This is a genomic window from Hydrogenophaga palleronii NBRC 102513 (genome assembly GCF_001571225.1).
GTDB lineage: Bacteria > Pseudomonadota > Gammaproteobacteria > Burkholderiales > Burkholderiaceae_C > Hydrogenophaga > Hydrogenophaga palleronii.
This window is the reverse complement of sequence record NZ_BCTJ01000008.1, coordinates 56,680-113,525: the sequence shown is the minus strand read 5'-3', so window position 1 is coordinate 113,525 and position 56,846 is coordinate 56,680. Positions and strand designations below refer to the sequence as shown.

The window sequence follows — 56,846 nt, the reverse complement described above, 5'->3', positions numbered from 1 at the left end:
CGAATTCCTCTACGCCTCGCCCTTTGTGCCACGCGACGACGCCTTTGCGGCCTTCGCACGCCCGGCCTTCAAGCCCGGCCTGCCGGCGCTGGACGCCGTGCGCGCGCTGATGGAACGCATCCACACCGAACTCGTTTACGAGAGCGAGAGCACCGAGGTCAACACCCCGGCGCTGGACGCACTGCAGCAGGGCAAGGGCGTGTGCCAGGACTTCGCCCACATCATGCTGGGCTGCCTGCGCACGCTGGGCCTGCCGGCGCGTTACGTCAGCGGTTACCTGCTCACGCGCCCGCCACCCGGCAAAGCGCGTTTGATCGGTGCCGACGCTTCACACGCCTGGGTGTCGGTGTACGTGCCGCTGCCGGGCCAGGGCAACCAGGGGCCCGACGGCCAGCCGACGGCCGCCGCCGGCACCTGGTTCGACTTCGACCCGACCAACAACCGCTGCGGCCGCGGCAGCCCGGGAGAAGACTACGTGGCGCTGGCCACCGGCCGCGATTTCGGCGACGTCTCGCCCATGCGCGGCGTGATCCAGAGCGGCGCACGGCACAGCCTGGACGTGGCGGTGACAGTGGCGCCGCCGGACGAACTGGGCCAGCTCGAAGCGGTTGAGGACGCCTGAACGCGGCAGCCCTGCGCCGCGGCTCGCCGCACCGGCGCTGCAGTGCGGGCCCGTCGATAGAATGGGCCGCTCATTCTTCAGGACCTTCAGGAGCCCCCATGAGCATCTACGACAAGCTGAACCAACTCGGCATCACCCTGCCGCCCGTGGCCGTGCCCGCCGCCGCCTACGTGCCCTTCGTGCAGACCGGCAAACTGATCTTCCTGAGTGGCCACATCGCACGCCAGGACGGCAAGCCCTGGGTTGGCCAACTGGGCCTGACCATGACCACCGACGAAGCCAAGCCCGCCGCACGCGCGGTAGCGGTCGACCTGCTGGGCACGCTGGACGCGGCCTGCAAGGCCGCCGGCACCGACCTCAACGGCGTCAAGCGCATCGTGAAGGTGCTCAGCCTGGTGAACTCCACCGCCAGCTACACCGAGCAGCACCTGGTCACCAATGGCTGCAGCGAGCTGCTGGGCGAGGTGTTCGGCAGCACCGTGGGCGCACATGCCCGCAGCGCCTTCGGCGTGGCGCAGTTGCCCCTGGGTGCCTGCGTGGAAATCGAATTGATCGCCGAACTGGCCTGAGCCTTCGCGTTCGCCGACCCATCAAAAAAAGAGGCCGCAACAGCGGCCTCTTTTTCATGGTGCGGGGCACTGCCCCTGCAGCCAGTCGCTGCTCATTTCTTGCGGGCCCGTTCCTGCGCGCGCCGCACCTGGCGGCTCTGCTGCGCCTGCTCCACCGCCTGCTGTTTGGCCACACGACGGCTCGTGATGCGGCGCACCACAAAACGCGTCACGCCAAAAGTCAACAGCGCGAGCACGGCCGCAATCACCACGCCGGTCCATTCGCCGTTTTCCATCGTCCATCCACCTGCTTGATTTCAATTGATGTTGAGGCCCATCGCGCAACACAGGCGTGTGGGCCGCACGGCGGCTGGTCACGGGGGCCGGGCCGCCCCGCGGTCTGGCCTCAGCTCAGGTGTTTGCCCACCAGGCCGGTCATCTCGAACATGGTGACTTCGTCCTTGCCGAAGACCGCCTTGAGCTTGGCGTCGGCCAGGATGTTGCGCTTGTTCTTCGGGTTCTGCAGGTTGTTGGCCTTGATGTACTCCCACATCAGTTTCACAACTTCGGTGCGGGGTTGTGGCGTCGCGCCGATCACAGCGGCCAGCTCGGCGCTGGGCTTGAGGGCACGGTTGAATGCGGTTTGTTTCTTTTCGGTAGTCATCTGAGCCTTGCTGGTTAAAACCCCGGATTCTAGGCAGTCCGGCCGTGTCATTTGGTAACGAGGCGTCTGGGGCCCTTCCGTGACCGGATTCCCGGGCCTTGCCGAAGGTGCTGCTTTGTTCTGTGATGCATGCGATGCAGCGGCCAGGTTTTCAGGTCGCCGGGGCCTGCGAGAGGAAGATTTCAAACCGCGCCAGCTCTTCATCCAGCGCGTGGCGAAAGCCCGCATCGCGTGGGCGGGCATCGGCAAAACCCAGCTGATGGGTCAGCCGGCCGCGCTCCATGCGCAGGTTGGCCCAGCCCACCATCTGCTCGCCCCACAGCACCGGCAAGGCGTAGTGGCCCATGGTGCGTTTCGCGGCCGGCACATAGGCCTCGAAGCGGTAGGCCCAGCCCCACAGCATCTCGAAGCGGCGACGGTCCCACACCACCGGGTCGAACGGCGCCAGCAGCTGCACGCCCTCGCCGGCCTGGTGGCGGCGCGAGACCGGGTTCTCGTGCGCGGGCCAGTACCAGCAGGTGCCGTCGATGTCCGCGTGCCCATAGCGCGAGCGCGCGGCCTTGGCCACCTCGCGCGCCTCCACCGCCAGGCCGGGCGCTCCATACCGCAGCAGGGTGACGAGGTAACCCAGGCTGGGTGCGGGCAAGGGTGCGTACAGGGCCACGATGAGGTCCACCAGGGCTTCGGCGCGTGCGCGGCGTGCGGCGGGGTCGTTGTCCTGCTGAACGTGGGTGACGGCCTCGTACACGCGCGTGCCGGCCTCGCGCCGGCGCACCCGCAGCCAGCCGTGGTGGTGCATCTGCTCTAGCAGCCGGGTGCTGGCGTTGAGCTCACCGCCCCAATAACCCGCCACGCGACCGTGGTGGGCAAAGGCCTCGCCCGCTTCGCGTGGGTGCACCGGGCCGCGCTCGCGCACGAAGGCCAGCAGCTCCTGCGCGCGGGCGGTGGTGGCTGCGTCCCAGGCGCGGCGTGGCGTGCGCGGGTGCAGCAGGGCCAGTGTGTCGCGCGAGACGAAGCCGTAGTTGACGAAGGCGTCTTCCTCTATGCCCAGGCGCTCGTAGCGGCGCTCCAGGTCACCGGCGCGGTAACCCTGTACCCGGCAACGCAGGATCAGGTCTTGCGCCCGCGCGGGTGCGCGCATCGGGTCGGCCTGCACGAAGCCGAGGCGGCGGATCGCCGCCGGCAACGTGACCGGCTTGAACAGGCTGCGTGCGATGGCGTAGCGGCGCAGCTCGTCGAGCGTCGGCGAGCGCGCCATGCTTGCGCTACTCGACCCGCGTGATGCGGTTGGGCTTGAAGCCCAGGTCGGCCGCCTTGCCCTTGCGGGCACGCGCGGCCCGCGCGTTGTTCAGGCTGCGAATCTCCAGCGTTTCGTCGCGCTCCTTGCCGCCGCGGCCGATGCCTTCGATCTTCACGCTGCGCGTGTAGGCGGCTGCACCGGCGAGCGTGTCTTTCGCTTCCAGGTCGATCAACAGCAGGCCGCGGCCACCCTTCTCCATCTGCTTGAGTTCGCTGATTTCGAAGGTGAGGATGCGCCCGCCGGTGGAGGCACAGCAGACGTGCGTGGCCGGCGCCAGCGGCGTGCCACCCGAGGTGAAGGCGGCGTGCGACGGTGCACACGGCGTTTCGCCCTCGCCCAGGTTGAGGAAGGTCTTGCCGCCGCGCTGGCGCGTGGTCATGTTCTCCACCGTGGCCAGGAAGCCGTAACCACCCGAACCCGCCAGCAGCAGCGCCGCATGGGCCGGGCCGGCGAAGTAGTGCAGCGGCTGCGTGCCGCTTTCCAGCTCGATCAGCGTGGTGATGGGCTGGCCGTCGCCGCGCGCACCCGGCAGGCTGGCCACCGGCACCGAGTAGACGCGGCCGTTGCTGCCGAAGGTGATGAGCGTGTCCACCGTGCGGCACTCGAAGGTGCCGTACAGGCCGTCGCCGGCCTTGAAGGCGAAGCTGGCCTTCTCGTGGCCGTGGCCGGTGCGCGCGCGCACCCAGCCTTTGCTGGAGATCACCACCGTCACCGGTTCGTCCACCACCTTGATTTCGGCCACAGCCTTCTTCTCGGCCTGGATCAGCGTGCGGCGCGGGTCGGCGAAGGTCTTGGCGTCGGCTTCGATCTCTCTCACCATCAGGCGCTTCAAGCTGCCCGGGTTGGCCAGGATGTCTTCCAGCTTGCCCTGCTCTTCGCGCAGTTCCTTCAGCTCCTGCTCGATCTTGATGGCTTCGAGCCGCGCCAGCTGGCGCAGGCGGATTTCAAGAATGTCCTCGGCCTGGCGGTCGCTGAGCTTGAAGGCCTCGATCAGCGCGGGCTTGGGCTCGTCGCTGTGGCGGATGATGCGGATCACCTCGTCGATGTTGAGCAGCACCAACTGCCGGCCTTCGAGGATGTGGATGCGGTCGAGCACCTTGTTCAGGCGGTGCTGCGAACGGCGGGTGATGGTGCCCTGGCGGAACGCGATCCACTCGGTGAGCATCAGGCGCAGCGACTTCTGCGTCGGCCGGCCGTCCAGCCCCACCATGGTGAGGTTGATCGGTGCCGAGGTTTCCAGGCTGGTGTGGGCCAGCAGCGTGGTGATGAGTTCCTGCTGCTCGATGCGGCTGCTCTTGGGCTCGAACACCAGGCGCACCGGCGCGTCCTTGCTGGACTCGTCGCGCACGCCGTCGAGCACCATCAGGATGCTGGCCTTGAGCTGGGTCTGGTCTTGCGTGAGCGCCTTCTTGCCGGCCTTCACCTTGGGGTTGGTGAGTTCCTCGATTTCTTCCAGCACGCGCTGCGTGCTCACGCCGGGCGGCAACTCGTTCACCACCAGTTGCCACTGGCCGCGTGCGAGGTCTTCGATCTTCCAGCGCGCCCGCACCTTGAGGCTGCCGCGGCCGCTGCGGTAGGCGTCGGCAATGTCGCCGGCCGGGCTGATGATCTGGCCGCCACCGGGGTAGTCGGGCCCGGGCAGGATGGCGAGCAGTTCCTCGTCGGTGAGCTTGGGGTTCTTCACCAGCGCCACGCAGGCGTCGGCCACTTCGCGCAGGTTGTGGCTGGGGATTTCGGTCGCTAGGCCCACGGCAATGCCCGACGCGCCGTTGAGCAGGTTGAACGGCAGGCGCGCCGGCAGTTGTTTGGGTTCGACGGTGGAGCCGTCGTAGTTGGGCACGAAGTCCACCGTGCCTTCGTCGATCTCGTCGAGCAGCAGGGTGGTGATCTTGGCCAGCCGCGCTTCGGTGTATCGCATGGCCGCGGCGCCGTCGCCGTCGCGCGAGCCAAAGTTGCCCTGGCCGTCGATCAGTGGGTAACGCTGGGCAAAGTCCTGCGCCATGCGCACCAGCGCGTCGTAGGCGGCCTGGTCGCCGTGCGGGTGGAAGCGGCCCAGCACGTCACCAACCACGCGCGCGCTCTTTACCGGGCGCGCGGCGGTGTTGCGGTTCGGCCCGCTGAAGCCCAGACCCATGCGGTCCATGCTGTAGAGGATGCGGCGCTGCACCGGCTTCTGGCCGTCGCAGACGTCGGGCAGGGCGCGGCCCTTCACGACCGAGAGCGCGTACTCCAGGTAGGCGCGCTGGGCGTAGTTGGCGAGGTTCATGCCGTCATCGTCCGGTGCGGACAGCGGCAGTTCAGGAGTTTCAGTCATGGCAAATCGGTTCTTCGTTCAAGGCGGCGATTCGGTCAAGGACACCGCAGATCCGGCTCTGCCGGTCTGCCAGTGTCGCCCCTGAGGGGTGACGCGAAGCGGCGCGGGGGGAGTTCAGCTAGATGTCGATCTCGACCGAATCGCCGTGCAGCTCCATCAGCTCGCGGCGCGAGGCGGCTTCGCCCTTGCCCATGAGCTTGGTGATGAGGGCTTCGGTGCCGGCAAAGTCGATCGCGCCCAGCACCACCGGCATGAGGCGGCGGGTGTCGGGGTTGAGGGTGGTGTCCCAGAGCTGTTCGGCGCTCATTTCGCCCAAGCCCTTGAAACGGCTGATCTGGCACTTCTCTGGCGCCACGCCGTCCTTGGCGCTCTTGTCGAGGATGGCGTGCAGTTCGCCTTCGTCGAGCGCGTACTGCTTGGCCGCCGGCTTCTTGCCACGCGCGGGGATGTCCACACGGAACAGCGGCGGGCGCGCCACGAACACGTGGCCGGTTTCGATAAGTTTGGGGAAATGGCGGAAGAACAGCGTGAGCAGCAGCACCTGGATGTGCGAGCCGTCCACGTCCGCGTCAGACAGGATGCAGACCTTGCCGTAGCGCAGGCCGCTCAGGTCGGGCGTGTCGTTCGGGCCGTGTGGATCGACGCCGATGGCGACCGAGATGTCGTGGATTTCGGTGTTGGCAAACAGCCGGTCGCGTTCCACCTCCCAGGTGTTGAGCACCTTGCCGCGCAAGGGCAGCACGGCCTGGCTTTCCTTGTCGCGGCCCATCTTGGCGCTGCCGCCGGCCGAGTCGCCCTCGACCAGGAACACCTCGTTGTGTGCCACATCCTTGCTTTCGCAGTCGGTCAGCTTGCCGGGCAGCACGGCCACGCCGGAGCCCTTGCGTTTCTCGACCTTCTGGCCCGCCTTCTGGCGCGACTGCGCGGCCTTGATGGCGAGCTCGGCCAGTTTCTTGCCGTAGTCCACGTGCTGGTTGAGCCACAACTCCAGCGCAGGACGCACGAAGCTGCCGACCAGGCGCACCGCGTCGCGCGAGTTCAGGCGCTCCTTGATCTGGCCCTGGAACTGCGGGTCGAGCACCTTGGCGCTCAGCACATAACTGGCGCGCGCGAACACGTCTTCGGGCAGCAGCTTCACGCCCTTGGGCAGCAGGGCGTGCAGTTCGATGAAGCCCTTGACCGCCTGGAACAGGCCGTCGCGCAGGCCGCTGTCGTGCGTGCCGCCGGCGCTGGTGGGGATCAGGTTCACATAGCTTTCGCGCACCGGCTGGCCGTCTTCGGTGAAGGCAACGCACCAGGCCGCGCCCTCGCCTTCGGCGAAGCTGTCGTGCCCGCTGTCGGCAAAGCCTTCACCTTCAAACAGCGGAATCACCGGCTCGCCGTTGAGCGTCTGCTGCAGGTAGTCGCGCAGGCCGCCCTTGTAGAGCCAAGTCTGCGTGTCCTTGATCTTTTCGTTCACCAGCGTCACGCTCACGCCGGGCATCAGCACCGCCTTGCTGCGCAGCAGGTGGGTGAGTTCGCCCATGGGCAGCGCGGCGGATTCGAAGTACTTTGCGTCGGGCCAGGCGCGCACGGTGGTGCCCTGCTTGCGGTCGCCCTCGCCCTTGCTGCTCACTGCCAGCGGTTCGATCACGTCGCCAGCGGAAAACGCCAGCTTCGCCACCTGGCCTTCGCGGAAGCTGGTCACCTCCAGGCGGGTGGAGAGCGCGTTGGTCACGCTCACGCCCACGCCGTGCAGGCCACCCGAGAAGCTGTACGCGCCACCCTTGCCCTTGTCAAACTTGCCACCGGCGTGCAGCCGGGTGAACACCAGCTCGACCACCGGCGCCTTTTCTTCCGGGTGCAGACCGAAGGGGATGCCGCGGCCGTCGTCTTCCACGCTCACCGAATGGTCGGCATGCAGCGTGACCTTGATCTTCTTGCCGTAGCCGGCCAGGGCCTCGTCGGCCGCGTTGTCCAGCACTTCCTGGATGATGTGCAGCGGGTTGTCGGTGCGGGTGTACATGCCCGGCCGCTGCTTGACCGGCTCCAGCCCTTTGAGGACGCGGATCGAGCCTTCGGAGTATTCGTTGGGTGTTTGGGTCGCCATGGGGGCGGATTGTATGCTCCGGGAACTGTATGCAAATACAGACTTTTCAACCGCCACCCGTGCCCGATGCACGCGCTTCATCAGTGGCGCGGAAAAATATCAAGGCACCCCGCCACGCCCGGGACAGGCAGGGGCTGTTCATCTTCGCTACATTTCCTGCATGTCCTCGACGCCCACCCTCCCCTCCCCACCCCGCCTCTCTGCCTTGCAGGTGCTGGCGTGCGGTGCGCTGATCGTCACCCTGTCGATGGGCGTGCGCCACGGCTTCGGGCTGTGGTTGCAGCCGATCACGCAGGCGCAGGGCTGGACGCGGGAGAACTTCGCCTTTGCGCTGGCGATCCAGAACCTCTCTTGGGGCGTGTTCGGCATCTTCGCCGGCATGGTGGCCGACCGTTTCGGCGCCTCCCGCGTGCTGGTGGGCGGCGCCGTGTTGTACGGCCTGGGCCTGGCCGGCATGGCGCTGACCACCACACCACTCAGCTTTGCGCTCACCGCCGGCGTGCTGATCGGCGCAGCCCAGGCAGGCACCACCTATGCCGTGGTCTACGGCGTGATCGGCCGCCAGATTCCGGCCGAGAAGCGCTCCTGGGCCATGGGCGTGGCCGCGGCCGCGGGCTCGTTCGGCCAGTTCCTCATGGTGCCGGTAGAAGGCTGGCTGATCAGCGATTTCGGCTGGCAGCAGGCCCTGCTGATCCTGGGTGTGGTGGTGCTGCTGATCGTGCCGCTGGCCATGGGCCTGCGCGAACCCGGGTTCGGCGGCGGTGCGCCCGTGCAGCGCGAGCAGACCATCGGCCAGGCGCTGCGCGAGGCTTTCCGCTACCGCAGCTTCCAGTTGCTGATGGCGGGTTACTTCGTCTGCGGTTTCCAGGTGGTGTTCATCGGCGTGCACATGCCCAGCTACCTCAAGGACAACGGCCTGTCGCCGCAGGTGGCGAGTTATGCGCTGGCGCTGATCGGCCTGTTCAACGTGATCGGCACCTACGCCGCCGGTGCGCTCGGCCAGCGCCTGGCCAAGCGCCACATCCTGGCCTTCATCTACTTCGCGCGCGCCGCCGTCATCACCGTCTTCCTGCTGGTGCCGCTGTCGCCCATGAGCGTGTACGTGTTCTCCGCCGTGATGGGCGTGCTGTGGCTCTCCACCGTGCCGCCCACCAACGCGGTGGTGGCGCAGATCTTCGGCGTGGCCCACATGTCCATGCTCGGCGGTTTCATCTTCTTCAGCCACCAGATCGGCAGCTTCCTCGGCGTGTGGCTGGGCGGCGTGCTCTACGACCAGACCGGCAGCTACAACATCGTCTGGTACCTGTCGATCGCACTCGGCATCTTTGCCGGCCTGGTCAACCTGCCGGTGCGCGAGTCGCCCATCGTGCGCGCGCCGCAGCGCGTGGGAGCCGCAGCGTGAAGCCGATGGCCGTGCGCGCGCTGGCCTGGTCCGCCGCGATGCTGGCCTTGCTGGCCACCTTTGCCCTGTACAACCGGCCGGACTTCCTGGTGAGCCTGGCCGACCAGCTCTGGAGCTGCTTCTAAGGTATGGCATACCGCCTTTCGCACCCCTCCCCCGACATGGGGGCCGCACCTGCAGCCCGCCAAATCCCGTTCCACGATGCTCCAGAACACAAACACGCCATGCGCCGGGAGGCGCACTGACATGCACGGTACCGAAGCAATTTCTGCCTGGGTGCAGCGCTGGTCGCACCTGGTGCCACCCGGCGGTTCGGTGCTCGACGTGGCCTGCGGCCATGGCCGCCACCTGCGCTGGTTCGCGCAACGCGGGCACCGCGTCACCGGCGTGGACCGTTCGCCCGAGGCCATCGCGGCGGTCGCATCCTGGGGCCGTGCGGTGCAGGCCGACATCGAAAACGGCCCCTGGCCGTTCGAGGGTGAGCGGTTTGATCTGGTGCTGGTCACCAACTACCTCTGGCGGCCGCTGCTGCCGGTGATCGTGCAAAGCGTGGCCGAGGGCGGCGTGCTGCTGTACGAGACCTTCGCCGCCGGCAATGAAAGCGTGGGCAAGCCCTCGCGCCCGGACTTTCTGCTGCAGCCCGGCGAACTTTTGCGCGCCAGCGAGGGTCTGCAGGTGGTGGCGTACGAAGACGGCTTCTGCGACCGCCCCGAACGTTTCGTGCAACGCTTGGCGGCGGTGCGAAAACCCACGGGCACCCCCGTCTCGCCCCCGCGGTTTCCTCTGGACGCCACTGGGTAGAATGCACCCTTCGCGTGTGCCGTGGCCCGCCCTCCTGGGGTGGGCGCCCTGCATACAGCCCAATTCGAGCCCTTAGCTATGAATCCCATTACCGGCAGCATCGTGGCCTTGGTCACGCCCATGCATGAAGACGGCAGCGTGGACTACCCCACCCTGCGCAAGCTGATCGACTGGCACATCACCGAAGGCACCGACTGCATCGGCGTCGTCGGCACCACCGGCGAATCGCCCACGGTCAACGTCGAAGAGCACTGCGAGATCATTCGCGTCTCCGTCGAGCAGGCCAAGACCCACGGCGACAAGCGCGTGCCCATCATGGCCGGCTGCGGCGCCAACTCCACCGCCGAGGCGATCGAGCTGGCGCGCTTCGCGCAAAGCGTGGGCGCCGACTGCCAGCTGCAGGTCGTGCCCTACTACAACAAGCCCACGCAAGAGGGCCAGTACCAGCACTTCAAGGCCATCGCCGAAGCCGTGGGCGACCTGCCCACCGTGCTCTACAACGTGCCCGGCCGCACCGTGGCCGACATGGCGCACGACACCGTGCTGCGCCTGGCCCAGGTGCCCGGCATCGTCGGCATCAAGGAAGCCACCGGCAACATCGAACGCGCGCAGTGGCTGATCCGCGACGTGCCCAAGGGCTTCTCGATCTACTCCGGCGACGACCCGACCGCCGTCGCCCTCATGCTGTGCGGTGGCCAGGGCAACATCAGCGTGACCGCCAACATCGCGCCGCGCCTGATGAGCGAACTCTGCGCTGCGGCCATCGCAGGCGATGCGCGCCGCGCCATGGCGATCCAGTTCCAGCTGATGCCGGTGCACAAGAACCTGTTTGTCGAAGCCAACCCGATCCCGCTCAAGTGGGCCATGTCCCGCCTGGGCCTGTGCAACGAGGCCATGCGCCTGCCCATGACACCGATGTCTCGCCCCCTGGTGCCCACGGTCGAAGGCGCCCTGCGGGCCAGCGGCCTGCTGGCCTGAGTCCCGGCGAGCGATCCCTCCGTTTTCAACGAGCCCCTCAACATGCCCATCCGCACCCCGAATCCGACCCTGCACGCCAACACCAGCGCGCCCTCTGCTGCCCGCCTCCTGCCCCGCCTGGGCCTGGTGCTGGCAGCCGCCCTGCTGGCATCGGGCTGCTCGATGCTGCAGGAAGACAAGATCGACTACAAGAGCGCGCAACGCGGCAGCACGCTGGACGTGCCGCCCGACCTGAGCCAGCTCAGTCGCGACTCGCGCTACAACGTGCCCGGCACCACGGTCACCGCCAGCGGCTACGAAACCGCACAGCCGGCACAGGCCACGGCCGCCAGCACCGCCGCCGTGACGGTGGGTGACGTGCGCATCGAACGCGCCGGCAACCAGCGCTGGCTGGTGGTGAACCGCCCGGCCGACAAGCTCTGGAGCCCGATCCGCGACTTCTGGCAGGAAAACGGTTTCCTGCTTGATCTCGACCAGGAAGGGCTGGGCATCATGGAAACCGACTGGGCCGAGAACCGCGCCAAGCTGCCGCAGGATTTCATCCGCTCGACCATCGGCAAGGTGTTCGAGAACCTCTACTCCACCGGCGAGCGTGACCGCTTCCGCACCCGCCTGGAGCGCACCGCCAACGGCGGCACCGAGATCTACATCAGCCACCGCGGTATGGTCGAGGTTTACTCCACCAAGGAAAAAGACCAGACCGTGTGGCAACCCCGCCCGGCCGACGTGGAACTCGAAACCGAGTTCCTGCGCCGCCTGATGGTCAAGCTCGGTGTGACCGAAGCGCAATCGCAGGCCATCGCCGCCAGCGCGCCGGTGCAGGCCGCAGCCCGCGTGAGCACGGTGAACAACGCCCCGGTGGTGCTGTTCGAAGACAACTTCGACCGCGCCTGGCGCCGTGTCGGCCTGTCGCTGGACCGCACCGGCTTCACGGTGGAAGACCGCGACCGCAGCAAGGGCCTGTACTTTGTGCGCTACGTCGAACCGGTGATGGATGCCAAGGAGCCCGGCTTCTTCGGCAAGCTCTTCGGCGCCTCCAAGACCGAGGCCAAGGCCGCCCGTTACCAGGTGTCGGTGCGCAGCAGCGCCGACAACAAGACCACGGTGGCGGTGCTCGACGCCCAGGGCCAGCCCGACGCCTCGACCGCGGCACAGCGCATCGCCAAGGTGCTGGCCGACGACCTCAAGTAAGCCAATCACTGCAGGCTCACCAGGGCCTGCAGCCCAAAGAAAAAGCCGCCCGAGGGCGGCTTTTTCTTTGGGCCGGTCCCGCCTCGCAGCGGGTCCGGTCCGGCGTCTTACTTCACGGCGTCCTTGGCGGCGTCCACGGCCTTGCTGGCCGAAGCCTTGGCCTGCTCGGCGGCTTCGTGAGCCTTGTCGGCAGCGGCCTTGGCGGCGTCGGTGGTGGCTTCGACAGCGGCCTTGCCAGCGTCGGCAGCGGCAGCGCCTGCGTCCTTGGCAGCGTCCACGGCCACGGCAGCGGCTTCCTTGGCGGAGTCGGCTGCAGCAGCGCCGGCTTCCTTGGCGGAATCGGCAGCGCCTTCCAGCGTCGGGGCCGGTGCGGGTTCAGCAGCAGGTGCCGGCACAACCACAGGGGCTTCTTCTTTTTTGCCGCAGGCGGTCAGGGCAATGGCGGCAACGATGCTGGCGAACAGGATGGTCTTTTTCATGATGACGGGTTTTTTCCAATGGATGAGGTGACGGATCGGCCCGAAGGCTCTGCGGGACCGCCGGTGCCTCCCAATACGGCATGACGTTGGCCCCACGGTCGGGCGGCGCAGCTGGGCCTGCCTCCCTGACCGGCGCGGATCATACCCGCGGAAGATGACAGCCTGGTCCCGGTAGGGTATTTTTACGTTTCTTCACAGCCCCAGCGTGGAGGCGGGAAACGACGGCGTGCTCTTCAGCCACCACTGCTGCAGTTGTTCCTGCAAGGCCACGCGGCGTTCGGCGCTGCGGCTGGCCACCAGCGTGCCGCGCACCGGGTCCAGGCGCTGCAGCGTCCAGTGTGGCGACCACAACGCACTGGGCAGGTCGGCGCTGGCGGCACTGCCGCAGGCCTGTGCCTCCACCAGGTGCCCCCAGGTGACGCGCCACTGCACGAAGCGTGGGTGACTCAGGCGCAGCACATTGAAGTCGGCCGCCAGCAGTTGCAGCGTGCGGCCGCGCCGTGCCCAGCGGTTGAGCGAGTCGATCACCTCGCGCTCGCCCAGCGGCCAGTCGGCGAAATCGGCGTCGCACAACACGATGCGCGACCAGCCGGCATCGGCTGCCGTGGCCAGCGCCTGGCGCACCAGGTCCACGAACACCTGGCGGCCTTCCAGCCGGCCATCGGGCAGGCCCGTGGCCGCGGCATCGGGGGTCGGCGGTGTGGTCAGAGGATCGGTCATGCGGACTCCTGGTGCGCGTGTGGCGTCAGGCCCCGGTGGCGGGTTCGACGCGGTGCAGCCAGCCGGCCTCGAACCAGTCCTGCAGCAGCGCCTGCGCATCGTCGCTGGCGCGTGCGACCTGGCGCTGGTCCAGGGCTCGCTGGTCGGCCAGGGTGCGCATCAGCCGGGCGTCGGCGCCACCGGCGCGGAAGCTCTCGCCGTTGATGAAGACATGGCGTTCGTCGTACATCATGCGCGTGCGCCGGTCCAGCCGCAAGGCGCCCGGCGTCCAGCCGCCGTCGGCCTCGTCGAACCAGATGCGTGGCTTGGGTTCGGTCATCACCTCACCGAGCGCACAGGCCAGCGAGTGGCGCTCGGCCAGCAGGCGCTGCAACGCGTCGGCGGCAAAGGACTCCAGCGCGGCGGGCATGGCGGCCGGGTGCGCGGTGGCGGGCTGGCCGGGGTCGCGGTACAGGGTGTCGTCGTCCAGCTCGTCGGCCATGCGCTGCAGCAGCTCACCCGCCAGGCCGCCGCGCTGCGGTGCACGGAAACCGATGGAGTAAGTGGTGCAGTCGCCGCCGATGGCGTCGCCATCGTGCGCCCAGCGTGGCGGCAGGTACAACATGTCGCCGGGGTTCAGCACGTGTTCTTCTTCGGGCTCGAAGTGGCTCAGGATCTTGAGCGGCACGCCTTCCTGCAGCGACAGGTCTTTCTGCCGGCCGATGCGCCAGCGGCGCTGACCACTGGCCTGCAGCAGGAACACGTCGTAGCTGTCGAAGTGCGGGCCCACGCCACCACCGTCGCTGGCCCAGGAGATCATCAGGTCGTCCAGCCGCGCATCGGGCAGGAAACGGAAACGCTGCAGCAAGTCGTGCGCGGCATCCAGGTGCTGGTCCACCCCCTGCACCAGCAGGGTCCAGCCGGCCTGCTTGAGCGGTGGCAGCGCGGTGCGCGCCAGCGGCCCATGCTTGAGCGTCCAGCCCTTGGGCTTGCGCACGATCAGGCGCGACTCCACCGCTTCGGCGGCGGCCATGTCGAACAGTTGCTGGCGGCTCAGCAGCGGGGTGAACCCGGGGATGGCACCGCGCACCAGCAGCGGCTTTTTTTGCCAGTGGCGGCGCATGAACAGGGTGGGCGAGAGCCCGCCCAGCAGGTCACAGGCCAGGTCGGTCGCGGGGATGCCAGAAGATGGCTGGCGCTTGGTCGAAGGTTTGAACATGGGACAATTGTCGGATGAAAATCAACCAACAATGCGTGGTCGCACTGACCTGGACCCTCAAGGACACGCTGGGCGAAGAGCTCGACGTGCTCGACGAGCCGGTGGAATTCCTGCTCGGTGGCCATGATCTGTTGGCCAAGATCGAAGAGGCCCTGCTGAACCACAAGGCCGGCGACACGGTGGAGCTGCAACTGGAGCCCAACGATGCCTTTGGCGACTACGACGACCGCCTGCTGTTCCTGGAGCCGCGCCACCTGTTCCCCGCCGAGCTGGAAGAAGGCATGGGCTTTGAAGGCTTGCCGCCCGGTGGCAATGCGAACGCGCCGAAGGACCGCCTGTATTTCGTGAGCGACATCTACCCCGATCACGTGGTGATGGATGGCAACCACCCACTGGCCGGCATCGCGCTGCGCATCCGCCTGAAGGTGCATGCGGTGCGCGAGGCAGAGGAAAGTGAAATCGGCAAGGGCTCGCTGGGCACGGGCTTCTTCCGCATGCAGGTCGACGGCCCCGACGAACTGCAAGGCCCGGGCCTGACGGAACCGGGTCCGCACACGCTGCACTGAGAGCACCCCGCCGCGCTGCGCGCGGCTTCTTCGCGGGGGGCGGTTCCGCGGTAGCGCTGGAAGACCGCCTTCGCAGCGCCCCGGGTTTCAGCTGCGGCCGGTGGAGCCGTAGCCGCCGGCACCGCGCTCGCTGGCGGCGGCGAATTCATTCACGATGTTGAAGCGGGCCTGCACCACCGGCACGATCACCAGTTGCGCGATGCGCTCCATGGGTTCGATGGTGAAGGCAACGTCGCTGCGGTTCCAGGCGCTCACCATGAGCTGGCCCTGGTAGTCGCTGTCGATCAAGCCCACCAGGTTGCCGAGCACGATGCCGTGTTTGTGGCCCAGGCCCGAGCGCGGCAGGATCAGCGCGGCATAACCCGGGTCGGCCAGGTGGATCGCCAGGCCGGTCGGCACCAGCTGCCAGGCGTTGGCTTCCAGCACCAGCGGGGCATCGAGGCAGGCGCGCAGGTCGAGGCCGGCGCTGCCAGGGGTGGCATACGCGGGCAATTGGTCCGCGATGCGCGGGTCGAGAACACGAACGTCCAGTTGCATGGGGTTTTCCATTGATTCGGTGGCACCGCGGGCGGATCGCACGCGGCTGCGCGGCAGGGGCGCAGGCGGCATTGTCGCCGCTGTCGTGGCGGCACCCGGCGAGCGTGCGCGGTAAGGGAAAGTCACTAGCTTGCGGCCTGGGTTTATTGGACAAACTGCCTTCCTGCACACAGGCCCGACCGTCACCATCGATCAACGCCACCACCAGACCAGCGCCTACCTGCGTCGGCACCCACCCGCCCCACCCCATGTCCACTCTGCTCAAATTCGCCCGCCTGGTCGACTGGATTGCCGAGCGCCTCGCCAAGCTCGCCGCCTGGGCGGTGCTGCTGGCCGCCCTGATTTCGGCCGGCAATGCCTTCGTGCGTTATGGCCTGGACATCAGCTCCAACGCCTGGCTCGAAATCCAGTGGTACCTGTTCGCCACCACGGTGATGCTGGGCGCGCCGCTGGTGCTCAAGCTCAATGAGCATGTGCGGGTGGACATCTTCTACGGCCGCCTGCCCGGCAAGGGGCCGGTGTGGGTCGACATCTTCGGCCTGCTGGTGTTCCTGCTGCCCGTGATGGGCCTGCTGACCTGGCTCACCTGGCCGATGTTCTGGAACATGTACCTGACCAAGGAAGGCTCGGGCAACATCGGCGGCCTGATTCGCTGGCCAGCGGCGCTGCTGATGCCGCTGGGCTTCGGTGCGGTGTTCGTGCAGGGCATTGCCGAGATCATCAAACGCGTGGCCTACCTGCGCGGCGACATGCAGATGAGCATCCATTACGAGAAGCCGGTGCAGTAAACACAGCGAGCACGGCGCGCCCACCGACCTCTCCAGGACGACACCAGCATGCAAATGGAAAACTTCGCGCCGGTCATGTTCACGGGTCTGATCGTGATCATGCTGATCGGCTTTCCGGTCGCCTTCTCGCTCGCCGCACTCGGCCTCTTCAGCGGCTTCTACGCCATCGAGATGGGTTGGTTCCCGGCCAACTTCATGGCCAACCTGCCGCTCAACATGTTCGGCATCCTGTCGAACGACCTGCTGCTGGCCATCCCGTTCTTCACGCTGATGGGGGCGGTGCTCGAAAAATGCGGCCTGGCCGAGGACATGCTCGATTCCATGGGCCAGCTGTTCGGACCGGTGCGCGGTGGCCTGGGCTACTCGGTCATCATCGTCGGCTTCATCCTCGGCGCCATCACCGGCACGGTGGCGGGCCAGGTGATCGCCATGGCCATGATCTCGCTGCCGGTGATGATGCGCTACGGCTACAACATGCGCTACGCCACCGGGGTGCTGGCGGCCTCGGGCACCATCACCCAGCTGGTGCCGCCTTCGCTGGTGCTGATCATCATGGCCGACCAGCTCGGCCGCTCGGTGGGCGACATGTACAAGGGTGCCTGGGGCCCGGCCATCCTGCAGGTGCTGATCTTCGCGGCCTACACCTTCATGCTCGGCCGCATCCGGCCGCAGATGGTGCCGGGTCTGCCGCCGACGGCGCGCACGCTGCACGGCTGGGCGCTGTGGCGCAAGTGCCTGCGCGGCATCATCCCCTCGGCCATCCTGATCTTCGCCGTGCTCGGCTCCATGGGCGGCCTGCCCTTCATGGACCACGCCATCGCCACCCCGACCGAAGCCGGCGCCATGGGCGCGGTGGGTTCGCTGGTGCTGGCCGCCATGCACCGGCGCCTGAGCTGGGCGCTGCTGTGGAACGCCATGCAGGGCACCATGCGCCTGACCGCCATGGTGGTCTTCATCCTGATCGGCTCTCGCGTGTTCTCGCTGGTGTTCCAGGGTGTGGACGGTGCGGTGTGGATCGAACACCTGCTGAGCGACTTGCCGGGCGGCCAGGTCGGCTTCCTGATCGTCGTCAACGTCTTCATCTTCTTCCTCGCGTTCTTCCTCGACTTCTTCGAGATCGCCTTCATCATCCTGCCCATGCTCGGGCCGGTGGCGCACAAGCTGGGCATTGACCTGGTGTGGTTCGGTGTGCTGCTGTGCGTAAACATGCAGACCAGCTTCATGCACCCGCCGTTCGGCTTCGCGCTGTTCTACCTGCGCGGCATTGCCGACACGCTGTTCAAGGAAAAGCGCATTCCGTACCCGGTAAAGTCCACCGACATCTACATGGGCGCGATTCCCTGGGTGGTGATGCAGTTGCTGCTGGTGGCAATCGTCATCTTCTTCCCGCAGACGGTGACGGTGTTCCTCGACAAGGAGGTCGAGATCGACCTCGACAAGGTGCAGCTGGAAATGCCGGCGGACACAGACAACCCCAGTGAAGGCATCAACATGGAGAACCCGTTCGGCAACCAGCCGGCCGAAGAGCCCGCCGCGGCGCCCCCCGCCGAAGGCGCACGCGCGCCATTGCAATGACGACGGCCAACGAACGCCCCAACGCCGACGCGACGCGCGAAAGCGCGGCTTACCCGCGCCTGCTGCGCGTGCTGGCGGTGCTGATGGTGGTCGCGCTGGCGGTGTACGCGCTGCGGGCGTGGCCCGCGTTGCGCACCGCACAGTGGTCGTTTACCGGCCTGGCCATGCTGGTGCTGGCCGGCGTTCTGATCGCCTGGGTGGCGTGGTGGATCGTCTTCAGCCGCACCCGGCTGCAAGGTCAGGAACTGGTGCAGACCTGGTTGTGGGACAAGCGCGTGCAGGCACACGAGGTCGCCACCTTCAAGCTGGTGCACTGGCGCGGCCTGCAATCCGTCATCGCACCGCGCCTGCTGGTGCGCCGGCGCCAGGGTGGCATCGCCTGGTTCCACTCGGCCGATGCCGAGCTGCTGCGCGCCTTCGCCGGCGAGGTGGTGCAACAGGGCATGCGCCCGAAGCCGCCGCCCGCGCCCTGAGCCACGGGCGTTCCTCCACGGGGCACGACCGGGCCATGAAAAAAACCCCGGCGGCTGGCGCCGACGGGGTTTTTCTGATTTGAGCGAAGGTGGTCTGCGCCATCACAGTTTCTGCTGCTGCATGAAGCGGTCGAAGGTGCCTTCGGTGAAACGGAACCAGGCGTTCTGGTCGGCCAGGAATTTCGAATAGTCGCCGTAGACCTTTTTCCACTCGGGGTTGGTGTTGTTCAGGTCGGCGTAGATGTCCTGCGCCGACTTGAAGGCCGCCGTCATCACGTCTTGCGTGAAGGGCCGCAGCTTGGTGCCGGAGCCCACCATCTGCTTGAGCGCAGCCGGGTTGCGCGCGTCGTACTTGGCCAGCATGCTCACGTGCGCGTTCGAGGCCGCGGCTTCCACCACCGCCTTGTACTCGGCCGAGAGTTTGTCCCAGGCCTTGCTGTTGATGTAGAAGTCCAGCTGCGGGCCACCTTCCCACCAGCCGGGGTAGTAGTAGAACGGCGCGACCTTGTTGAAGCCGAGCTTCTGGTCGTCGTACGGGCCAACCCACTCCAGCGCGTCCAGCGTGCCTTTTTCCAGCGCCGGGTACAGGTCGGCACCGGGGATGGATTGCGGCACCACACCGAACGGCTCCAGCACGCGGCCGGCAAACGGGTTGGTGCGGAACTTCAGGCCCTTGAGGTCGGCCACCGACTTGATTTCCTTGCGGAACCAGCCGCCCATCTGCGCACCGGTGTTGCCACCCGGCAGGTTGACGATGTTGTACTTGGCGTAGAACTCGCGCATCAGCTTGAGGCCGTTGCCTTCGTACATCCAGGCCGTCATCTGGCGCGCGTTCATGCCGAAGGGCACGGCGCATCCCAGGCAGAAGGTCGGGTCCTTGCCATAGAAGTAATACGGCGCCGTGTGCGCCATTTCAACCGCTTCGCTCTGCACACCGTCCACCACGCCGAAGGCGGGCATCAGCTCACCACCGGCGTGCACCGAGATCTGGAACTTGCCACCGGTCATCTCGCTGACCTTCTTGGCGAACACCTCGGCGGTGCCGAAGATGGTGTCGAGCGATTTGGGGAAGCTGGAGGCCAGTCGCCAGCGGATCGTTTCACCGGTCTGAACGGCGGGGGCCGCGGGGGCCGCCGCTGCGGGAGCCGCCGGTGCGGCCTCTTCCTTTTTGCCGCAAGCGGCCATCAAACCGGCCAGCCCAACCACACCGGTGGTGGCGATCAAAGAACGACGATCCATGGTGAACAGCTCCGTAAAGATTGAATTGGGCCCCGGCCCGTGCGGGCTGCACGCGCCAGCAACCGGGCCGTTCAGGCCCGGTCGAATTCAATTGTAGAAAGCCGTTTTTGCCGCAACTCAGGGGGTTTTCCCTCGTCGCGCACACCAACGTGGGAGCGGAATCAGGCCACCACTTTGAGGCCGGCTGCGCCGTCGAGCAGGTCGGCAAAACGCGTCGAAATGGAGCGGGTGATGCCCGCCGCGTCCAGGCCTTCCATGGCCAGCAGGCGGGCCGGATCGCCGTGTTCGATGAACACGTCCGGCAGGCCAAGCTGCAGCACCGGCAGCTGCATGCCCTCGGCTTGCAAGGCCTCCAGCACCGCGGCACCGGCACCGCCCTGGATGCAACCCTCTTCCACCGTCACCAGCGCCTCGTGCGTCTGCGCGAGTTCACGCAACAGGTCGAGGTCCAGCGGTTTGGCCCAGCGCATGTTGGCCACGCTCAGGCCGAGTTGTTCACCGGCGGCCAGTGCCGGCTGCAGCAGGGTGCCGAACGCCAGGATGGCGATGCGTTTGCCCTGACGGCGCAGCTCGCCACGGCCGAACGGCAGGCCTTGCAGGCCGGCCGGCTGGGCCACGCCGGCACCGGCGCCGCGCGGGTAACGCACGGCCACCGGGTGGTTCTGTTCAAACGCGGTGCTCAGCAACTGGCGGCACTCGGCTTCGTCGGCCGGGCAGGCAATCGACATGTTGGGGATGCAGCGCAGGTAGGCGATGTCGTAGGCACCGGCGTGCGTGGCGCCGTCGGCACCGACCAGGCCGGCGCGGTCGAGTGCGAACACCACCGGCAGGTTCTGCAGCGCCACGTCGTGGATCAACTGGTCGTAGGCGCGCTGCAGGAAGGTGGAGTAGATCGCCACCACCGGCTTCAGGCCTTCGCAGGCCAGGCCGGCGGCGAAGGTGACGGCATGTTGTTCGGCGATGCCGACGTCGAAGTAACGCGCCGGGAAGCGGCGCTCGAACTCGACCATGCCCGAGCCTTCGCGCATCGCCGGCGTGATGCCGACCAGGCGCGGGTCGGCTTCGGCCATGTCGCACAGCCATTGGCCGAACACCTGGGTGAAGGTGGTCTTCGGCGGCTTGGCGGGTTTGGTGAGGCCCACCGCGGGGTCGAACACGCCGGGGCCGTGGTAGGCCACGGGGTCGGCTTCGGCCAGCTTGTAGCCCTGGCCCTTTTTGGTGACCACGTGCAGGAACTGCGGGCCGCTGTCGCTGTCGAGCAGCTGGCGGATGTTCTCCAGCGTCGGGATCAGCGAGTCGAGGTCGTGGCCGTCGATGGGGCCGATGTAGTTGAAGCCGAACTTCTCGAACAGCGTGGCCGGCACCACCATGCCCTTGGCGTGCTCTTCAAAGCGTTTGGCCAGCTCGAACAGGGGCGGTGCGCCCTTGAGCACGGTCTTGCCGACATTCTTGGCGGCGGCGTAGAACTGCCCGCTCATCAACTGCGCCAGGTAACGGTTGAGCGCGCCCACCGGTGGCGAGATCGACATGTCGTTGTCGTTGAGCACCACCAGCAGTCGGCCATCGGCCACACCGGCGTTGTTCAGCGCCTCGAAGGCCATGCCCGCGGTCATGGCGCCGTCGCCGATGATGGCGACCGACTTGCGCGATTCGCCCTTGATCTTGGCCGCCAGCGCCATGCCGAGCGCAGCCGAGATGCTGGTGGACGAGTGGGCGGTGCCGAAGGTGTCGTACTCGCTCTCGTCGCGGCGCGGGAAGCCGCTGATGCCGCCGAACTGGCGCAGCGTGTCCATGCGGTCGCGCCGCCCGGTCAGGATCTTGTGGGGGTAGGTCTGGTGGCCCACGTCCCAGACCAGCCGGTCTTCAGGCGTGTTGAACACGTAGTGCAGTGCCACGGTGAGTTCCACCGTGCCGAGGTTGGAGCTGAGGTGGCCACCGGTGCGCGCCACGCTTTGCAGCAGGAAGCTGCGCAGCTCGTCGGCCAGGGGCACCAGTTGCGGGCGCGAGAGCCGGCGAACGTCGGCGGGCGACTCGATGGATGACAGCAGAGAGCTCATGGGCAGTGTCGCTTGGGTCATGTGGGGGAACGGGCTCGCGTGAAAGGTCAGGACGCGCGCCGTCCCACCCAGTCGGCCAGGGCGTGCAGGGTGTCGGTGTGGGCCAGGCCGCTCTGGCGCAGGGCGTCGTGCGCCTGTGCCAGCACGCGGTCGGCATAGGCCTGGGCCTCACCCAGGCCGAGCAGGGAAACGAAGGTGGGCTTGTCGGCCGCGGCGTCCTTGCCGGCGGTCTTGCCCAGGGTGGCGGAGTCAGCCGTCACGTCCAGGATGTCGTCCACCACCTGGAACGCCAGGCCCAGGCTGGCGCCGTATTGCACCAGCGCGGCATGCGCTGCGGCGGACACCACACCGGTGGCCGCACCCATGGTGACGCTGGCCTGCAGCAGGGCGCCGGTCTTGCGGCGGTGCATGGCTTCGAGTGCGCCCTGGTTCAGCGCGATGCCCACGCTGGCCAGATCAACCGCCTGGCCACCGGCCATGCCGTCGGCACCGGCGGCCAGCGCCAGCAGGCGGCACAGGCGCGCGCTCATCGCGTCGCCCACGCTGTCGTCGCCCGGCACCAGCAGTTCAAACGCCAGCGCCTGCAGTGCGTCACCGGCCAGCAGGGCCTGCGCCTCGCCGAACTGCACGTGCACCGTGGGCTTGCCCCGTCGCAGCACGTCGTTGTCCATGCAGGGCATGTCGTCGTGCACCAGCGAGTAGGCGTGAATGAGCTCCACCGCACAGGCCGCGCGCAGCGCCGCCGCGTGGTGGCCACCGACGGCCTCGCAGGTGGCCAGCACCAGCAGCGGGCGCAGGCGCTTGCCGCCGTCGAGCACGGCATAACGCATGGCGTCGCCCAGGCCGGCCGGCGCGTCGGCCGGTACCCAGCGCTCCAGTGCGCGTTCGACCGTATCCTGCTGCGCCTGGCGCCAGGTCCGGAAATCCTGGGTGTCGGACAACACGGCGCTCACGCGGCGTCCCAGGGTTTGAGCGTGCCGCCTTCGAGCACCTTGATCTGGTTCTCCACGTCTTCCAGCCGGGTGCGGCAGAACGCCAGCAACTCGGCACCGCGCTGGTAGCGCGTGAGCAACTGGTCGAGCGGCAACTGGCCGGCATCGAGCTGGGCCACCAGCTGTTCCAGTTCTTCCAGGGCAGCTTCGTAGCTGGATGGGGCGTTGGACGGGGTGGCCGCTCGGCTCGCTCGGGGGGTAGATGGAGTGGGCATGGGTTCTGTGTTCTGGGTCCATTCGGCGCAGGCCGCCGATGACGGTCTGCCTGGTGGTGAAACGCCTGCCGGGAGCCGGTCGCGTGCTGCGCAATGGAGCCGTGTCAAAGGGGCATTTTATGCCCGGCCAGGGCTGTGCCCCCCGGGGTACAATCCGCCTTCCTTTTTTCCTCACTTCTTCACTACGGACAGTTCCTGTCCGGAGGGACGCACCACCCCACCCATCCCGCGCGAATTCGTCTGACGAGCACAGCGCTTACCTGCCCCTTCATAGGGGGAGTCTCTAGGTCAGGACCACATGTCTGATTTAAGTCTTCAACTGCAGCAGGCCGCAAGCCAACTTCCAGTTTCCAGCTACTTCAGCGAAGCGCTCTTCGAGCGCGAGAGGAACATCCTCTTCCAGCGCGGGCCCCGTTATGTGGGGCACCAGCTTTCGGTTCCCAACGTCGGGGACTACCACACCCTGCCGCAAGAGGCCGGCGGTCGTGCACTCGTGCGCACCGAATCCGGCATCGAGCTGGTCTCCAACGTCTGCCGGCACCGCCAGGCGATGATGCTCAAGGGCCGTGGCAACCTCAACGACACGCGCAGCGGCAGTGCCGGCGGCAACATCGTCTGCCCGCTGCACCGCTGGACCTACAGCGGCACGGGCGGCTCACAGGCCGGGCAACTGCTGGGTGCGCCGCACTTCGAGCAGGACCCCTGCCTGAACCTCAACAACTACCCGCTGCGCGAGTGGAACGGCCTGCTGTTCGAAGACAACGGCCGCGACATCCAGGCCGACCTGGCCGACCTGGGGCCACGCGCCGCGCTCGACTTCGAGGGCATGGTGCTCGACCACGTGGAGCTGCACGAGTGCAACTACAACTGGAAGACCTTCATCGAGGTCTATCTGGAGGACTACCACGTCGCCCCCTTCCACCCCGGCCTGGGCGGCTTCGTCACCTGCGACGACCTGCGCTGGGAGTTCAAGCCCGAGTACTCGGTGCAGACGGTGGGCCCGGGCAACCTGCTCGGCAAGGCCGGCAGCCCGGTCTACCAGCGCTGGCACGAACAGCTCATGCAGTACCGCCAGGGCCAGATGCCGGAGCACGGTGCGATCTGGCTCACCTATTACCCGCACATCATGATCGAGTGGTACCCCCACGTGCTCACGGTGTCGACCCTGCACCCGGTGAGCGTGGACAAGACCATCAACATGGTGGAGTTCTACTACCCGGAAGAAATCGCGGCCTTCGAGCGCGACTTCGTCGAGGCCCAGCGCGAGGCCTACATGGAGACCTGCATCGAAGACGACGAGATCGCCGAACGCATGGACGCCGGCCGCAAGGCCTTGCTGGCGCGCGGCGACAACGAGGTTGGCCCTTACCAGAGCCCGATGGAAGATGGCATGCAGCACTTCCACGAGTGGTACCGCCGCCAGATGAGCGGTGCCCTCGCGGGTTGATGCCATCGGCCCGCTGATCCCCACGCACCTCCCGGGAGCCTGACGCATGCAGGCCCTGTGGATGCTGCTCGCCGCGCTGTTTTTCTCCACCATGGGGGTGTGCGTGAAGTTCGCCTCGGCGCACTTCAACACCTTCGAGATCGTGTTCTACCGCGGCCTGGTCGGCTCCCTGGTGCTGCTGTGCATGATGCGCGTCGGCGGCATCCCGATGTCCACGCGGGTGCCCATGATGCACCTGTGGCGCAACGTCGTCGGCGTGATCTCGCTCACCGTCTGGTTCTTTGCCATCGGCATCCTCCCGCTGGCCACGGCCATGACGCTCAACTACATGAGCAGCATCTGGATCGCCACCTTCCTGCTGGGTGGCTCGGTGCTGGTGCAGCGGAGCAACACGCCGATCCGCCAGCAGGCCCCGCTGTTCATCGCGGTGCTGCTCGGCTTTGCCGGCGTGGCGCTGATGCTGCGCCCGACGCTGGCACCCGACCAGGTCTCCGGCGCACTGGCCGGCCTGATGAGCGGCCTGTTCGCCGCCTTTGCCTACCTGCAGGTGGCGGCCCTGGCGCGCGCGGGCGAACCCGAGACGCGCACGGTTTTTTATTTTTCGATAGCGGCACTGGTGACCGGCGGGGCCGGCATGCTGGTGGTGGGCACCTCGCCGTGGCACTGGCCGAGCGCATTGTGGTTGCTGCCGGTCGGCCTGTTCGCCCTGTTCGGCCAGCTCTGCATGACGCGCGCCTACTCGCGTGGCGCCGCCATCGTGGTGGCCAACCTGCAGTACTCCGGCATCATCTTCAGCGGCATCTACGGCATGGTGTTCTTCGGCGACCGCCTGCCGCTGATTGGCTGGCTGGGCATGGCACTGATCGCCGTCAGCGGCATCACCGCCACCGCCCTGCGTGCGCGCGCGGTGCCCAACGCGCCCCCCGAGGAGCTGTGAGCGTGGCCTGCCCCACAATGCACGCATGCACACGACCCTGATCTCCGCCACCGAACTGCAGCAACTCATCGCCAGCGCCACGCCGCTGCGCCTGATGGACTGCAGTTTTGACCTGATGAAGCCGGCCGCTGGCCGCGCCCAGTTCGAGGCCGAACACCTGCCGGGCTCGGTCCACGTGGACCTGGACGAACACCTGAGCAACAAGACCGGCGCCGACCGCGCCAGCGGCGGACGCCACCCGCTGCCCTCGCGCGAAACCTTTGCCGCCCGGCTCGGCGCCCTCGGCGTGGCCAACGGCATGCAGGTGGTGGTGCTCGACCGCGCCGCCATCGCCACCAGCGGGCGCCTGTGGTGGATGCTCAAGTGGTGCGGCCATGACGCGGTAGCAGTGCTCGACGGCGGGCTGGCCGCCTGGAAAGCCGCCGGTGGCGCCGTCGAGAGCGGTCCTGCCGCCACGCCCCACGCCACCCGCTTTGAACTCAAAGACCCGCTGGTGCAGACCCGCACGGCCGGCGCGATCGCCGCCGCCATCGGTCGGCCCGAACTGACCTTGATCGACGCACGCGCCGCGGCCCGCTTCCGCGGCGAGACCGAACCGCTGGACCCGGTGGCCGGCCACATCCCCGGCGCGCTGAACCGCCCCTTCACCGACAACCTGGCGGCCGACGGCCGCTTCAAACCGGCTGCCGAACTGCGCGCCGATTTCGAGCGCCTGCTCGCCGGCCGGGATCCGGCCAGCGTGGTGCACCACTGCGGCAGCGGCGTGTCCGCGGTGCCGAACCTGCTGGCCATGGAAGTCGCCGGACTGGGCCGCTCCAGCCTGTTCCCGGGCAGCTGGAGCGAATGGTGCAACACGCCAGGCCTGCCCATCGCGCAGGGCTGAGACCTCACTCCAGACATCCACTGCCCATGCCACGCCCACGCCTGCGCCCCCGGGAACCCGCCACTTCAACAACGCCCGGCCAGGAGCCCCCCAAACGCATACTGGAACTGCTCGCGCTGCTCACAGGCCTGGCCGCGCTGGTGGTGCTGGTAATCGACCTGGTGTTCGCCATTCCCGGCCAGCGCGAGGCCTGGATCGCCGCCTGCCTGGTGGCGGTGGCCGCCATCGCCTACGGTCTGGTGCGTACGGACCGCACGCGCTATGTGGCCCATCTGATGGTGCTGGGCACGCTGTGCACCGCTGTACTCTCGGTGATCAGCTACGGTTCGGTGCGCACCGCGGTGGGATTTCTGTTCGTCGCGGCGGTGGCCGGTGCCGGCATCTTCCTCGGGCGCCGCGCGCTGATCGTCACCGTGCTCGCGAGCGTGGGCGCCATGGGTGTGCTGACCTACGCCGAGGTCAATGGCTGGTTCAGCGCCACGCCCTACTTCGAGGTCGGCCTGCGGGTCTGGATCACCCACTCGGTCACCGTGGTGGTGGTCGGCGTGATGGTGCACCACAGCGGCCGCCAGCTGCGCGAGGCGTTCGAGCGGCAGCGTGAGGAACTGGAGCTGCGCAGGAAAACCGAACAGGAGCGCGACCGCAACCTGGAACGTTTTGCGCGCATCTTCCGCACCAGCCCGGGCCCGATGATGGCGCAGTCGGCGCGCTCGGGCATGATCCTCGACGTCAACCCCGCCTTCGAGCGCTGCTTCGGCTTCACCCGCGCCCAGGTGCTGGGCCGCCAGGACAACTTCCTCTGGGCCGTCCCGGCGCACCGCGACGACTACCTCAGCCTCCTGTTCGCCGCGCGCCGCGCCGAGCAGTACCCGGTGCGCTGCATGCGCGCGGACGGCAGCCATTTCGATGTCCTGATCTCGAGCGAAATGGGCAACGACCGCGAGGACAAGCTGATCATCACCAGCATCCACGACGTGAGCGCGCAGAACGAAGTCATGGAGCGCCTGCGCCGCTCCGAGGAGCGCTTCGCCAAGGCCTTCCGCTTCAGCCCGTTGAACATGACGATCTCGCGGCTGTCGGACGGCACGGTGATCGAGGTCAACAGCACCAAGGAACACGCCCAGGGGCTGATGCCCGAAGAGATCATGGGCCGCACCGCGGTGGACATCGGCGCCTGGCTCACGCAGGACGACCGCCAGGCTTTCGTCACCCGCCTGCAGCGCGACGGCCACGTGAACGGCTACGAAACCAGCATGCGCCACAAGGACGGTTCGCTGGTTGACGTGCGTGTGTCGGCCGAGCTGATCGAGATCGACGGCGAGCCCTGCATCCTGGCCTGCAGCGTCAACATCAGCGCGGAGAAAAAGCGCGAGTCGCTGCTGCTCAACGTCGCGCGGGGCGTGGCCACCGAAACCGGCGAAGCCTTCTTCAGCGCCCTCACCCGCCACCTCTGCGAATCCATTGGCGCGGACATGGTGGTGGTCGGCGAATGCCGCGACGACGGGCGGGTGCGCAGCCTCGCGATCCGGCAGGACGGACAGACGCGTCCCAACTTCAGCTTCGCCATCGACGCCACGCCCTGCGAGACCACCTTGCAACAGCAAGACATGCTGGTCTGCCCCCAGGGCCTGGCGCAGCGGTATCCGCAGGCCACCGGCCTGATCGCCTCAGGCTGCGAGGCCTACCTGGGCAAAGCGCTGCGCGACGCCGACGGCACTGCGATCGGCGTGCTGTTCGCGCTCTGGCGCTCACCGGAGGAACTGCGCCCGGACGTCCAGGCCCTGATCGCCATCTTTGCCAGCCGCGCCAACGCCGAGCTGGTGCGCCTGCGGCGCGACCGCGAAATCCACCGTCTCAACCAGACGCTGGAGCAGCGCGTGCGCGAGCGCACCGCCGACCTGCAATTGCTCAACGCCGAACTCGACTCGTTCGCCTACTCGGTCTCACACGACCTGAAATCGCCCCTGCGTTCCATCGACGGCTTCACCCGCCTGCTCGACGAATCCCTGGGCCCGCGCCTGAGCGCCGAGGAGCGCCAGCTGTTCGACCGGGTGCTCATGTCCACGCAGCGCATGGGCTCGCTGATCGGCGACCTGCTGGCGCTCGCCCGCGTGAGCCAGGGCGTGCTGCAGCGCCAGATGGTGGACCTGAGCGCCATGGTCGAGGAGATCCTGCAGCGGGAGCACCAGCAACAGCCCGGGCGCGCCATCGAGCTGCTCATTGCCCCGGACCTGCGTGCGCATTGCGACCCGCACCTGGCGCGCATTGCGCTGGAGAACCTGTTGTCCAACGCGTTCAAGTACACGCGTGACCGCGAGCCCGCCGTGCTCGAATGGGGCCAGCTGCCGGCGCAGGCGTCGGAGCAGCCCATGTTCTTCGTGCGCGACAACGGTGTCGGCTTTGAGATGGCCTACGCGGACAAGCTGTTCAAGCCCTTCCAGCGCCTGCACATGCCGAGCGAGTTCGAGGGCTCGGGCATCGGCCTGGCCACGGTGCGCCGCATCATCGAGCGCCATGGTGGCCAGATCCATGGCGACGGCCAGCTCGGCGCGGGCGCTCAGTTCCGCTTTTCGTTCGGTGACGCCATGCCCGCCCCCGCCGCACTGGGCACACCGCCCGCACGCGAGAACGGCAAGGCCTGAGGGGCGGGCGCTGCCCCCGCGGCCTCAGTGTGCGAGGCCGCTCACCAGCGTCACCAGCCCGATGCCGACGAGCAGCCAGGCGATCTGCGCCACCGTGGCCGCCAGGCTCAGGCGTTTCTGCAGCTGGGGAATCAGGTCGGCCAGCGCCACGTAGACGAAGCTGCTGGACGCGGCGACCAGGAAGTACGGCAGGTAGTCCTGCAGCTGGTTGAGCATGAAGTAACCCACCAGGCCGCCGAGCGCGGTGACGGTGCCTGCCAGCGACACCTTGACCAGCGCCGCGCGCGAGTTGCGCGAGGTGTGGCGCAGCACCACCAGATCACCCATGTGGTGCGGCACCTCGTGCGCCAGCACGGCCAGGGCCGCCACCACACCCAGGCGCATGTCGGCCATGAAGGCCGAGGCGATCAGGATGCCGTCGCCAAAGGCGTGCACGCTGTCGCCCGCCAGCACCGCCCAGCCACCGGAGCGTGGCCCATGGTCGTGATGGTGATGGTGGGCATGGCCGTGGCCGTGCCCATGGGCGGCGTGGCCATGCGCGTGCGCGGCATCGGCTTCGTCCTGGTTGTGTTCATGCCCGTGGTGCCACAGCTCGGCCTTGTCGAGCAGGAAAAAGAACACCAGGCCGCCCAGCAGCATGGCAAACAGCTCGTGGGCACCGGCCTCGCTCTCGAAGGCCTCGGGCAGCAGGTGCATGAAGGCGGTGGCCATGAGTGCGCCGGCCGCCAGGCTCAGCATGTGCTGGGTGTAACGCGCCAGCATGGCCATGCCCAGCAGGGCCGCCAGCCAGACGCTGCCCACGCCAGCGGCAATGGTTCCGATCAGGATCGCAATCAGGGTCATGTTCTATCGTTCGATTCACCAGTGCTCCGATTGTCGTGCAAGCACAGACCGGCCCCGCCGCCGCCGCACCCCGGGCCATCGCCGGTGTTCGCTGCCGGCATAAAAAAGGGCCGCTGGTCAGCGGCCCCCGGGGCATGTGGCGCGGCGAGACGCGTCAGGCCACGCCGTGCTGCTTGAACCAGGCCAGGGCGCGCTTCCAGCCGTCGTCGGCCGCTTCCTTGCGGTAGCTCGGGCGGTAGTCGGCGTGGAAGGCGTGCGGCGCGTCCGGGTAGACCACGAAGCTCGACGCCTTGGACGCCGCATTGCCCGCAGCCAGCGCCGCCTTCATCTTCTCCACCGTGTCCAGCGGAATGCCGGTGTCGGCCGCGCCGTACAGGCCCAGCACCGGGCCATGCAGCTTGCCCGCCACGTCCAGCGGCTGGCGCGGGTTGAGCGGGGTCGCATCGCCCACCAGGCGGCCGTACCAGGCCACGCCGGCTTTCACCGCCGGGTTGTGCGCGGCGTACAGCCAGGTCTGGCGCCCGCCCCAGCAAAAGCCGGTGACGGCCAGCTTGCTGGTGTCGCCACCGTTGGCACCGGCCCACTTCACGGCGGCGTCCAGGTCGCCCAGCACCTGCTCATCGGGCACCTTGGAGATCACCTCGGCGATCAGCTTGGCCATTTCGCCGTAGCTCTGCGCATCACCCTGGCGCTCGAACAGCTCGGGCGCAATGGCCAGGTAACCGGCCTTGGCAAAGCGGCGCGCGGTGTCGGCGATGTACTCGTGCACGCCGAAGATCTCGGACAGCACCAGCACCACCGGCAAGCCGGTCTTGCCCGCCGGCGCGGCGCGGTAGGCATGCATCTGGTGGCCGTTGACGTCGATCGCCACCTCACCCACCGTCAGGCCGTCGGCCGGCGTCTTGATCGCCGTCTGCGCCATCAGTGGCAGCGCCGAGGCGGCGTAACCCACACCCAGCGCGGCCTTGAGCGCGGTGCGGCGGGTGGCACCCTGTGCGGTGGACTGGCCGGGCAACAAGGCCTCCAGGTCCTGCACGTGTTTTTGTTCGAGCATCGTCGTGTCTCCTTCTTCTGGGTTGAAAAAATAACTGACTCCCTCCCGCGCGTGAAGTTCAAAGCCGCCGGAAGGGCCGTCCTCCAGAGGTGCCGCGGAACCGACTCCGCCGGGCCGCAGGCACCGCCCCCCTCAGGGGGTGACGCCACAGGCGGCGCGGGGGGGGAGCCCTCAATGTGCTTTGTCCCAGTTCGGTCCCACCCCCACCTCGGCCAGCAGCGGCACCTTGAGCGCCGCCACGCCGGCCATGAGGCTCGGGATCTCGGTCTTGAGCCAGTCGACTTCGGCCTCGGGCACCTCGAACACCAGTTCGTCGTGCACCTGCATGATCATCTTCGTGTGCCGGCCCTGCGCGTCCAGCGCAGCCTGCACCGCCACCATGCTGAGCTTGATCAGGTCGGCCGCCGTGCCCTGCATGGGCGCGTTGATGGCCTGCCGCTCCAGCGCCGACAGCTTCGCGCCCTTGGCGTTCTTGATGTCGGGCAGCACCAGGCGCCGGCCGAACACGGTCTCGATGTAGCCCATGTCCTTGGCGCGCTGGCGCGTCTCGTCCATGTAGCGTTTCACGCCCTCGAAGCGCTCGAAGTACCGCGCGATGTAGTTCTTGGCCGCGGTGTTGTCGATGCCCAGGGCCTTGGCCAGGCCGAAGGTGCCCATGCCGTAGATCAGGCCGAAGTTGATCACCTTGGCATAACGCCGCTGCTCGCTGCTGACCTGCGCCGGCTCCAGGCCGAAGACCTCGGCGGCGGTGGCGCGGTGCACGTCCAGGCCGTCGTGAAAGGCGCGCAGCAGGGCCGCGTCTTCGCTGATGTGGGCCATGATGCGCAGCTCGATCTGCGAGTAGTCGGCGCTGGCGATCACATGGCCGGCCGGGGCCACGAAGGCCTCGCGCACGCGTCGGCCTTCGGGCGTGCGGATCGGGATGTTCTGCAGGTTCGGGTCGTTGCTGGACAGGCGCCCGGTCACCGCCACCGCCTGCGCGTAGTGCGTGTGCACGCGGCCGGTGCGCGGCAGGGCGAGTTGCGCTAGCTTGTCGGTGTAGGTGCCCTTGAGCTTGGACAGGCCGCGGTACTCCAGGATCTTGGCCGGCAGCGGGTAGTCCTCGGCCAGTTTCTCCAGCACCTCCTCGTCGGTGCTGCGCGCGCCGGTGGCGGTTTTCTTGATGACCGGCAGGCCCAGCTTGTCGAAGAAGATTTCGCCCAGCTGCTTGGGGCTGCCGAGGTTGAAAGGCTGGCCGGCGATGGCGTAGGCCTCCTGTTCGAGCTCGACGATGCGCTGGCCGAGTTCGTGGCTTTGTGCCGCCAGCGTGGGCGCGTCGATCAGCACGCCGTTGCGCTCGATGCGGTAGAGCGCCTCGCTGCTGGCGATTTCGAGTTCGTAGATGAAGCGCAGCTTGTCGTCGGCCTGCAGCTGGGGCCACAGGGCCAGGTGCACGTCCAGCGTCTGGTCGCTGTCTTCGCAGGAGTACTCGGCGGCCTTGGCCACGTCAACCTGCGCAAAGGGAATCTGGTGCACGCCCTTGCCGCACAGGTCTTCGTAGTTGATGCCCTGGCGGCCCAGGTGGCGCTCGGCCAGGCTGGCCAGACCGTGCGGCTTGTGCACTTCGAGCACGTAGCTCTGCAGCATGGTGTCGTGCACGTAGCCTTGCACCTCGATGCCGTGGTTGGCGAACACGTGGCGGTCGTACTTCACGTGCTGGCCGAGCTTGTGCTTCTTCGGGTCTTCCAGCCAGGGCTTGAGCCTGGCCAGCACCTCGTCGAACGGCAGCTGTTCGGGCGCATCCGGCCCGGCGTGGCGCAGTGGAATGTAGGCCGCTTCGCCCGGCGTCACGCTGAAGCTGATGCCGACGATCTCGGCTCGCATCTCGTCGAGCGAGGTGGTCTCGGTGTCCAGCGCCACCAGCCCGGCGGCCTGCACGCGCGCGAGCCAGTCGTCGAACATGGGCCAGGTGAGGATGGTGTCGTACTTCAGGTTGCTGGCGCGTTCGGTGCCAGCCAGCTCGGGCTCGTCGAACAGGCCCGGCGAGCCGTCGCCGGCCCTGGCTTTGCCGTTCGCCTTGCCCTTGGCCTGCTGCACCTCGATCAGTTCCGGCGGCACCGCGTGCTCGATCAGGCTGCGCACCAGGCCCTTGAAGCCGTAGCGTTCACCAAAGGCCTTCAGCGCCTCGCTGTCCTGGCCCAGGATGGTGATGGCCTCCAGCGACGGCAGGCCTTCCACATGGCCGTTGAGGTCGCAATCGGTCTTGATCGTGAGCAGCTCACGGCCCTTGGGCAGCCAGTCGAGCGCGTTGCGCAGGTTCTCGCCCGCCGCGCCCTTGATCTCGCCCGCGCGCGCCACCAGCGCTTCGAGCGAGCCGTATTCCGTGAGCCACTTCACCGCCGTCTTCGGGCCGACCTTGGGCACGCCGGGCACGTTGTCCACCTGGTCGCCCACCAGCGTCTGGTAGTCCAGCATCAGGCTGGGCGGCACGCCGAACTCGGCCGTCACGCCGGCGATGTCGCGGCGGCGGTCGTTCATGGTGTCGATCACCGTGATGTGCTCGTTCACCAGCTGGCTCAGGTCCTTGTCGCCGCTGGAGATGATGCAGTCGATGCCCTGCCCGGAGGCCACGTGGGCCAGCGTGCCGATCACGTCGTCGGCCTCCACGCCGGGCACGTCCAGCACCTTCCAGCCCAGCAGCTTCACCACCTCGTGAATCGGCACGATCTGCGCGCGCAGGTCGTCGGGCATGGGCGAGCGGTTGGCCTTGTACTCGGGGTAAAGCTCATCGCGGAAGGTCGGGCCCTTGGCGTCGAACACGCAGGCCGCGTAGTCGGCGCGCACGTCCTTGCGCAGCTTCTGCATCATGTTGATCATGATCCGGATGGCACCGGTCTTCAGCACCGTGCCGTCGGGCAGCGTGGTGCTCATGGCCTCGCCGCCGGCGAAGAACGCGCGGTAGAGGTAGCTGGAGCCGTCCACCAGCAGCAGGGTCTTGTTGGCGGGGGCGTCGGGGGTTTGGGCGTCTGACATGGCACGATTGTCGCGGAGTTCAGGGCACTTCCCGGCCACGCCGCGCACGGATTCCCGGCCGGCCCGGGCGCGTATCCAGCGGTAACCGGTTTCGCCATGGCGCCGCCGTGGGCGGTCCGGCGTGCCTACAATCCCCCGTATGAACCCGACCACCCGCCGTCCGATTGCCGCACTCGCCCTGGGCCTGTGCTTCGCCCTGCCCGCCCTGGCCCAGGTGCCGCCGGCGGAGACGCCGCGCGAACCGGCGTCGGCGCGCGACAACATCGAGCGCATCACGCACGAGGACAAACTCACCCGCATCGAAGAGCTGCGCGTGGGCGGGCAGACACAAAGCATCGAGGTGCAGCCCAAGAACGGCGCACCCGCCTACCAGATCCAGCCCGACAACGGCAACGCGGGCGGCACCGACGCCGGTGGCAAGCGCAGCGGCAACGCCGGGCGCAGCAGCTGGCGCATCCTGAACTTCTGATCCCTCGCCAATGGCCGTTTACACCGAAGTCGCATTCGACGAAGCCGCTGCCCTGCTGCACACCCTCCAACTGGGCGATCTCACCGAACTCAAGGGCATCCAGGGCGGCATCGAGAACACCAACTATTTCGTCACCAGCGAGCGCGATGGCGCCACGCTGGAGCACGTGCTCACCGTGTTCGAGCGCCTGGGTTTCGAGCAGCTGCCGTTTTACCTGCAGCTGATGAAGTTTCTGGCCGAGCGCGGCATCCCGGTGCCGGCACCGGCGGCCAATGCGCAGGGCGAGATCCTGCTCACGGTGCAGGGCAAACCCGCCGCCGTGGTCAACAAGCTGCGCGGCAAGAGCGACCTGGCGCCCGGCGTGGCCCAGTGCGAGGCGGTGGGCGACATGCTGGCGCGCATGCACCTGGTCGGGCGCGACTTCCCGCTGAGCCAACCCAACCTGCGTGGCCTGCCCTGGTGGAACGAGACCGTGCCGGTGGTGCTGCCTTTCCTCAGCGAGCCGCAGGCCGAGCTGATCCGCGCCGAGCTGGCCTACCAGAACCACGTGGCGCAGAGCCCGGCCTACGCCGCCCTGCCACGCGGCCCGGTGCACGCCGACCTGTTCCGCGACAACGCCATGTTCGAAGCCGGCGAGCTCACCGGCTTCTTCGACTTTTATTTCGCCGGTTGCGACACCTTCCTGTTCGACATCGCGGTCTGCCTCAACGACTGGTGCGTGCTGCACGACCAGGAACACGACGGCTCGCTCGACACCCCGCGCTCGCTCGCCTTGCTCTCGGCCTACCAGGCGGTGCGCCCGCTCACGGCCGCCGAGCGCAGCCTGCTGCCGGCCCTGCTGCGCGCGGGCGCGCTGCGCTTCTGGATCTCCCGCCTGTGGGACCTGCACCTGCCGCGCGAGGCCGCCCTGCTGCAACCGCACGACCCCACCCACTTCGAACGCCTCCTGCGCGCACGCGTGCGCGACACCCAGGCCCTGGCCGCCCTGCTGCGCGACGACGCGCTGCAATCGGCCTGAGCCCCGCTCCCGCATGAAACTCAACATCGTTCCCGCCCGCACCGGCCTGCAATGGGTCAAGCTGGGCGCCCGGACCTTCCTGCGCCAGCCACTGGCCATGGCCGGCCTGTTCTTCATGTTCATGGCCTCGGTATCGGTGCTCTCGCTGGTGCCGGTCATCGGCACGCTGATCTCGCTCGCACTGGTGCCGGCCGCCACGCTGGGCCTGATGGCCGCCACGCGCGAAGCCCAGGAAGGCCGCTTCCCCATGCCGACCACGCTGGTCACCGCGTTTCGCGGCGGTGCGGCGCGCACCCGCGCCATGCTGGTGCTGGGCGCGCTGTACGCCGCCGGCCTGATGCTGGTGTTCGGCGTCGGCGCCCTGTTCGGCACCGAGGCCGCGCCGGTGGTGGACGCGGCCGGCAGCACCGAGGTCACGCCCGAGATGGTGCGCGAGATGTTCTCGCGCCAGGGCCTGTGGGCTTCCATGCTGCTCTACGTGCCGCTGCTCATGGCCTTCTGGCACGCCCCGGCGCTGGTGTACTGGCAGGGCGTGAGCCCGGTCAAGAGCCTGTTCTTCAGCCTGCTGGCCTGCTGGTCCAACAAGGGCGCGATGGTGATCTACACCCTGGGCTGGATTGCCGTCTTCATGCTGGTCGGCGTGCTCATGAGCCTGCTCGGCGCCTTGCTCGGTGGCGGTGGTGCACTCAACCTGGTGCTCTATCCCATGGTCCTGTTGCTGGCCTCGGCCTTCCACGCCTCGATCTGGTTCAGCGTGCGCGACAGCTTCGTGTTCACGCAGGAAGATCCAGCGGCCTGACGCGGCGCAGGCTGGCCACGCCCTCGGCGGCCAGCAGCAGGATGGCGGCCCAGATGCTGCCGTAGGTCAACCACTGGCTCGGCGCGATGCGCTCGCCCAGCCACAACGCCACCAGCACCAGCAAGGCCGGCTCCACATAACTCAGCAGGCCGAACAGGCCCAGCTTCAGGCGGTGGCTGGCCTGGATCATGCAGGCCAGCGCCACCGCGCTCAACACGCCGAGCGCCAGAATGCCGAAGAGCGGAAACCGCAACGCCTCGGCCGCGCCCGCCGGCCACGGCGTGGCCACGAACCACAGGCCCACCGGCAGGCTCAGCGCCATGTCGAACCACATGCCACCCAGGTGGTTGCTGCCCAGCACGCGGCGCAGCGCGAAATAACACGGGTAGCCCAGCGCCACCACGAACGCCGGCCACGAGACCTGCGGCGCGAACAACAACTCGTTGGCCACGCCCACCGCGGCCAGGCCGCAGGCCAGCAGCTGCCAACGCGTGATGCGCTCGCCGAAACACAGGCGGCCGGTCAGCACCAGCGTGAGCGGCAGCAGGAAATAACCGAGCGAGACGTCGAGCGCGTGGCCGTTGATCGGCGCCCACATGAACAGCCAGAGTTGCACGCCTAGCAGCCCCGACGACAGCAGCATGCCCAGCCACAGCAGCGGGCGCTCGCGCAGCCGTTGCCAGAGGCCGACAATCTCGCCGCCGCGCCGAGACAGCAGGATGAAGACACCCAGGAACGGCGCCGTCAGCACGATGCGCCAGCCGTAGATGGCCGCGCCACCCAGCGGCGCCAGCACGGTCGCGTGGTAGTACAGCAGCGCGAACAGCAGGGAAGCGACGAGGGAATAAGCAACGCCGGAGCGCGTCTCGGCGGGGGTGTGCAGGCTCATGGAGGCAGGGGTGCGGGCGGGCAGCACGCAGGGGACATGGAGGGGCATGAAGGCGCGCGCCATCCTACCCCGCGGCCTGCCCCGCCGCGCCCGCACGAAAAAAAGCCCGGCAGTGCCGGGCTTTCCTGGAACCGAGCCCTGAGGACTCAGAGGCCGATCACGCCACCGTCGGTGCGGGTGATGACGATGGTGGCCGAACGGGGGCGTCCGGTCGGGCCGTAACCCTTGTTGCCGGGCCACTGGCTCTCGTAGGTGAAGTCCGCGTTGGTGCCGATGGCGGCGGTGTTTTCACCCGGGTGCTGGATGTTCACGAAGATCGCGCGGCCATCGGCGGTTTCGGTGATGCCGGTCACTTCCGAACCCTTGGGCGCCACCATGAAGCGGCGCAGCTTGGCGTCACCCAGCGCAGCACCGATGAAGGTGTTCTGCGAACCCGTGGCCGAGCCCTGGGTGTTGTTCACCGTGATCGCACGGCCGTCGCCCACGGCGCCGGGAATGGCGGCCAGCAACATGCAGTTGGTCATGTCGGTATAGGCGCCGTCATCGGTCTGGATCCAGCAGATGCCGGTGGCCTTGCTGAACCAGAGGCCGTCGGGCGAGGAGAAGTCGTTCTTCGCGCTCAGGCCCGACAGGTTGATGGCGGCATCGGCGGTCGACTCGGCACCGAACAGGAAGATGTCCCAGGTGAAGCTGGTCGCGGTCGAGGTGGTGCCGGTTTCCTTGAAGCGCACGATGTGGCCGTTCGGGTTGCCGGACTGGCGGCGGCCGTCGAGGTCGGTGTACGCACGCGGGTTGGCCGCGTTGGTGGTGCTCGGCGTGCGGTTGGCCGCGCTGTTGTTGGTCATGGTGAAGTAGATGTCACCATTGGCCGGGTTCACGGCGCCCCACTCCGGGCGGTCCATCTTGGTCGCGCCGACCGCATCGGCGGCGTGGCGGGCGTTGATGAGCACGTCGGCCTGGTTGGCGAACACGTAAGGCGTGTAGCCGCGGATCAGCGGGTTGCTGAAGCTCAGCTCCAGCCACTCGCCGGCACCGGTGTCGTTGAACTTGGCGACGTACAGCTTGCCTTCGTTGAGGTACTTGTCACCGGCGGCGATGCCACCACCGATGTCGGCCTCGCTCCACACGGCGGTGGAGACGAACTTGTAGATGTACTCGTTGCGCGAATCGCAGCCCATGTAGAAGGCCAGCGGCTGGCCCACCACCGGCAGGCCGCACACCGCGGCTTCGTGGGCGAAGCGGCCCATGGCCACGCGCTTGGCCGGCGTGCCGTTGGTCAGCGGGTCGATTTCGACGTTGAAGCCGAAGGTGTTGGGTTCGTTGCGGAAGTCCGCGGCGGCGGTGGCACCCGCAGCCGACACGTTCCAGCGGCCGAAGCGGTTGTCAGTGCCGGCGGAGGCCACGGCCGACCAGCCCTGGCCCGGCGCGCCTTGCGAGCCCACGCCGGTGCCGGTGAAGCCGGCGCTGATGACGCCGTAACGCGAGCGTGAGGTGCGAGTCTTGGTGTCCAGCGCAGCGGCGGTCGAGGGCATGAAGAAGTAGGTGGCCCAGTTTTCTTCACACGCGAGGTAGGTGCCCCAGGGCGTCTTGCCATGGCCGCAGTTGTTCAGCGTGCCGCGCGAAGACGCACCGGTGGTGTCGTAGGCGGTGACCATGAAGCTGCGGATGTCGGCCAGGTGTGCGTCCGGGCCGGCGATGCGCATGACGGTCTGGCCGTTCACGCGGCGGTTATACAGCGAGTCCAGGCGGTATTCCCAGCGGCCGTTGCTGCCCTTGCCCAGCTCGACCACGGACACGCCGTGGTGGTTGATTTCCTTCAGCACTTCGGACTCGAGGCGGATGCCGAGATCCCAGCCGCCGTTGCCGGAGAACTGGCTGAACTTCTTGCCGTTGACGCCATTGGTGGTCTGGCCGTGGGGGTGGAAGAAGTGCGCGTCGGCCGAGCTTTCGTGGTTCATCACGAGCACGGCGCGGCCGGTGTCGGTGGGCGAGTACTTGCCGCTGGGATGGATGTAGTACAGGTCCATGCCGTCGTGGTGGTCGCCCACGCGCATGTTCCACTCGTCGGCCTCGGCGCCGGTGTTGCTGTAGGGCTGGATGCCGGAGACCAGGCGGTCGCCGGTGGCGTGCACCACGCTGTAGGTGTAGCCGGCGGGCAGGATCACGTCGTCCAGCAGGCTCTTGTCGATGGCGCTGAAGCCCAGTGCCTTTTCAGGCGCCGGTGCCGGGGCGGGCGCAGCGCTGCTGCCGCCACCACCACCGCAAGCGGCCATGAAAGGAATCGTGGACATGGCGGCCAGACCCACGCCACCGCGGATCAGGTTGCGGCGCGACATCGCAGCGCGTTGCAGCACGTCGTCGAAGTGTTCGTTCGGGGATTCGTTGAGGTTTTCTTCGGGGTTCTGATGGGACATTTTTTTGTTCCGTGGTTGGAGAAAGCCCACGCAGTGTCTGAAGCCTGCGTGACGCTGCCGTGACGGTTGGCATGACCGAGCAACGCACTGCGCCTTGCCCGATGTCATCAAGCTTTCACACGGAATTCGTGGCGCGTGTGTCCGATGCCTGCGACGTCGGCGATGTGGGCGATGTGGGCGACGCTGGCTGCGCCGATGGCACCGGCGCGGCGGCCGCGCCCAGCGTCTGCAGGAACAGCGACTCCACCTGCCAGGCGATCTGCTGCCAGTCCAGCTGGGCCACCTGGCTGCGCGCCAGCGTGCTGGCCTGCGCGATGCGCGCGGGTTCACTCGCCAGCCCGGCGGCCAGCGACGCATAGCCCGCCTCGTCCCCCACCGGCACCAGCCAGCCGTTGGCGCCATGGCGCACCCAGTCGGCCGCGGCCGCGCTGTCGAAGGCCAGCACCGGCAGGCCGCTGGCCAGCGCTTCGATGGTCACGTTGCCGAAGGTCTCGGTGATGCTGGGGAACAGGAACAGGTCGGCCGAGGCGTAGTAGGTGGCCAGCGATTCGTGCCGCTGCATGCCGGCGAACACCGCGGCCGGGCAACGCTGCCGCAGGTTCTCGCGCAGCGGCCCGTCGCCCACGAACACCAGCTTCACCCCGGCGTTCACGGCGCGCATGGCCTCGAAGGCGCGCAGCACCATGTCGAGGTTCTTCTCGGCCGCCAGCCGGCCCACGGCCAGCAGCACCAGGCTGTCGGCATCGGCCCCCCAGGAGGTGCGCAGTGCGTCGCTGCGGCGGTCGGGGCGGAACAGTTGCGTGTCCACGCCACGCGCCACCACCTGCACGTTCTGGAAACCGCCGGCCGCCAGTTCGCGGCGCAAGGCTTCGGTGGGCACCATGGTCAGGCGCGTGAGGTTGTGGAACTTGCGCAGGTAGGCCACGATGGGCTTGCGCAGCCAGCCCACGCCGTAGTGCTGGCTGTAGGCCTGGAAGTTGGTGCGGAAGTCCGAGGTGACCGGCAGGCGCAGGCTGCGCGCGGCCTGCAGCGCCGACCAGCCCAGCGGCCCTTCGGTGGCGATGTGCACGAGGTCGGGCCGGCGCAGCGTCCAGGCCTGGATCAGCGCGCGTTTGCCCGGCAGGCCCAGCTTGAGTTCGGGGTAACGCGGGATCGGCATGCCGCGCATCAGCACCTCTTCAAAGCCGGTGTGGCGCGAGGCCTCGTCCACGCGCGTCTGGCGTGGCCGGATCAGCTGCACCTGGTGGTTGCGGGCGCACAGGCCCTGCACCAGCCGCGAAAGCGTGAGCGAGACGCCGTTGATCTCGGGCGGCCAGGTTTCGGTCACCACCGACAGCCGCAGCGAAGGGCTGCTGGCGGGGTACTCCTCCACCAGGATCTGATCTGAGTGCACATCGGTCATGCAGTGATCTTCCCGAGGCATTGCAACAGGCTGATGACAGCGCGCGCCTGTCACCGGGTTTTCACACGCACAGGCAAGCATGTCATGCGTTTGCCACCACCCTCGCCATCACCGGAGCCTTTCGTGAACGATTTTTTCAAGACCCTGGAAGTCCAGCGCTGGGATGACCACCGCTACTACCACCACAGCCGCATCAACCAGACGCTGCACTTCATCAGCGCCATGAGCTTCGTGCTGGCCTATGCCCTGTTGTGGACCGATCCGGTGTTGTCCGCGCTGATCGCCTGGCTGGTGTCCATGACCAGCCGCCAGGCCGGCCACTTCTTCTTCGAGCCCAAGGGTTACGACCACGTGAACCAGGCCACGCACGAGCACAAGGAAGAGATCAAGGTTGGCTACAACCTGCGCCGCAAGGTGGTGCTGATGGCGCTGTGGGCCGGCACGCCGCTGCTGGTGTGGGCCGTGCCCGGCGTGTTCGGCCTGTTCGAGGCGCCCACCGATGGCACGCAGTTCATCCGCCAGGTTGGCACGCTGTGGCTCGCGCTCGGTGCGGGTGGCCTGCTGTTCCGCACCATCCACCTGTTTTTCCTGTTCGACGTGAAGACCGGCCTGGTGTGGATGACCAAGATCCTCACCGACCCGTTCCACGACATCAAGCTGTACTACAAGGCGCCGCTGTACCTGATGCGCGGCCAGCTGATCGACCCCGGCGTGGCGACGAAATAGAGGCCCCCCTGCGTCGCCTGCGGCGCCTCCCCCCAGGGGGCGACACCAGCGCCCCGGCGGAGCCGGTTGCGCGGTGTCTCTGGACGAGGTCACTTCATTCGATGCGCTTGCCCATCTTTGCCGACAGCATCTCGCGCAGCACCTGGCGGCGAATGGTCTTGTGGGTGGTGCCGGGCGCGAGCCACCACCAGCCCTGCGCCTGCATGTCCTTGCCCGCGGCCACGAAGCGCCGCAGCACTTCTTCAAAGTCATCGTCTTGCAGGTTCAAGCCCAAAATCAGGCGCCCCGTGCCGACCCAGCTCAGGGCCAGGCCGTGCCAGCGCAGCAGGTACTGCAGCATCCAGTGGTAACGGCCGGGCTGGGTGTAGCTCAGTGTCCAGACGCTTTGCAGGTGGTCGGCGCGCAGCGGCAAACCGTGCTCGGCCATGGTGTCGTTGAAGCGCCGGGCGCGGGCGTCCCAGCGCGCGTCCTGATCGGCGTACAGCGCCTGCACCTCGGGCGTGTCGAGCCGGCGCAGAAAGGCGTTCATGCCGCCCATCACATAGGGGTGGGCGTTGAAGGTGCCGCGCGCAAAACACAGGTCGGCCGGGCGCTCCGGGCGGAAGCGCTGCATCAGGTCGGCGCGGCCACAGACCACGCCCACCGGGTAACCACCTGCCACGCTCTTGCCGTAGGTGACGAGGTCGGCGCGCACGCCGAAGTATTCCTGCGCGCCGCCCGGCGCGAGGCGGAAACCCAGGAACACCTCGTCGAAGATCAGCACGATGCCGCGCTCGGTGCAAACCTCGCGCAAGCGCGTCAACCAGGCGGTGTAGGCGGCGCGGTCGTAACCCGCGCTGCGGCTGCCGTCCACCAGGGTGGAGTCGCCCGGCGCGTTGCGGTTGGGGTGCAGGGCCTGCAGCGGGTTCACCAGCACGCAGGCGATGTCGCGCCGCGTGCGCAGCACCTGCAGGCTCTTGTCGTCCATGTCCTTCAGCGTGTAGGTTTCGCGCGGCGGCATCGGGTTGCCGGGGCCGGGCTGCACGTCTTCCCACCAGCCGTGGTACGCACCGCAGAAGCGCACCAGGTTCTTGCGCCGCGTGTGGTAACGCGCCAGCCGCACGGCCTGCATCACCGCCTCGGTGCCGGACATGTGGAACGACACCTGCTGCTGGCCCGAGATGGCCTGCAGGCGCGCGATGTTGTCGGCCACGCAGGGGTGGTAGGCGCCGAGCACCGGGCCGAGTGCGGCGCCGGTCTCGGCCCCCTCAGCCATGCAGGCCTTGTAGAAATCCACCCCGAACACGTTCACGCCGTACGAGCCGGTGAGGTCGAGGAAACGGTTGCCGTCGAGGTCGGTCACGCTGCTGCCCTCGGCCGACTGCACGAAGGCGCCCACCTTGAGGTGTTCGCGCACATAGGGGCTGAACTGGAAGGGCACGCGGTAGCTGCCGGTGAACTGCAGATCGGCCAGGCCTTCGCGCGCCTGCGCGCTCAGCGCCAGGCTCTTGGCGTAACGCCGGGCGAAGCCCGAGGCGAGCATCTCGAAACCATGGCGGCGGCGCGCCGCCACGTCGGACGGTGCGCCATCGATATCGAAGAAACGCGCCTCGCTGTAGGCGTAACCCGGCAACCAGGTCGCCAGGCGTTTGGCCATGCGCGAATGGCCCGCCAGCGAGCGGTGTTTGGCACGCGAGAGTTGCAGGCGTTGCCGCAGGTACGGCAGCGCCAGCACCAGCGAGCCCAGGGGCACGGCGTAAGAAAGGTAGGACATGCGGCAAGCGCTCCAGGGCGGTTGATGTGTGTCCTTTGTAGGTCGCACACATGACGCGGACATGAATATCTCAAGACAGCTGCAGCGCCTGGCGCTCAACGAAGACATCAACTTCCTGCTCACCAACCGTGTGCCGCGCGCCGCGCTCACGCGCTTCATGGGCTGGTTCAGCCGCATCCGCCATCCCTGGGTGCGCGACGCCTCCATGGCGGTCTGGCGCGGCTTCACCGACATCAACCTGAGCGAAGCGCAGAAGAGCACTTTCGAGAGCCTGCACGACTGCTTCGTGCGCGAACTCAAACCCGGCCTGCGCCCCATCGACCCACGGCCCGAGGTGCTGACCAGCCCTTGTGACGCCATCGTCGGCGCCTGCGGGCGCATCGGTGACGACCCGGCGGCCCAGGTGTTCCAGGCCAAGGGCTTTCCGTACCCGCTGGCCGACCTGCTGGGCACCGACGCACACGCGCAGGCCATGCTGCAGCAACTGCGCGGCGGCAGCTACGTCACGCTGCGCCTGACCTCGGCCATGTACCACCGCTTCCACGCCCCGGCCGCGCTGCGGCTGGAGCATGTGACGTACCACAGCGGCGACACCTGGAACGTGAACCCGATCGCGCTCAAGCGAATCGAACGCCTGTTCTGCAAGAACGAACGTGCCGCCCTGCACACGCGCCTGGCCGACGGCACGCCGCTGCTGCTGGTGCCGGTGGCGGCCATCCTGGTGGCCAGCATGCGCCTGCGCGCGGTGGACGTGGCGCTCAACGCGCAGTACCGCGGCCCGCACCAGCTGCCCTGCAACGCCGCCTACGACAAGGGCCAGGAGATGGGCTGGTTTGAGCACGGCTCCACCATCCTGGTGTTCACGCCGCCGGGCTTCGGCCTGTGCGACGGCGTGCAGGACGGCCACCGCATCCGCATGGGCGAGGCCTTGCTGCGGCGCTGCGTGGACAGCAGCGCCGCCTGATCAGATCGCCGTCTGGTTCACGCGCTGCATCAGCTGCTGCGCCGTTTCCTTGCGCTCGCTGTAGCGGTCCACCAGATAGGGGGAAGCATCGCGTGTGAGCCAGGTGAACTTCATCAGCTCTTCCAGCACGTCCACCACCCGGTCGTGGTAGGCCGAGGGCTTGAGGCGGTCGTGGGAGTCGAACTCCTGGAAGGCCTTGGCGATCGAGGACTGGTTGGGGATGGTGATCAACCGCATCCAGCGCCCGAGCACGCGCATCTGGTTCAGGGCATTGAAGGACTGCGAACCGCCGCTGACCTGCATCAGCGCCAGCGTCTTGCCCTGTGTGGGGCGCTGCGCGCCCAGGCTCAGCGGAATCCAGTCGATCTGCGTCTTCATGATGCCGGTCATGGCGCCATGGCGTTCGGGTGAACACCAGACCATGCCCTCGGACCAGGTGACCAGCTCGCGCAGCTCCACCACCTTGGGGTGGGTCTCGGGGGCGTCGTCGGGCAGCGGCATGCCGCCCGGGTTGAACACACGGGTTTCTGCACCCATGGCCTGCAGCAGGCGCACCGACTCTTCCACCAGCAGGCGGCTGAAGGAGCGTTCGCGCAACGAGCCATACAGCAACAGGATGCGCGGCGGGTGCGACAGGGCTGCGGCCGCGTGCGCGCGCTGCGGCACGCGAAAGGCCTCGGAGTCCAGCTGGGGCAGATCAGCGAGCGACATGCACGCGCACCCCATTGGTATCGACCACCGGCTCGCCGTCTTCCTTGTTGAAGGCCGCCTGCTGCGGCTGCGGCAGGATGTCCAGCACAAGCTCGGAGGGCCGGCACAGGCGGGTGCCGAGCGGCGTGACCACGATGGGCCGGTTCATCAGCACCGGGTGCTGCACGATGGCGTCGAGCAGTTGCGCATCGGTCCAGCGCGCCGCACCCAGGTCGAGTTCCTGGTGGATCTTTTCCTTGCTGCGCAGGAGGTCGCGCACCGACCCGCCGGTGGCCGCCACCAGGGCCTGCAGGGTGTCGCGGCCGGGCGGCGTCTTGAGGTACTCGATCACCTCGGGCTCTTCACCGCTGTTGCGGATCAGGGCCAGGGTGTTGCGCGAGGTGCCGCAGGCGGGGTTGTGGTAAATCGTGATGGTGCTCATGGCTTCATGCTCCTTGGGTTGTTGTGGGGGACGGTGTCCAGGTGTTGATCAGGGCCACCAGCGACAGCATCACCGGCACCTCGACCAGCACGCCGACGACGGTGGCCAGCGCCGCGCCGGAGTTCAACCCGAACAGCGACACCGCGACCGCCACGGCGAGTTCAAAAAAGTTGGAAGTGCCGATCAGGCAGGCAGGCCCGGCGATCTCGTGCCGCAGCCGCAGCCGGCGCGCGCCCCACCAGGTGAGCAGGAAGACACCGTAACACTGCAACACCAGCGGCACCGCGATCAAGCCGATGGCCAGCGGCTGCGCCACGATTTTCTCCGCCTGGAAACCGAACAGCAGCACCACGGTGGCGATCAGGCCGGCGACCGACCAGGGCTTGAGCGCGGCCACGAAGCCCCCCACCGCCGCGTCGGAGCGGCGGCGCAACAGGTGGCGCGTGAACATGCCGGCAAGCAGCGGCAGCACCACGTACAACACCGTGGACAACAACAGCGTCTGCCAGGGCACGGCGATGTCGGTCATGCCCAGCAGCAGGGCCGCGATGGGCGCGTAGGCGAACACCATCACCAAGTCGTTCACCGACACCTGCACCAGCGTGTAGTTGGCATCGCCTTTGACGAGCTGGCTCCAGACAAACACCATCGCGGTGCAGGGCGCCACGCCGAGCAGGATCAGGCCCGCCACGTACTCCCTGGCCACGGCCGGCTCGATCCAGGGTGCAAACAGCACCTGCAGGAACCACACCGCCAACGCCGCCATGGTGAAAGGTTTGACGAGCCAGTTGACCACCAGCGTGAGCAACAGGCCTTGCGGACGCCGGCCGACACCGCGCACGGCCGACCAGTCAACCTGGATCATCATCGGATAGATCATCAGCCAGATGTACACGGCCACCACCAGGTTCACGTGGGCCAGCTCCAGCGTGGCCACCCAGTGGAACAGCGCCGGCACGGCCAGGCCCGAGGCCACACCGAGGGCGATGCCGGCCGCCACCCACAGGCTCAGATAACGTTCAAACAGCCCCATGGCCGTCAACCGCAGTCGCAAGCCGCGGCGTTGTCCACTGCGCAGGGCTGGCCTTCGCAGCAGTGCGCGGTGAGAAAACCCAGCAGGCCGTTCATGCTCGCAAAGTCGGCGCGGTAGATCAGGTGGCGGCCGTCGCGCTCGCAACTGGCCAGGCCGGCACCCACCAGCTCCTTGAGGTGAAAGGACAGCGCCGTGGGCGAGCTTTGCAGCGCCTCGGCCATCTGGCCTGGCAACACACCCGCCGGGCCGGCCACCACCAGCATGCGGTAGGCACGCAGGCGCGTGGCCTGCGCCAGGGCCGATAGCGCTCGGATCACATTCACCTCATCCATCGCAACCCCCCGTCTTTCAACATGACTTCAATCATTCAACAATCGTTGAAGTATCTCAGACGTGCATGACCATCCCGTGACGGGGGCTCAAAGAAACGTTCGAGGCGGTGCCCGCGTGCCGGGCCGCGCGGGCCGCCGTCTACGCTGGACGCGCCCCGCGCCGCCGGGTGTGCCGATGCCGGGCGGACGCGGCGGGATGCCGGCGTTTTATTTACCAGCGGCCCCGCAGCCCCACCATCATCCCCGCATTGCGCTGGCGGCTGTTGTGCTCGAACTGCACATCGGCAAACAGATCAAATGCCTTGCCGAGACTGCCGCTGACACCCAGGCCGAGGATCAGCGTGTTGCGCTTGAGCGCCACGCCCGACACCTGGAACGGCGAGGCGCTCGCCGCGCCCTGGAACTGCGACGTCATCGGCGTGCCGAGGTCACCGAACTCACGCGCCCAGACAGCGCGCGGTTCCAGCCGCAAGCTGCCGGCTTCAAAGCTGGCCTTGGCGCCCAGCAGCGATTTGGTCGAGGTGACGGTCTGGCCGGCGACCTGCAAATTGAGCGCTCCGGCACCGGTTTCGGTGAAGCCGTCGGCCTGGTCCCTCGTCACCGACAGCGCGGCCACCGGCTTCAAGGTCCAGCCGTTCATGGGCAGGCTGTAAGCCGCTTCGCCATAGGCCGACAGTGTGCGGCTGTTGAAGTCACTGCTGGCCGTGCGGCTCAACGCGCCGACCGTGACCGTGCGGTTCATGCGGTTGTCGTTCCAGCCCGCACTCGCCGCCGCCTTGAACGCCCAGGGGCCCGCATCCAAGCTGCCGTACAGGGCCAGCGCGCTGCCGCGGGATTTGCCGCTGTCATGGCGGTTCAGGCTCAGGCGCGAGCTGCCGCTGCTGAGGGCTGCACCCACCACCACGCCGTTTGGCAGCTGGGTGTCAAGCCCGGCGCTCAGTGCGGTGTTGCGCAGTTGGCTGGCGGCGGCATTGCCGTCGGCCTCGGTGTCCTGGTAGCCGCCCGCGCCGCGCAGCCAGAAGCCGCGGTTCTGGCTCTGCGCAGCCGAAGGCAACACCGCGCCGGACCCCAGCGAGAACCGCTGCGGTGGCGCATCAGACACCGTGGTCAGCAGACCCGACAGGTCACTTGTGTGCGCGTTGGACGCCAGCAGGATGGGGCGGTTGGAAAACGCGTTGGCCAGTGCGTTGGCCGCACCGCCTTGCCCGTTGGCCAGACGTGTTTGCAGCTGGCCGCCAAAAGTCGCAGCAAAACGTGCGCCGGCGCCGCGCAGCGCCACCAGGCCAGCACCGCTGGCCGCGTCGTAGGCGGCGCGCGCCTGCTCGGCCGACAGACCGGTCAGGGCGTCCAGCACCGTGACCATGTCGCCCGTGGCGCCGCTGGCGGCGCGTTCCAGCGCGCCGCCCGTGGCGATCTGGTTGGGCGTCGATGCGACCGTGCCGAAACTGACATCGTTGCGCGCCAGCGTGAGGCGCACCGTGTTGGCGTCATACACCAGCGTGGGGTCCAGGAAGGCCAGGTCGGACGACACGCCAGAGAACACACCGGTGCGCCCGCCGGCGGCGTTCAGGATGGTGTAGGTCGTGTTGGCCGCGTAGTTGCCCGCAGCCCCCTGCACGGTCACTGTGCCGTCGAGGTTTGCGGTGCCGGTGACGTTGGTGCGGTCGTTGTTGCCGGCGGCATCGACTTCAACGCGGTAAATCGAGCCGGGCGCGAAGCTGAGGTTGCCGGCGACATTCAGAGTGCCGATGGAGTTGCCGGGGGCCAGCGCGCCGCCAGCGGCCACCGTGGTGGTGCCAACCGTGCCGCTGCCGCCCAGAATGCCGCCGCTGTTGACGGTGACGGCTGAGCTGGCGATCGAGCCGTTGACCGCCAGGGTGCCGCTGCTGACGCTTGTGGCGCCGGTGTAGCTGTTGGCACCGGTCAGGATGGTGGTGCCCATACCGATCTGACTCAGACCGCCCGTGCCGGTGATGGTGTTCGCAATCGTTCTGTTGTCACTGCGGTTAAAGGCCAGGGTGCCCTGGTTGAGCACCGAGCCGGAGCCCAGCTCACCACTTGTGCCGCCATCGCCTATTTGCAGCGTGCCGCCCTGGATGGTGGTGGTTCCTGTGTAGCTGTTGGCGGCCGACAAAATCAAGGTGCCTGCGCCGCTCTTGGTCAAAGACTTGCCATCCCAGCCGCTGGTGGGATTCGCGGCCTCATCGGCCAGCCCCACGCCCAAATCAAATCGGTCCGTCGCACCTGCCAGAGAGAAGCTGCCATGGGCGAGCGAGTTTTTAGCGCTCCAGCTCAGGTCGTAGCTGGCCAGGTACTGCCTGTTGTCCGCAGATTTTTGGGTGTTGAGCGTGAGGTAGTCGAGTGGTCCGGAGAACCCACCGACAGTGACTGAACCAAAGTCTCCAACAATGCCGTTGTCGGTGGAAATCAGCACATGTTCGAGCTGGTTGGGCGCGGTAATTCCCGAGATGTTCAAGCCCACGCCAGTGCCTATGCGCATGCTCTGGGCCACCAGGCTTGAGGGCGCGTTGATGGACAGCGTGGAGACGTCTCCAAGATCAACGGCGCCGCTCACCGTCACAGGTGTGCTTGAAGCAACCCCCAGGCTGGAAGCTTGGGCAACATTCAAATTGCCGCTCAAGGCAGGGCCGCTGCCCGCGAAAGTGAGTGTCCCTTCGTTCACTTGGGCACTGCCGGTGAAGGCGTCGGTGCCAGAGAGGGTCAGCCGGCCACTGCCATTCTTGATCAGGCTGGCGCCACTGACTGCACCTGCCAACGTGAGATCCCCAATGCCGCCAATGTTCAGCGTGCCGTTGGCCGTGACGGCGTTGCTCAGGGTCAGCGCCACATTGGCATCCAGCGAAGTGCCGTTGGCGGCGATCAGGGCCCCCTGACCGAGCGCGTTGTGATGGCCGACGACCAGTTTGCCTGCCTGCAATTGCACGCCGCCGGAGAAGCTGTTGTCGCCAGCGAGGCTCAGGTCAGCGCTGCCACTCTTCACCAGGCTGCCGCCAGTGCCAATGATGTTTCCGGTCAGACTCATGGCATTGCTGCCAGCCAGGGTCAGCGTACGGGCCGCCAGATTGACGTCGCGGGTCAGGGTAACGCCGCTGCTGGCATCCAGACTGGCGTCGCCGGCAAGTCTCAGCGTACCGGTGCCCAAGGCGCCACTGTTGCCGACGGTGAGCCTGCCCCCCCCCAGGGTGACACCGCCGCCAAAGGTGTTGTTGCCGTTGAGGGTCAGGTTGGTGGTGCCGTTTTTTATCAGGCTGCCGTTGTTGCTCAGCGTGCCGCTCAGGGTCAGGTCGTAGCGACCGGGAAGGGTCAGCGCACCATTGAGTACCACGTTGTTGGTCAGCAGCGAGACGCCGCTGTCAGGGTCCAGGGAGCCCCCCGTGGCGGTGATGGTGCCGCTGCCAATGGCGCCGGCAGAGGCCAGAACCACCTTGCCGGCGTTGAGGTTGAAGCCGCCGCTGAAATTGTTGGCGCCGTTCAGGGTCAGGTCGCCTGTACCGCTTTTGCTCAGCGACCCGCCGCCGAAGACGGTGCCGTTCAGGGTCAGCGCGGAGCTGCCACTCACGGTCAGCCCGGCGTTGAGCCGGATGTCGTTGGCGAGCGGTATCGGTATAGAGGTTTGCAAGGTGGACGCGCTGTCGACAGCGACCATGCCATCGAACGTGCCGCCACTCAGTGCGTCAACGTGACCCAGTTGTGTCACACCGCCGGCGAGTGAGATGGAGTGGAGGATGTTCGAACCAGTCAGGATCAGGGTGCCGCTGCCACTCTTGTTCAGCACGCCGCGACCGGTGATGGGGCCCGCCAGGGTCAGGGTGTTGCTGCCAGAGACGCCCAGGTCGCTGCCGGTGATGCTGATGGGGTTGTTCAGCGTCACCGACGAAGCCCCGGCCCGCAGGTTGCCGCCCGTGCCAGCGCTGGTGATGACCCCGGTGCCCAGGGCCGCATCGTTGTCGACCGACAGGATGCCGCCGTTGAGCACGGTGGACGTGGTGGTACCGGTCAGCACCGGGCCGAACATCCTCCAGGTGCCGGCATCGACGATCAGGTTGCTGAAGTTTTTGAAGTTGTCGCTGGAAATGGTTCCGCTGCCGTTGGTGCCGGCACCGCCACCGACCGCGTTCTGCAGGGCCAGGGTGCTGTTGGAGCCCAAACCGCCGTCGACGATACCGGCGGCGGCGAAGTTGGCCGTCTGGCCCGATATCGACAACGTGCTCGCCGTGCCGCCACCCGTGCTGACAGACGAGCCGGTGATCGCGTTGAAGCGGTTGGCACCGGCACCGGCACCGGCACCCATGGAAAGGCTGCCGGTCAGCGTACCGCTGTTGGTGAAGTTGTTGCCCTGCCTCGAGGCCTGGAACGAAATCCGGCCGGTGATGGTCCCGGTGTTGGTCATCACGACCGTGCCCCCTCCCTCGACCCCCACCACCGGGATATCGGCCGTTGCCAACCCGGTAATGCCAATCAGCGGCGTGCCGGCAATGGTGCCGTTGTTGGTGATGGTGGTGGTACCGCCGAGGCCGTTGCGCACTTGAATCGCCATGCCGGTCAAGGTGGTGAGCGGAAAATTCCTCGAGTCAGAGGTGCCCTGGATTGTGTTGTTGTTGGTGATGTTCAGGAGGTTGTTGTTGGTGTTACCGATGAACAGGCCAGAGGACAACGACAGAATGGCGCTGTCCATGGAGGGGTTGATTACGCCGTTGTTGACCACCTGCGTGTTGTTGCCGGTGAAGGTCACAGAAGCCAGCCCGTTGAGCACCGAACTGATCCTGGCCGTTCCATCAAAGGTCACGGTCATGTTGGTGACCTGGGACAACACGCCAGCCATAGCGCCATCGCACCTCACCATTGTCCCGGGGGAGAAGGGCATGCACGCCGCATGAGCGCTGGGCATCGCACCAACAAGCCCCCATGCGGCCGCCAGGGCCGCAGCCATGTGGTGCAGGCGCAGTGCCAGGCCCCCGTTGCCGGCCAGCGCAACGCTGCCGCCGCTGCGTTTGCCGCAGGCCCGCGTGATTTCAGAAACGGCGACCCAGGCGCCCAGTGCGGAGTTCCAGATGCTGCGGTGAGAAGTGTTCATGGATAAAAATCGAAAACGGCGCGCAAAAACGCGGGGAAACCGGCCGCCGGTGAATGCCGATAACTGGTGGATGAAAAGGACTGTGTTGGGAGACGGGCGAGGGTGACGGTGAAGATGAGGGGCCGCCTGCAAACACGCAAAGCTGTAGCTCACAAGACCTGGCATGACGGTGTAAACAAAGGCAAGCCCTTGGATGACGAGCGCCTCGGGGCGAGCGGGCAGCTTTTCTCCATGCTTTTTTGTTTGTAGCGCTGCCCACACCCGTCTCTTATCGGCTGCAGGCCGATGTGACTTGAAAACTATCGTGACCCCTTCCTGCCTGGCGGCGTGCTGGTGCGGCAACCGCCGAGCGAGGCAGCGACCTGGCGGGCGGGTGGTTTGTCACCGAACTTTCACACGGCTTGCACATGATCGGCGCGTTCACCTTCCCCACCAGGACGCCCCATGACCCACGACAACACCCGCCTCAACGCCCACTTCAACAACGAAGACTCCAACACCAGCGGCAACCCCGTTTTTGACAGCGTGCTGCAGGCGCGCCTGAGCCGCCGCGGCCTGCTGCGTGGTGGTGTCGGCATGGCCAGTGCCACCGCACTCGGCGGCGCGGCGGCCCTCAGCGGCTGCGCCACCACCGGCGGCCCGGTGGCCCCGGTCAACACCCTGGGCTTCACGCCGGTTGCCAAGACCCTGGCCGACCAGGTCACCGTGCCACCTGGTTACACCGCACGCACCATCTACGCGCTGGGTGATCCGCTGAGCGCCAGCACACCGGCGTACAAAAACGACGGCAGCGACAACGGCTATGGCGACCGCGCCGGTGACCACCACGACGGCATCGAATGGTTCGGCCTCGACGCGACCGGCCGCCCTTCCGACAGCTTCGCTTCGCGCGGCCTGCTGGCGATGAACCACGAAGCCACCACCGACGAAAAGCTCAGCTCCTTCTTCCTGCACGCCAACGGCGGCACCTCCACCCTGCCGCGCCCGGCGGCCGAGATCGACAAGGAGTTGATGATCCACGGCATCTCGGTGGTTGAGGTGCAGACCGACGGCAAGGCCTGGGCGACACAGAACGCCTCGGCCTTCAACCGCCGCATCACCACCATGACGCCGGTGCTGATCCACGGCCCGGCACGCGGCAGCGAACACCTGGTGACGCGCCACAGCACCGACGGCACCGCCGCACGCGGCACGCTCAACAACTGCGGCACCGGCCGCACGCCCTGGGGCACCTTCATCTCGGGCGAAGAGAACTGGTTCGGCTATTTCTTCCGCGACGCCAAGGACGACGACGCACGCAAGAAGGACAAGCAAGTACAGGCCCTCAACCGCTACGGCCGCAAGGCCGGCGCGGCCAGCCGCCACGGCTGGGAAAGCGGCGGCGCCAGCGACAGCTACACGCGCTGGAACAACAGCGCCATCGGCGCCAGCGCCAAAGACGATTTCCGCAACGAGATGAACACGTTCGGCTACATCGTCGAGATCGACCCCTACGACAAGACGCAAGCCCTGCGCAAGCGCACCGCACTCGGCCGCATGGGCCACGAGAACGCCACCTTCGCCCGCGTGAGCGCCGGCCAGCCGGTGGTGGCCTACATGGGCGACGACTCGCGTGGCGAGTACATCTACAAGTTCGTGTCCGACGCCAAGTGGGACCCGGCCGACGCCAAGCCCGCCAACCGCCTCGCGGCCGGCGACAAGTACCTCGACAAGGGCACGCTGTTCGTGGCCCGCTTCAAGGACGACGGCAGCGGTGAATGGCTGGAGCTGTCGATGAACAACCCGGTGATCGCGGGCAGTTCCTACTTCGAGTTCAAGAACAACGCCGAGGTGGCCATCTTCACCCGCCTGGCCGCCGACGCCGTGGGCGCCACGCGCATGGACCGGCCCGAGTGGGGCGGTGTGAACCCGAAGAACGGCGAGGTTTACTTCACCCTCACCAACAACAGCAACCGCACGCCCGCCACCACCGACGCCGCCAACCCGCGCGCCTACACCGACATGAAAGCCGGCAAGGAGCAGAAGGGCAACGTCAACGGCCACATCGTGCGCCTGGCCGAGAAGGCACCGCACGACGCCGCCTTCCTGTGGGACATCTACCTCTTCGCCGCCGAAGCGGGCGCGGACAAGGCGCAGATCAACCTGTCCAACCTGAGCGACGAGAACGACCTGTCTTCACCCGACGGCCTGGTGTTCAGCAAGGCCACCGGCATCTGCTGGATCGAAACCGACGACGGCGCCTACACCGACCAGACCAACTGCATGTTGCTCGCCGCCCTGCCCGGCCAACGCGGCGACGGCGGCAGCAAGACCTTGAAGCACGGCGACCGCAGCGTGACCACCCACGTGGGCAAGGCGCAGACGCCGGCCACGCTCAAGCGTTTCCTGGTCGGCCCCAAGGGCGCCGAAATCACCGGCATCACCGAAACCCCCGACGGCCGCGCGATCTTCGTGAACATCCAGCACGCGGGCGAGAACACGAAGATGGCCGACGTGAACGACCCGGCGAAGTACGAGAGCCAGTGGCCGGCAAGCGCAGGTTATGGCGCCGGCAAACGGCCACGCTCGGCGACCATCGTGATCACGAAGAACGACGGCGGTGTGGTGGGCACCTGAGGCGGCTGCGCGCACCGCGGCATGTGAATGCGCCCCTTCCCCCGCTGGGGGAGGTTGGCATGGGGGCCGCGCGCCGACCACGCCACTGCATGCGAGCCCCCACCCCTGCCCTCCCCCAGAGGGGGAGGGAGCAGGACACTGGCACGGCTCCGGCGTCGACACGTGAATGCGCTTCTTCCCCCGCTGGGGGAAGGTTGGGATGGGGGCTCGTGCGCCGACCACGCCACTGCATGCGGGCCCCCACCCCTGCCCTCCCCCAGAGGGGGAGGGGGTCAAGTGATCGGCGTGAGCTTGGCCACGCTGAGCGCCAGCCACTTGGTGCCGTGGCGCGTGAAGCTCACCTGCGCGCGCGCGTCGTCGCCCGCGCCTTCCACCGCCAGCACCTTGCCTTCGCCGAACTTGTTGTGGAACACGGCCAGGCCGGCGCGGATTTCGGTGCCGCGGTCGGGCTCGGGCGCTTTCTGGCCCAGGCCCTTGGGATCACCCCGCTCCTTGAAGCCGGGTGACCAGGCCGGCTGCAAACCGCCCGACGCGGCGCCGCCATAAGGTCGGCGCCCGTTCTGCCACTGGCCGCCACCACCACCGCCCATGGGCGCGCTCCAGGCCGGCTGCGCTGGCGTGAGCCACTTCAGGCATTCCTCGGGCAACTCGTCGAAGAAGCGGCTCTTGAGGTTGTAGCGCGTCTGGCCGTGCAGCATGCGTGTTTGCGAATGGCTGAGGTACAGGCGTTTGCGCGCGCGCGTGATCGCCACGTACATCAGGCGGCGCTCTTCCTCCAGGCCGTCGCGGTCGCTCATCGAGTTCTCGTGCGGGAACAGGCCCTCTTCCATGCCGGTGATGAACACGCAGTCGAACTCCAGGCCCTTGGCCGCGTGCACCGTCATCAACTGCACCGCGTCTTGTCCGGCCTGCGCCTGGTTGTCACCCGACTCCAGCGCGGCGTGCGTCAGGAACGCGGCGAGCGGGCTGAGCGTCTCGCCGGTCTCGGCATCGGGTGCCAGCGGTTCGTCCAGCACCGGCAGGTTCGGGTCCAGGCCCTGGCTGGCCGGGCTTTGCGTCAGCGGTTTGCCGTGTTCGTCGATCGGCAGCGCCACCGCATCGCGGCCAAAACCTTCGATGCTGACGAAGCTCTCGGCCGCGTTCACCAGTTCCTCCAGGTTCTCCACCCGGTCCTGCCCTTCGCGTTCGTTGCGGTAGTGCTCGATGAGCCCGCTGTGCGCCAGCACGAGTTCGATGATCTCGCGCAGCGTGCTGCCCTCGGCCTGTTCGCGCACCACGTCGAGCTTGGCGATGAAGGCACCCACCGCCACACCGGCGCGGCCGGTGACGGCGCTCACCGCATCGTTCAGCGAACAGCCGGCAGCCCGTGCCACATCCTGCAGTTGTTCGATGCTGCGTGCGCCGATGCCACGCGGCGGGAAATTGACGACGCGCAGGAAGCTGGTGTCGTCATGCGGGTTCTCCAGCAGGCGCAGGTAGGCCAGCGCGTGTTTGATTTCGGCACGCTCGAAAAAGCGCAGGCCGCCGTACACGCGGTACGGCATGCCGGCGTTGAAGAGTGCGGTTTCCACCACCCGGCTCTGCGCGTTGCTGCGGTAGAGCACGGCCATCTCGCTGCGCGGCATGTCTTCGCGCGCGAGCTGTTTCATCTCGTCCACCATCCACTGCGCTTCGGCAAAGTCGCTGGTGGCCTCAAACACCCGCACCGGTTCGCCGGCGCCGGCGTCGGTGCGCAGGTTCTTGCCCAGGCGGTGGCTGTTGTGGCTGATCAGCTGGTTGGCCGAATCGAGGATGTTGCTGACGCTGCGGTAGTTCTGCTCCAGCTTGATCTGGTGCTGCACGTGGAACTCGCGCACGAAGTCGGCCATGTTGCCCACGCGTGCGCCGCGAAAGGCGTAGATGCTCTGGTCGTCGTCGCCCACCGCAAACACCGCATTGCCCGCGCCCGACAGGCTTTCGAGCGGTGGCGCGCTGAACATCTTGATCCACGCGTACTGCAGGCGGTTGGTGTCCTGGAACTCGTCGATGAGGATGTGGCGGAAGCGCCGCTGGTAGTGCTCGCGCACCGGGTCGTTGTCGCGCAGCACCTCGTAGCTGCGCAGCATCAGCTCGCCAAAGTCCACCACGCCTTCGCGCTGGCACTGGGCTTCGTACAGCGCGTACAGCTCGATCTTCTTGCGCGTTTCGTCGTCGCGCGCCACCACGTCGTGCGGGCGCTGGCCGTCTTCCTTGCAGCCGCTGATGAAGTACTGGATCTGCTTCGGCGGAAAACGCTCGTCGTCCACGTTGAACTGCTTGCACAGGCGCTTGATGGCCGAGAGCTGGTCTTGCGTGTCGAGAATCTGGAAGGTGGCCGGCAGGTTGGCCAGCTTGTGGTGGGCGCGCAGGAAACGGTTGCACAGGCCGTGGAAGGTGCCGATCCACATGCCGCGCACGTTGATCGGCAGCATGGCCGACAGCCGCGTCATCATTTCCTTGGCGGCCTTGTTGGTGAAGGTCACCGCCAGGATGCCGCCGGGCGAGACCTGGCCGCTCTGCAGCAACCAGGCGATGCGCGTGGTGAGCACCCGCGTCTTGCCCGAGCCCGCCCCGGCCAGGATGAGGGCATGCTCGGCCGGCAGCAGCACGGCGGCCGCCT

General features: G+C 67.5%; 47 protein-coding genes (2 of these 47 only partly in view). 21 read left to right on the top strand and 26 right to left on the bottom strand.

Annotated elements, in window-relative coordinates:
• A protein-coding gene (locus HPA01S_RS08280) for a transglutaminase family protein (RefSeq protein ID WP_066268703.1) crosses the window boundary here: on the top strand, positions 1-622 show its 3' portion. The gene continues 356 nt to the left of window position 1, outside the view; the window shows 622 of its 978 coding nt (coding positions 357-978); its start codon lies off the left edge, out of view; the stop codon is at positions 620-622.
• A 98-nt stretch (positions 623-720) separates the two neighbouring features.
• The gene (locus HPA01S_RS08275; RefSeq protein WP_066268701.1) at positions 721-1,191 is read left to right on the top strand and encodes a RidA family protein; all 471 of its coding nucleotides are present in this window, start codon (positions 721-723) and stop codon (positions 1,189-1,191) included.
• A gap of 92 nt (positions 1,192-1,283) precedes the next feature.
• Here the strand turns inward: HPA01S_RS08275 and HPA01S_RS08270 are convergent, their stop codons facing one another.
• The 5 genes from HPA01S_RS08270 to HPA01S_RS08250 form a co-directional block, all read right to left on the bottom strand.
• The gene (locus tag HPA01S_RS08270; protein WP_066268699.1) at positions 1,284-1,466 is read right to left on the bottom strand and encodes a hypothetical protein; all 183 of its coding nucleotides are present in this window, start codon (positions 1,464-1,466) and stop codon (positions 1,284-1,286) included.
• A 110-nt stretch (positions 1,467-1,576) separates the two neighbouring features.
• Positions 1,577-1,834 (bottom strand): SWIB/MDM2 domain-containing protein, encoded by a 258-nt coding sequence (locus HPA01S_RS08265; protein ID WP_066268697.1) that lies wholly within the window; start codon positions 1,832-1,834, stop codon positions 1,577-1,579.
• A gap of 151 nt (positions 1,835-1,985) precedes the next feature.
• The gene (locus HPA01S_RS08260) at positions 1,986-3,092 is read right to left on the bottom strand and encodes a DNA glycosylase AlkZ-like family protein (protein WP_066268693.1); all 1,107 of its coding nucleotides are present in this window, start codon (positions 3,090-3,092) and stop codon (positions 1,986-1,988) included.
• Positions 3,093-3,099: 7 nt separating this feature from the next.
• A complete protein-coding gene (parC, locus tag HPA01S_RS08255) occupies positions 3,100-5,448 on the bottom strand; it encodes a DNA topoisomerase IV subunit A (RefSeq protein ID WP_066268691.1) in 2,349 nt (782 codons plus the stop codon).
• Positions 5,449-5,566: 118 nt separating this feature from the next.
• Positions 5,567-7,537, bottom strand: a complete 1,971-nt coding sequence (locus HPA01S_RS08250; RefSeq protein WP_066268688.1) for a DNA topoisomerase IV subunit B — start codon at positions 7,535-7,537, stop codon at positions 5,567-5,569.
• 160 nt (positions 7,538-7,697) lie between these two features.
• Between HPA01S_RS08250 and HPA01S_RS08245 the strand changes: the two genes are divergently transcribed.
• The 5 genes from HPA01S_RS08245 to bamC all read left to right on the top strand — a co-directional run bounded on the left by HPA01S_RS08245 (position 7,698) and on the right by bamC (position 11,909).
• Complete coding sequence (locus HPA01S_RS08245) at positions 7,698-8,939, top strand: MFS transporter (protein ID WP_066268687.1); 1,242 nt, start codon at positions 7,698-7,700, stop codon at positions 8,937-8,939.
• Positions 8,936-9,064, top strand: coding sequence for a hypothetical protein (locus HPA01S_RS23710; protein WP_281192931.1), 129 nt, complete (start codon positions 8,936-8,938; stop codon positions 9,062-9,064). Before HPA01S_RS08245 ends, HPA01S_RS23710 begins: the two co-directional genes overlap by 4 nt.
• Positions 9,065-9,185: 121 nt before the next feature.
• On the top strand, positions 9,186-9,740 hold the full coding sequence (locus tag HPA01S_RS08240; protein ID WP_066268682.1) for a class I SAM-dependent methyltransferase: 555 nt from the start codon (positions 9,186-9,188) through the stop codon (positions 9,738-9,740).
• A gap of 78 nt (positions 9,741-9,818) precedes the next feature.
• Entirely contained in the window at positions 9,819-10,718 is a 900-nt protein-coding gene (gene dapA / locus HPA01S_RS08235) for a 4-hydroxy-tetrahydrodipicolinate synthase (RefSeq protein ID WP_066268680.1), read from the top strand.
• Between the two features lie 162 nt (positions 10,719-10,880).
• Positions 10,881-11,909 (top strand): NlpB/DapX family lipoprotein, encoded by a 1,029-nt coding sequence (gene bamC, locus HPA01S_RS08230; protein ID WP_245638600.1) that lies wholly within the window; start codon positions 10,881-10,883, stop codon positions 11,907-11,909.
• Between the two features lie 107 nt (positions 11,910-12,016).
• On the opposite strand, the gene HPA01S_RS08225 is transcribed toward bamC, so the two are convergent.
• The 3 genes from HPA01S_RS08225 to HPA01S_RS08215 all read right to left on the bottom strand — a co-directional run bounded on the left by HPA01S_RS08225 (position 12,017) and on the right by HPA01S_RS08215 (position 14,210).
• Entirely contained in the window at positions 12,017-12,388 is a 372-nt protein-coding gene (locus tag HPA01S_RS08225) for a hypothetical protein (RefSeq protein WP_066268678.1), read from the bottom strand.
• Positions 12,389-12,580: 192 nt separating this feature from the next.
• Positions 12,581-13,108, bottom strand: coding sequence for a hypothetical protein (locus HPA01S_RS08220; protein ID WP_066268676.1), 528 nt, complete (start codon positions 13,106-13,108; stop codon positions 12,581-12,583).
• Positions 13,109-13,133: 25 nt separating this feature from the next.
• A complete protein-coding gene (locus HPA01S_RS08215) occupies positions 13,134-14,210 on the bottom strand; it encodes a cupin domain-containing protein (RefSeq protein WP_066268761.1) in 1,077 nt (358 codons plus the stop codon).
• Positions 14,211-14,320: 110 nt separating this feature from the next.
• On the opposite strand from HPA01S_RS08215, the gene HPA01S_RS08210 reads away from it, so the two are divergent.
• The gene (locus HPA01S_RS08210) at positions 14,321-14,872 is read left to right on the top strand and encodes an FKBP-type peptidyl-prolyl cis-trans isomerase (protein ID WP_066268674.1); all 552 of its coding nucleotides are present in this window, start codon (positions 14,321-14,323) and stop codon (positions 14,870-14,872) included.
• An 87-nt stretch (positions 14,873-14,959) separates the two neighbouring features.
• On the opposite strand, the gene dut is transcribed toward HPA01S_RS08210, so the two are convergent.
• Positions 14,960-15,409 (bottom strand): dUTP diphosphatase, encoded by a 450-nt coding sequence (gene dut, locus HPA01S_RS08205; RefSeq protein WP_066268672.1) that lies wholly within the window; start codon positions 15,407-15,409, stop codon positions 14,960-14,962.
• 248 nt (positions 15,410-15,657) lie between these two features.
• Here dut and HPA01S_RS08200 point away from each other — a divergent pair, with 248 nt between their 5' ends.
• Genes HPA01S_RS08200 through HPA01S_RS08190 form a run of 3 tightly spaced genes read left to right on the top strand, consistent with a single transcriptional unit; the run spans position 15,658 to position 18,245 of the window.
• Complete coding sequence (locus tag HPA01S_RS08200; RefSeq protein ID WP_066268669.1) at positions 15,658-16,197, top strand: TRAP transporter small permease subunit; 540 nt, start codon at positions 15,658-15,660, stop codon at positions 16,195-16,197.
• 48 nt (positions 16,198-16,245) lie between these two features.
• Positions 16,246-17,772: a TRAP transporter large permease gene (locus HPA01S_RS08195; protein WP_066268668.1), complete on the top strand. Its 1,527-nt coding sequence runs from the start codon at positions 16,246-16,248 to the stop codon at positions 17,770-17,772.
• Positions 17,769-18,245, top strand: coding sequence for a hypothetical protein (locus HPA01S_RS08190; protein ID WP_066268665.1), 477 nt, complete (start codon positions 17,769-17,771; stop codon positions 18,243-18,245). Before HPA01S_RS08195 ends, HPA01S_RS08190 begins: the two co-directional genes overlap by 4 nt.
• A gap of 102 nt (positions 18,246-18,347) precedes the next feature.
• Here the strand turns inward: HPA01S_RS08190 and HPA01S_RS08185 are convergent, their stop codons facing one another.
• The 4 genes from HPA01S_RS08185 to HPA01S_RS08170 form a co-directional block, all read right to left on the bottom strand.
• On the bottom strand, positions 18,348-19,484 hold the full coding sequence (locus tag HPA01S_RS08185; RefSeq protein WP_084360547.1) for a TRAP transporter substrate-binding protein: 1,137 nt from the start codon (positions 19,482-19,484) through the stop codon (positions 18,348-18,350).
• Between the two features lie 161 nt (positions 19,485-19,645).
• Positions 19,646-21,541 carry a 1-deoxy-D-xylulose-5-phosphate synthase gene (dxs, locus tag HPA01S_RS08180; RefSeq protein ID WP_370670983.1) on the bottom strand — a complete coding sequence of 632 codons (1,896 nt, stop codon included), beginning with the start codon at positions 21,539-21,541 and terminating at the stop codon, positions 19,646-19,648.
• 47 nt (positions 21,542-21,588) lie between these two features.
• Positions 21,589-22,485, bottom strand: coding sequence for a polyprenyl synthetase family protein (locus tag HPA01S_RS08175; RefSeq protein WP_066268756.1), 897 nt, complete (start codon positions 22,483-22,485; stop codon positions 21,589-21,591).
• Between the two features lie 5 nt (positions 22,486-22,490).
• A complete protein-coding gene (locus HPA01S_RS08170; RefSeq protein ID WP_066268661.1) occupies positions 22,491-22,748 on the bottom strand; it encodes an exodeoxyribonuclease VII small subunit in 258 nt (85 codons plus the stop codon).
• A 298-nt stretch (positions 22,749-23,046) separates the two neighbouring features.
• Between HPA01S_RS08170 and HPA01S_RS08165 the strand changes: the two genes are divergently transcribed.
• The 4 genes from HPA01S_RS08165 to HPA01S_RS08150 are packed head-to-tail and all read left to right on the top strand — an operon-like array spanning position 23,047 to position 28,657.
• The gene (locus tag HPA01S_RS08165; RefSeq protein ID WP_066268659.1) at positions 23,047-24,195 is read left to right on the top strand and encodes an aromatic ring-hydroxylating oxygenase subunit alpha; all 1,149 of its coding nucleotides are present in this window, start codon (positions 23,047-23,049) and stop codon (positions 24,193-24,195) included.
• A gap of 46 nt (positions 24,196-24,241) precedes the next feature.
• Entirely contained in the window at positions 24,242-25,132 is an 891-nt protein-coding gene (locus tag HPA01S_RS08160; protein ID WP_066268657.1) for a DMT family transporter, read from the top strand.
• 25 nt (positions 25,133-25,157) lie between these two features.
• On the top strand, positions 25,158-26,015 hold the full coding sequence (locus HPA01S_RS08155; protein ID WP_066268655.1) for a sulfurtransferase: 858 nt from the start codon (positions 25,158-25,160) through the stop codon (positions 26,013-26,015).
• 26 nt (positions 26,016-26,041) lie between these two features.
• Entirely contained in the window at positions 26,042-28,657 is a 2,616-nt protein-coding gene (locus HPA01S_RS08150; protein ID WP_066268653.1) for a PAS domain-containing sensor histidine kinase, read from the top strand.
• 24 nt (positions 28,658-28,681) lie between these two features.
• On the opposite strand, the gene HPA01S_RS08145 is transcribed toward HPA01S_RS08150, so the two are convergent.
• The 3 genes from HPA01S_RS08145 to polA all read right to left on the bottom strand — a co-directional run bounded on the left by HPA01S_RS08145 (position 28,682) and on the right by polA (position 33,566).
• A complete protein-coding gene (locus HPA01S_RS08145) occupies positions 28,682-29,500 on the bottom strand; it encodes a ZIP family metal transporter (RefSeq protein ID WP_066268652.1) in 819 nt (272 codons plus the stop codon).
• A 154-nt stretch (positions 29,501-29,654) separates the two neighbouring features.
• On the bottom strand, positions 29,655-30,554 hold the full coding sequence (locus HPA01S_RS08140; protein WP_066268649.1) for a dienelactone hydrolase family protein: 900 nt from the start codon (positions 30,552-30,554) through the stop codon (positions 29,655-29,657).
• Between the two features lie 171 nt (positions 30,555-30,725).
• Positions 30,726-33,566 carry a DNA polymerase I gene (gene polA / locus HPA01S_RS08135; protein ID WP_066268648.1) on the bottom strand — a complete coding sequence of 947 codons (2,841 nt, stop codon included), beginning with the start codon at positions 33,564-33,566 and terminating at the stop codon, positions 30,726-30,728.
• Between the two features lie 139 nt (positions 33,567-33,705).
• On the opposite strand from polA, the gene HPA01S_RS08130 reads away from it, so the two are divergent.
• From HPA01S_RS08130 to HPA01S_RS08120, 3 genes are read left to right on the top strand one after another with little or no spacing between them, the layout of a single operon-like run.
• The gene (locus HPA01S_RS08130) at positions 33,706-34,035 is read left to right on the top strand and encodes a DUF2782 domain-containing protein (protein WP_066268647.1); all 330 of its coding nucleotides are present in this window, start codon (positions 33,706-33,708) and stop codon (positions 34,033-34,035) included.
• A gap of 10 nt (positions 34,036-34,045) precedes the next feature.
• Positions 34,046-35,053, top strand: a complete 1,008-nt coding sequence (locus HPA01S_RS08125; protein WP_066268645.1) for a homoserine kinase — start codon at positions 34,046-34,048, stop codon at positions 35,051-35,053.
• Positions 35,054-35,066: 13 nt separating this feature from the next.
• Positions 35,067-35,852: a BPSS1780 family membrane protein gene (locus HPA01S_RS08120; protein ID WP_066268643.1), complete on the top strand. Its 786-nt coding sequence runs from the start codon at positions 35,067-35,069 to the stop codon at positions 35,850-35,852.
• Here HPA01S_RS08120 and rarD read toward each other — a convergent pair.
• From rarD to HPA01S_RS08105, 3 genes are all read right to left on the bottom strand, one after another.
• Positions 35,827-36,741, bottom strand: a complete 915-nt coding sequence (gene rarD / locus HPA01S_RS08115) for an EamA family transporter RarD (protein ID WP_066268755.1) — start codon at positions 36,739-36,741, stop codon at positions 35,827-35,829. The two genes, HPA01S_RS08120 and rarD, sit on opposite strands and share 26 nt — an antisense overlap.
• 146 nt (positions 36,742-36,887) lie before the next feature.
• On the bottom strand, positions 36,888-39,155 hold the full coding sequence (locus tag HPA01S_RS08110; RefSeq protein WP_066268642.1) for a PhoX family protein: 2,268 nt from the start codon (positions 39,153-39,155) through the stop codon (positions 36,888-36,890).
• Positions 39,156-39,270: 115 nt separating this feature from the next.
• Complete coding sequence (locus tag HPA01S_RS08105) at positions 39,271-40,557, bottom strand: glycosyltransferase family 4 protein (RefSeq protein ID WP_084360545.1); 1,287 nt, start codon at positions 40,555-40,557, stop codon at positions 39,271-39,273.
• 123 nt (positions 40,558-40,680) lie between these two features.
• Here HPA01S_RS08105 and HPA01S_RS08100 point away from each other — a divergent pair, with 123 nt between their 5' ends.
• Positions 40,681-41,283: a DUF962 domain-containing protein gene (locus HPA01S_RS08100; protein WP_066268637.1), complete on the top strand. Its 603-nt coding sequence runs from the start codon at positions 40,681-40,683 to the stop codon at positions 41,281-41,283.
• Between the two features lie 94 nt (positions 41,284-41,377).
• Here the strand turns inward: HPA01S_RS08100 and HPA01S_RS08095 are convergent, their stop codons facing one another.
• The gene (locus HPA01S_RS08095) at positions 41,378-43,036 is read right to left on the bottom strand and encodes an aminotransferase class III-fold pyridoxal phosphate-dependent enzyme (RefSeq protein ID WP_066268635.1); all 1,659 of its coding nucleotides are present in this window, start codon (positions 43,034-43,036) and stop codon (positions 41,378-41,380) included.
• Between the two features lie 61 nt (positions 43,037-43,097).
• On the opposite strand from HPA01S_RS08095, the gene asd reads away from it, so the two are divergent.
• On the top strand, positions 43,098-44,000 hold the full coding sequence (asd, locus tag HPA01S_RS08090; protein ID WP_066268633.1) for an archaetidylserine decarboxylase: 903 nt from the start codon (positions 43,098-43,100) through the stop codon (positions 43,998-44,000).
• Here asd and arsH read toward each other — a convergent pair whose 3' ends face one another.
• The 5 genes from arsH to HPA01S_RS23450 all read right to left on the bottom strand — a co-directional run bounded on the left by arsH (position 44,001) and on the right by HPA01S_RS23450 (position 51,592).
• The gene (gene arsH, locus HPA01S_RS08085; protein ID WP_066268631.1) at positions 44,001-44,711 is read right to left on the bottom strand and encodes an arsenical resistance protein ArsH; all 711 of its coding nucleotides are present in this window, start codon (positions 44,709-44,711) and stop codon (positions 44,001-44,003) included.
• Positions 44,698-45,132, bottom strand: coding sequence for an arsenate reductase (glutaredoxin) (gene arsC / locus HPA01S_RS08080; RefSeq protein WP_066268629.1), 435 nt, complete (start codon positions 45,130-45,132; stop codon positions 44,698-44,700). The genes arsH and arsC overlap by 14 nt, the downstream gene beginning before the upstream one ends.
• A 4-nt stretch (positions 45,133-45,136) precedes the next feature.
• A complete protein-coding gene (gene arsB / locus HPA01S_RS08075; RefSeq protein WP_066268753.1) occupies positions 45,137-46,165 on the bottom strand; it encodes an ACR3 family arsenite efflux transporter in 1,029 nt (342 codons plus the stop codon).
• Between the two features lie 5 nt (positions 46,166-46,170).
• On the bottom strand, positions 46,171-46,497 hold the full coding sequence (locus HPA01S_RS08070) for an ArsR/SmtB family transcription factor (protein ID WP_066268627.1): 327 nt from the start codon (positions 46,495-46,497) through the stop codon (positions 46,171-46,173).
• A 211-nt stretch (positions 46,498-46,708) separates the two neighbouring features.
• Complete coding sequence (locus tag HPA01S_RS23450) at positions 46,709-51,592, bottom strand: autotransporter domain-containing protein (protein ID WP_169801514.1); 4,884 nt, start codon at positions 51,590-51,592, stop codon at positions 46,709-46,711.
• Positions 51,593-52,036: 444 nt separating this feature from the next.
• Between HPA01S_RS23450 and HPA01S_RS08060 the strand changes: the two genes are divergently transcribed.
• Positions 52,037-54,208 (top strand): PhoX family protein, encoded by a 2,172-nt coding sequence (locus HPA01S_RS08060; protein ID WP_066268624.1) that lies wholly within the window; start codon positions 52,037-52,039, stop codon positions 54,206-54,208.
• Between the two features lie 272 nt (positions 54,209-54,480).
• Here the strand turns inward: HPA01S_RS08060 and HPA01S_RS08055 are convergent, their stop codons facing one another.
• Positions 54,481-56,846: the 3' portion of a UvrD-helicase domain-containing protein gene (locus tag HPA01S_RS08055; RefSeq protein WP_066268623.1), read on the bottom strand. It continues 64 nt past the right edge of the window; the window shows 2,366 of its 2,430 coding nt (coding positions 65-2,430); the start codon falls outside the window, past its right edge — the gene reads right to left on this strand; its stop codon occupies positions 54,481-54,483.

Coding starts and splice junctions, on each gene's coding strand:
- HPA01S_RS08275 (WP_066268701.1), top strand. CDS start 721: ATGAGCATCTACGACAAGCTGAACCAACTCGGCATCACCCTGCCGCCC.
- HPA01S_RS08270 (WP_066268699.1), bottom strand. CDS start 1,466: ATGGAAAACGGCGAATGGACCGGCGTGGTGATTGCGGCCGTGCTCGCG.
- HPA01S_RS08265 (WP_066268697.1), bottom strand. CDS start 1,834: ATGACTACCGAAAAGAAACAAACCGCATTCAACCGTGCCCTCAAGCCC.
- HPA01S_RS08260 (WP_066268693.1), bottom strand. CDS start 3,092: ATGGCGCGCTCGCCGACGCTCGACGAGCTGCGCCGCTACGCCATCGCA.
- parC (WP_066268691.1), bottom strand. CDS start 5,448: ATGACTGAAACTCCTGAACTGCCGCTGTCCGCACCGGACGATGACGGC.
- HPA01S_RS08250 (WP_066268688.1), bottom strand. CDS start 7,537: ATGGCGACCCAAACACCCAACGAATACTCCGAAGGCTCGATCCGCGTC.
- HPA01S_RS08245 (WP_066268687.1), top strand. CDS start 7,698: ATGTCCTCGACGCCCACCCTCCCCTCCCCACCCCGCCTCTCTGCCTTG.
- HPA01S_RS08240 (WP_066268682.1), top strand. CDS start 9,186: ATGCACGGTACCGAAGCAATTTCTGCCTGGGTGCAGCGCTGGTCGCAC.
- dapA (WP_066268680.1), top strand. CDS start 9,819: ATGAATCCCATTACCGGCAGCATCGTGGCCTTGGTCACGCCCATGCAT.
- bamC (WP_245638600.1), top strand. CDS start 10,881: ATGCTGCAGGAAGACAAGATCGACTACAAGAGCGCGCAACGCGGCAGC.
- HPA01S_RS08225 (WP_066268678.1), bottom strand. CDS start 12,388: ATGAAAAAGACCATCCTGTTCGCCAGCATCGTTGCCGCCATTGCCCTG.
- HPA01S_RS08220 (WP_066268676.1), bottom strand. CDS start 13,108: ATGACCGATCCTCTGACCACACCGCCGACCCCCGATGCCGCGGCCACG.
- HPA01S_RS08215 (WP_066268761.1), bottom strand. CDS start 14,210: ATGCGCCGCCACTGGCAAAAAAAGCCGCTGCTGGTGCGCGGTGCCATC.
- HPA01S_RS08210 (WP_066268674.1), top strand. CDS start 14,321: ATGAAAATCAACCAACAATGCGTGGTCGCACTGACCTGGACCCTCAAG.
- dut (WP_066268672.1), bottom strand. CDS start 15,409: ATGCAACTGGACGTTCGTGTTCTCGACCCGCGCATCGCGGACCAATTG.
- HPA01S_RS08200 (WP_066268669.1), top strand. CDS start 15,658: ATGTCCACTCTGCTCAAATTCGCCCGCCTGGTCGACTGGATTGCCGAG.
- HPA01S_RS08195 (WP_066268668.1), top strand. CDS start 16,246: ATGCAAATGGAAAACTTCGCGCCGGTCATGTTCACGGGTCTGATCGTG.
- HPA01S_RS08190 (WP_066268665.1), top strand. CDS start 17,769: ATGACGACGGCCAACGAACGCCCCAACGCCGACGCGACGCGCGAAAGC.
- HPA01S_RS08185 (WP_084360547.1), bottom strand. CDS start 19,484: ATGGATCGTCGTTCTTTGATCGCCACCACCGGTGTGGTTGGGCTGGCC.
- dxs (WP_370670983.1), bottom strand. CDS start 21,541: ATGAGCTCTCTGCTGTCATCCATCGAGTCGCCCGCCGACGTTCGCCGG.
- HPA01S_RS08170 (WP_066268661.1), bottom strand. CDS start 22,748: ATGCCCACTCCATCTACCCCCCGAGCGAGCCGAGCGGCCACCCCGTCC.
- HPA01S_RS08165 (WP_066268659.1), top strand. CDS start 23,047: ATGTCTGATTTAAGTCTTCAACTGCAGCAGGCCGCAAGCCAACTTCCA.
- HPA01S_RS08160 (WP_066268657.1), top strand. CDS start 24,242: ATGCAGGCCCTGTGGATGCTGCTCGCCGCGCTGTTTTTCTCCACCATG.
- HPA01S_RS08155 (WP_066268655.1), top strand. CDS start 25,158: ATGCACACGACCCTGATCTCCGCCACCGAACTGCAGCAACTCATCGCC.
- HPA01S_RS08150 (WP_066268653.1), top strand. CDS start 26,042: ATGCCACGCCCACGCCTGCGCCCCCGGGAACCCGCCACTTCAACAACG.
- HPA01S_RS08145 (WP_066268652.1), bottom strand. CDS start 29,500: ATGACCCTGATTGCGATCCTGATCGGAACCATTGCCGCTGGCGTGGGC.
- HPA01S_RS08140 (WP_066268649.1), bottom strand. CDS start 30,554: ATGCTCGAACAAAAACACGTGCAGGACCTGGAGGCCTTGTTGCCCGGC.
- polA (WP_066268648.1), bottom strand. CDS start 33,566: ATGTCAGACGCCCAAACCCCCGACGCCCCCGCCAACAAGACCCTGCTG.
- HPA01S_RS08130 (WP_066268647.1), top strand. CDS start 33,706: ATGAACCCGACCACCCGCCGTCCGATTGCCGCACTCGCCCTGGGCCTG.
- HPA01S_RS08125 (WP_066268645.1), top strand. CDS start 34,046: ATGGCCGTTTACACCGAAGTCGCATTCGACGAAGCCGCTGCCCTGCTG.
- HPA01S_RS08120 (WP_066268643.1), top strand. CDS start 35,067: ATGAAACTCAACATCGTTCCCGCCCGCACCGGCCTGCAATGGGTCAAG.
- rarD (WP_066268755.1), bottom strand. CDS start 36,741: ATGAGCCTGCACACCCCCGCCGAGACGCGCTCCGGCGTTGCTTATTCC.
- HPA01S_RS08110 (WP_066268642.1), bottom strand. CDS start 39,155: ATGTCCCATCAGAACCCCGAAGAAAACCTCAACGAATCCCCGAACGAA.
- HPA01S_RS08105 (WP_084360545.1), bottom strand. CDS start 40,557: ATGACCGATGTGCACTCAGATCAGATCCTGGTGGAGGAGTACCCCGCC.
- HPA01S_RS08095 (WP_066268635.1), bottom strand. CDS start 43,036: ATGTCCTACCTTTCTTACGCCGTGCCCCTGGGCTCGCTGGTGCTGGCG.
- asd (WP_066268633.1), top strand. CDS start 43,098: ATGAATATCTCAAGACAGCTGCAGCGCCTGGCGCTCAACGAAGACATC.
- arsH (WP_066268631.1), bottom strand. CDS start 44,711: ATGTCGCTCGCTGATCTGCCCCAGCTGGACTCCGAGGCCTTTCGCGTG.
- arsC (WP_066268629.1), bottom strand. CDS start 45,132: ATGAGCACCATCACGATTTACCACAACCCCGCCTGCGGCACCTCGCGC.
- arsB (WP_066268753.1), bottom strand. CDS start 46,165: ATGGGGCTGTTTGAACGTTATCTGAGCCTGTGGGTGGCGGCCGGCATC.
- HPA01S_RS08070 (WP_066268627.1), bottom strand. CDS start 46,497: ATGGATGAGGTGAATGTGATCCGAGCGCTATCGGCCCTGGCGCAGGCC.
- HPA01S_RS23450 (WP_169801514.1), bottom strand. CDS start 51,592: ATGAACACTTCTCACCGCAGCATCTGGAACTCCGCACTGGGCGCCTGG.
- HPA01S_RS08060 (WP_066268624.1), top strand. CDS start 52,037: ATGACCCACGACAACACCCGCCTCAACGCCCACTTCAACAACGAAGAC.